The organism is Arthrobacter sp. NPDC057388, assembly GCF_042668165.1.
In the GTDB taxonomy this organism is placed as follows: Bacteria; Actinomycetota; Actinomycetes; order Actinomycetales; family Micrococcaceae; genus Arthrobacter.
Map to the genome: position 1 here is coordinate 1 of NZ_JBHVBL010000004.1, position 56,190 is coordinate 56,190.

Genomic DNA, 56,190 nt, shown 5'->3' on the forward strand with positions numbered 1-56,190 from the left:
GCCTTGCGTGTGGATCGTGGTTTGGTTCTTACTGCGCCACCTTGGCGAGGGTTTCGCGTTCGGCGGCGATGGTGGTGTTGTCCCCGTGACCGGTCCGGACCACCGTCTCTGCCGGGAGGGTGAGGAGGCGTTCGCGGATGGAGGTGAGGATGGTCGGGTAATCGCTGTACGAGCGGCCGGTGGCACCGGGTCCGCCGTTGAACAGGGTGTCCCCGGTAAAGACGGTTCCTTCGCTTTCCAGGTAGAAGCAGGTGGATCCGGGTGAGTGGCCGGGGGTGTGGATCGCCTTCAGCGTCGCCCCGCCGACCTGGAATTCGTCGCCGTCGGCGTGCTGCCGCTGCGGTTCGAAGTCCGGGTAGACCTGCTCCCACAGGACCTTGTCCTCCGGGTTCAGGTAGATCGGCGCCCCCACGGCCTCCGAAACCTCACGGGCGGCGCCGATGTGGTCGTTGTGCGCGTGGGTGAGCAGGATGGCCTTGACCGTGCGGCCCTTGACCTGGCTGATGATCGCCTTGGCGTCGTGCGGGGAATCGATGATCACGCATTCCTCGTCGTTGCCGACGATCCAGACATTGTTGTCCACATCCCACGTGCCGCCGTCGAGCGAGAACGTGCCGGACGTGACAAGGTTTTCGATGGTGACGCTCATACGGATGCTCCCTGGGTTGCGGCGGCGGGGCGGGTTTCGGCGGCGGGCTGGATTTCGACGACGGAACGCAGGACCTTGCCTTCGTGCATCTTGTCGAAGGCTTCCTCGACCTGGTCGATGGTGATCCGTTCAGACACGAACGCATCCAGGTCCAGGTTGCCCTGCTTGTAGTGCGACACCAGCATCGGGAAGTCGCGGGAGGGCAGGCAGTCCCCGTACCAGGAGGACTTCAGCGATCCGCCCCGGCCGAAAACGTCCAGCAGCGGCAGTTCCAGCTGCATCTCGGGCGTCGGGACACCCACCAGCACCACACGGCCGGCGAGGTCGCGGGCGTAGAACGCCTGCTTGTACGTCTCGGGCCGTCCGACGGCCTCGATCACGACGTCGGCACCGTTGCCGCCGGTCAGTGCGCGGATCGCCTCGACCGGGTCACCGGCACGGGAATTCACGCCGTGCGTTGCCCCCAGGGACTTGGCCATCTCGATCTTGTTGTCATCAATGTCCACGGCGATGATCGTCGTGGCACCCGCCAGCTTCGCGCCGGCGATCGCTGCGATGCCCACGCCGCCGCAGCCGATCACAGCCACGGACTCGCCGCGCTTGACCTCGCCGGTGTTGATCGCGGCACCGATGCCGGCCATCACACCGCAGCCCAGCAGGCCGACGGCCGCCGGATCGGCGTCCTCGTCAACCTTGGTGCACTGCCCGGCAGCCACCAGGGTCTTCTCCGCGAACGCGCCGATGCCCAGCGCCGGGGACAGTTCGGTGCCGTCCTCCAGCGTCATCTTCTGGGTCGCGTTGGCCGTGTTGAAGCAGTACTGCGGCTGGCCCTTCGCACACGCCCGGCACTGCCCGCACACCGCGCGCCAGTTCAGGATCACGCGGTCGCCGGGGGCGACCTCGGTGACGCCCTCACCGACCGCGGACACCACACCCGTGGCCTCGTGGCCGAGCAGGTACGGGAAGTCATTCCCGATGCCGCCCAGCTTGTAATGCAGGTCCGTGTGGCACACCCCGCACGTCAGGATGTCCACGAGGGCCTCGCCCGGACCCGGATCCGGCACCAGGATCGTCTCCACCGATACCGGCGCATCCTTTTCCCGGACAACAACTGCCTTGACTTTATGAACCATGAGTTCACGTTCCTTCCTGAGCACGGGGCTCGTTGGCTGCGGCACCTCAGCCAAATCTAACTGACTTGCCATGGTTCGAAATCCTTGTCCCGCAGACCGGACACTCCGCCGCTCCGGAGGTCGCCTACGTCGACCCGGGCAGCTGCGCCGATCTTCGGTTTTCTTCTTTCGCACCTTCGGGTAATTGCGCATTACACAACTGAATGCGCATAGCGCGTCTTAAATAAGTATGGCAGGCATCACACGCATACGTAAGTAGATGAAGCACGCAAGTCTTGCCCGCTTACTCCTGCAGTCTTGTCCGCCGGGCACGCCGGCCGGCGAAGCGGTCTTAGGTGCGCACAGCAGCTTTGAATGTGACGCGGGCGTCCAGGCCCCGGGCGCCCGGCCGCGCCTCCAGGGTAGCCGCCGCACCGCTGGCCTCCGCCAGCTGCTGGACGATGGCCAGTCCCAGCCCGCTGCCATCTGTCGTCGACTGTCCCCGCCAGAACCGGTTGAAGGCCTTGAGCCGGTCCTCCTCGGAAAGCCCAGGACCGTCGTCGAGCACGTGGAGCTCATAGCCGTTGGCGGCGCCGGAAGCACCGCTGGCGGAGGCACCGGAGCCGGGGGAACGGTCCGGCCGGACCACCAGCCGGATCTCCGATCCCGGCGGCGCCACGGCCAGGGCGTTGTCAATGAGGTTGTCGATGATCTGCTCCGCCGCCCCGGGCATCGCCACCACCCTGGCTTCTCGAACCGCGTCCAGCACCGTCCGGACCCCGCTTTCCTCGGCCAGCGCCTCCCACTGCTCCACCCGGCTGCGGGCGATCTGGCTGAGGTCCACTTCTTCCCGCTCCACATGGCGGCTGTCCGCCCGGCTCAGGAGGAGCAGGCCGTCGATGATCCGCTGCAGCCGGTACGTCTCCTCCAGGGAGTCCGCCACCATGACTCGTGCACCGTCGGGATCGCTGTCCACGGCGTCCACGGCGTTCTCCAGCCGCAGCCGGAGGCCTGTCAGCGGGGTGCGCAGCTGGTGGGACGCGTCGCTGGCAAATCCGCGCTGCTGCTGCAGTACGTGTTCCAGCCGGTCCGCCATCTGGTTGAACGAGCGGGCCAGGGCGCGCAGCTCGGGCGGGCCCTGCTCCTCCTCGGTGCGGGTGTCGAGGTTGCCTTCCGCCAGGAGTTCCGTGGCCTTTTGCAGCCGTTTGATCCTCCGGGTCACGGCACCGGCCAGCAGGTAGGCCAGCAGTCCGGCGAGCAGCACGGTGGTGCCCGCCACGGCCCACATCACCCTCAGCTGGCCGGATACCCGGTCATCCACCACGGACGCCGGGTAGGTCAGCCGCACCGCTCCCGTGATGTTCGCACCGCTGAGCACGGGAACGGTGACGTACACCAGATCGAATCCCAGGGTGTCCGAGTGCCGCTGGCCGGACGTGATCTGGCCCGCGAGCGCCGCGGAAATCTCGGGGCGCGAAAGGTAGGAGGACCCGGTAGATGACTGGTCGTCGTCGGACGTCACTACCGCCGTGCCGGAGCGGTCCACGATGACGACTCGGGCGCCGCTGGCGCGGCCGTAATCACGGACGGTGACGGCCACCGGGCCGGGGGCAGACGCTCCGGTTTCCAGCAGATGGTGGGCCCGCCCGCTGAGCAGGAAGGCGTCGCGTTCAAGGGAGGTGGCCAGCCGGTCGCGTTCCACCCGAACAAGGTAGCTGCCCAGGGGAATGTCCTGCACCAGCACCACCAGCAGCGTGATGGCCATGAAGGCGCAGATCAGCCGCCACCTCATCCGGGCACGTCCAGCCTGAACCCTACGCCGCGCACCGCCTCGATCCAGCGGGGGTCGCCGAGTTTCTTCCGGATTGCTGCCACGTGTGCGTCCAAGGTTTTGGTTGTTCCGTACCAGGTGCCGTCCCACACCGCACGCAGGATGTCGGTGCGCTGGCAGACGGCGCCCGCGTCCTCCGAGAGGTAGTACAGGAGCTCGAACTCCTTGGCGGTGAGGTGGACTTCGTTCCCGCCCACCGTGACCCGGCGCGAACGCTGGTCGATGCTGAGCGCGCCGATGGTGCGGGTGCCGTCGGGCGCGGGAGCGGTCCCGGCCTGGGGGTCGGCCGTGCGGCGGGCAACGGCCCGGATCCGCGCAACGAGTTCCCGCATGCCGAACGGCTTCACCAGGTAGTCATCCGCCCCCAGCTCAAGGGCCAGGACCCGGTCGATTTCCTCGTCGCGCGCGCTGACGACGATGATCGGCGTCCCGGTCAGGGAACGGATGGACCGGCACACGTCCGTGCCGTCCATGTCCGGCAGCCCCAGGTCAAGGAGCACGAAATCAGGGCTCGAGGAGCGGACCTCGGCGAGCGCCCCGGCACCGTCACCGACGTGCCGGGCCTGGAAACCGGCCCTCGTCAGGCCTTCCAGCACGCCGGCTGCCACTGATTCGTCGTCTTCAACCACCAGGATCTGCATATCCGATTATCTTCCGGCCGGAACGGTGCCGCGGCGGATAGCCACGGCCTTGACAGGCTAGTACTTCGAGCTTTGACAATTCTTGGGCCGTCGAGGGCCCCCTCCCCCTTCCGCACCGCCCCGTGACACCCTCAGACCCTTCCTCACCTCCTGCAGGAAAACGGGAAGCCCTTCCTCACCTCCTGCAGGAAAACGGCAAACCCTTCCTCACCTCCTGCAGGAAAACGGGAAGCCCTTCCGCACCTCCTGCAGGAAAACAGGCGACCCTTCCTCACCTCCTGCAGGAAAATGGCAAACCCTTCCTCACCGGCTGTGGAAGGGTCAGGCGCGACCCGACCAAAGTGAGGAAGGGTCAGGCGCGACCCGACCAAAGGTGAGGAAGGGTGGGGAAAGGCCCGGCAAAACGTGAGGAGGCGTTGACAGGGACGTTCACGCAGGCCGGTCTGATTGGACACGGGGGGACTTCGGCGTGACAAGTCTGTAAAGACAGTAGTTAATAGAGGCATGCCTGCTACCCCTGAGCCGCGCCGAGCCGTCGTCATCGAGGATGATCCGGACATTCGGGGCCTGCTGGTCCGGGTGCTGACGAAGCAGGGCTTCGAAGTCACCGAAGCGGGTGCGGGTCTTCCGGGCATCGAGGCCGTGCGGGACACCAGGGCGGACCTTGTCACCCTGGACCTCAACCTTCCGGACCTCGACGGGCTGGAGGTCTGCAAGCGGCTGCGCGAGTTCTCGGACGCGTTCATCATCATGCTCACCGCCCGGGTGGACGAGCTGGACAAGCTCACCGGTCTGGACAACGGCGCGGACGACTACATCAACAAGCCCTTCAGCCCGCGGGAATTCCAGTCGCGGATCAATGCGCTGTTCCGCCGTTCCCGGACCCCCGCCGTCGACGAGGCCGCCCAGAACGACCTCCGCCGAGCCGCCGAGGTGCAGCAGAGCCTGCTTCCCCGCGAGACCATCCGGCTGGAGGGCTACGAAGTGGCAGGCGTGTTCCGCCCCTCACGCAGCGTCGGCGGTGACTTCTACGACTGGTACCAGACCCCCGGCGGGCTCCACCTGACGTTCGCCGACGCCATGGGCAAGGGCATGGGCGCGGCCCTCATCGCCGCCACCGCCCGGGCGGTCATGCGTTCGGTCCGGCACGAGCCGGACCTCGAGAACGCCTTCGGCCTGGCCAGCCGCTCCATCGCGTCGGATTTGGACATCTCGGGCTCCTTCGTCACGCTCTTCCACGCCCGGCTGGACGCCGGTTCCGGGAAAGTCAGCTACGTCGACGCCGGCCACGGCCTGGCGCTTCACCTCCAGGCCGACGGCGGTGCGGAGCGGCTTCCGTCTGCCGGGCCGCCCGTCGGCGCCTGGGGCGATGCCGGCTGGACCGAAGCGGAACTGGATCTGTCCCCCGGCGATTCGCTCGTCGTCGTCAGCGACGGCATCCTGGACGTGTTCGGCTCCGTCGAGGAGTTCACCCACGCCGTCCGCCGTTCCACGCTCGGACAGCCCACCGCGGAGGCGGCCTGCGCCGCCCTGCTGGAACTGGCCCCCGCCGACACCGCCGAGGACGATGTCACCGCGGTCATGGTGCGGCGCCTCGCCGGGACCGGGCCCGCAGCGGAGGCAACAGGAACGGCCGCGCTGTGACGCGCTTCTGGACCCGCCTGGTGGTGGTCCTGACGGTGCTGCTGGGCGTGAACTACATCGCCTGGCGCTGGCTGGCCTCACTGAACTGGGAAGCCTGGTGGATCGCGGTGCCCCTCGTGGCCGCCGAGACGTACAGCCTGATCGACGTCATGCTGTTCGGGATGACCGTGTGGCGCCTGAAGATTCGCAAGGGTGCGCCCCCGCCGCCTGCGGACGCCACCGTGGATGTCTTCATCACCACGTACAACGAGCCGTTGGACCTGGTGATGACCACCGCCCTCGCGGCCAAGCGCATCCGGCATCCCCACAGCACCTGGATCCTCGACGACGGCGCCCGCCCCGAGATGCGCCGGCTCGCCGAAGAGCACGGGCTGGGCTATGTCACGCGCAGCGAGGACTGGAAGAACATGCCCCGCCACGCGAAGGCAGGCAACCTCAACAACGCCCTGATGGTCACCGAGGGCGAGTTCCTGCTGATCCTCGACGCCGACCAGATCCCCGAGCCGGACATCCTCGACAAAACGCTGGGCTACTTCACCAACCCCAAGGTTGCGCTGGTGCAGACGCCCCAGTACTTCAGCAATGTCCCCGCCAGCGACCCCCTGGGCAGCCAGGCACCCCTGTTCTACGGCCCCATCCAGCAGGGCAAGGACGGCTGGAACGCCGCCTTCTTCTGCGGCTCCAACGCGATCCTCCGCCGTGAGGCGCTCATGCAGCTGGGCCTGGTGGGGTACGTCCGGGAAACAGAAAAGAGCATCCGCCGCGCCCTGGCGGCCTCCCAGTCGGCCGTCCGCAAGGCACGGAAATCGGCGGATTCGGACAACCTGCTCGTGGCGCAGATGCTCGATGAGGTGGAGTCCGCCACCACGGAAGCCCGGCGCAGGCTCGACGACGGCGAGTCACTGAGCGAGATCACGTACCGCGTCCGCCGCAAGGTGGACCAGGCTGTCCAGGCCCTCGTCCAGGCAGACGTATCCGCGCTGCAGGCGGACCTTGAGGAAATCGCCGCCATGGAGCTGGCACACGTGGGTGACTCAGGCGTGCCCGTGGTGGCCGACGACGCCGTGCAGCGCATGTCCGCCCGGGACTGGTCGCCGCTCGGAGCCATCGAATCCGTGCAGGCAGTGCTGGATGCCCTGTCCGTGGAACGCAGCGGCGAAGCCCAGCCCGTCATGCCGCTGGCCACCATCTCCGTCACGGAGGACATGGCCACTGCCATGCGCATCCACGGCATGGGCTGGGAGAGCGTCTACCACCACGAGGTCCTCGCCTACGGCCTGGCCCCGGAGGACCTTGCCACCATGCTGACGCAGCGGCTGCGCTGGGCGCAGGGCACCATCCAGGTGATGCTGCGTGAAAACCCGCTGGTGCAGCGCGGCCTCAAGCTGGGCCAGCGCCTCATGTACTTCGCCACCATGTGGACCTACCTGAGCGGCTTCGCCGCGGTGATCTACTTTGCCGCCCCGATCATCTACCTGCTGCTCGGGATCCTGCCGGTCACCAGCCTCAGCGCCGACTTCTTTATCCGGTTCATCCCTTTCATGGTGGTCAACCAGCTGCTGTTTTTCATTGCCGGCCGCGGCATCCCCACCTGGCGGGGGCAGCAGTACAGCCTTGCGCTGTTTCCCACCTGGATCAAGGCATGTACGACGGCGGCCCGGAACGTCTGGTTCGGCCGTCCCCTTGGGTTCGCCGTCACCCCCAAAGACCGCCAGACCGGCGGCCCCAGCTGGAGCCTGATCCGGCCGCAGATCGTCGTGTCCGTGCTGCTGGCCGTCTCCTCGGTGGTGGGCATCGCGCGGCTGGCCGCGGGCATGTCCGAACCGATCGGTACGCTGGTCAACGTGGCCTGGGTGGTGTTCGACCTGGTGGTCATGAGCATCCTGGTCCGGGCCGTGCTGTACAAGGGTTATGAACCGGAGGGTTTCGAGCCTGAGTCCCTTCCGGCAGAGGGTTTGATCGAAGAGAGGAAGACGGATGGATCTTAGTTACGAGGTCAAGGACTCATACGCCGAAATCAAAGCCGCCGGCCGCCTGAACATGGTGTCCGCGCCCAAGCTCAGGGAGTTCGTGGCGGACGTCGTCGCCAACGGCTCCAGCAGGATTGTGGTGAACCTCGAAGACACCGCCTTCATGGATTCCTCGGGGCTCGGCGCCCTCATCGGCTGCCTGAAGGCGGCCCGGCAGGCAGGGGGCGACCTCCGCATCGCCGCCGTCCAGCCGCAGGTGAAGATGGTCCTGGAACTAACCAGCATGGACCGCGTACTGACGTCCTATGCCACCGCTGACGAGGCGTTCGGCAATGACTGAGGTCCTGGCCCGCCGCAACTTCCGCAGTGTGGCGGCGCCCGAGGCGGTCGACGCCGTGCACGGCCAGCTGGACGGCCTGTGGGAGGACGCCCCCTTCGTTCCCGACATGGACCGGATGACGTTCGCCACCGCCGTGATCGAAGCCGCCGCCAACGTGGTCCAGCACGCGGAGCCGGAATCGGCGGATCCGGTGGAACTGGGCGTGGACATCTGCATCCGGCAGTCAAGCCTGGAAGCCAAGGTCAGCGCCTTCGGCGCCACAAGCCCCGGCATCGACGACGGCGACACCACCATGCCCGGCGAGGACGCCGAGTCCGGACGCGGGCTGGCCCTGATCCGCGCGCTGGTCACCACCGTGACCTTTACGCGGCAGGACGGCACGAACACCTGGATTCTGTCGCGGAGCCCCATCGGCGGCTGACCGCCCCCGGTGGTCAGCCTTGCAGCTAGCGCGAATCCTTCGCTGATGCTGCGCTCCTGCAGCGCTTGTCCCAAGAACTTGACGGTACCTTGAGCGGATTATGAGACTGCCCAAATTACTCACCACCGTCATGGCCGCCCTCTGCGTTGCCCTGCCCGGCCTCGCAGCGGCCGGCATCGCCCCTGCCCAAGCCGCGGCTGCCGCCATCAAACTCGACGCGGGCTCCGGCCCCGCGGGCACCACCGTCACCGTGACCGGGACGGGGTTCCCCAAGAAAAGTCCCGGAATGCTGAGCGCCGGGACCAGCACGGTTCCTTTCACGGCCAGCGCCTCCGGCTACTTCACCGCCGCCGTGGTGATTCCGGAGAGCTCCGATCCGGTGGTCCAGGTTACGGCCGTGTCCGGCAAGGTGAGTGCGGCGGCCCCGTTCACCCTCACCTACAGCTCCCCCTCCGCCGCCGATCCCGCCCCTGAGGTAACCACCGCCCCGGCCGGTGAGTCCACGTCCCCGGTACCGGCGCCCTCCTCACCCCAGCCCGGCACGTCGCTCCTGCGCTTCGGGGTGGGCACCCCCGGGGGCCCGCTGGCCTCGGCGGAACTCGACGAGGTGGCTGCACTGGCCGGGGAAGCGCCGTCGATCATCCTGTCCTACAAGGATTTCAACCAGGCGCCCCCGCTCGCCGAACTTGAGGCCGCCCGCAGCCGCGGCGCCGTGGTCCTGCTGACATGGGAGCCGTGGGTGTGGGGCGCAGGAACCTCCCAGCCCGCCTACTCGCTGGACCGGATCACCGCCGGTGACTTCGACCCCTACCTTCGGCAGTGGGGGCAGGCACTGGCCGCCTGGGGCCATCCGGTGATGCTGCGCTTCGGCCACGAGATGAACGGCAACTGGTACCCGTGGTCCGAACAGCTCAACGGAAACGGGACCGGCGACTATGTTTCCGCCTGGCGGCACATCCACGACGTCGTCGCCTCCACCGGCGCATCCAACGTCACCTGGGTATGGAACCCGAACGTGCCCTACTGGGGCTCCACGCCGCTGGACGCCCTCTACCCGGGCCCGTCCTACGTGGACGCAGTGGCGCTCGACGGCTACAACTGGGGCACGTCGGCGTCCTGGAGCACCTGGGTCTCGCCGTCCCAGCTATTCGGCGACGGCCTCGCCCAGCTCCGGATGCTGGCCCCCGGCAAGCAGATCCTGGTCGGTGAGACGTCATCGGCAGAGCAGGGCGGCTCGAAGGCCGACTGGGCTTCGTCCCTGGTGGGCTACCTGGCTGCCCAGGGGGATGTCACGGCCCTGACTTGGTTCCACTTCAACAAGGAAACGGACTGGCGGATCAACAGCAGCCAGGCCGCCGCGGACGCCCTGCGAAGCGCCCTGGCCGCGCGCCGCGGTTAGCGTGCGGCAGGCCTGCCGCGGATTGGGCGGCAGGCCGGCGGCCCGGGTCCGGTCGGGCAGCAGTCAGAAAGCAGACGTCAGGTGGGGATGATGCGGAACAGGAACCGGGTCCGCACCATGACCCAGAGCAGCGCCAGGATCACCGCATAGGCTGCCGTGTTGAAGAGCACCCGGCCCTCCTGCAGGGCCGGGATGTTCGCGACGACGGCGATCAGGACCACGTGGATGATGAAGACGTACAGCGTTGCCCGGCCCAGCGGAACCAGGAACCAGCCCAGGGCGCGGTGGACTGGCTTCCAGTAGGCGGTCAGAAGCGCATAGGCCGCCACGACCAGCACCAGCACATTCAGCAGCCGTCCCACGCCCAGGTATGTCCGGCCGAAGTAGGAGTCGTACAGCGCCCGGTATGCCGTGTCCGGAAGGATGGCCACGCGGACGTCGAAGCTGTTGGCCAGGTACGGGTTGCCCCAGGCCAGGAACGCGAAGCAGGCAGCCAGGACAGTGCACGCCACCACCACCCAGGAATGCGCGCCCAGCCAGGCAATGATCCGGTGCCGGTGGTAGCCCGCCACCATGCCCACAATGAACAGCACCTGCCAGACCAGCAGCGGGAAGGAATCCTCGAATTCGGACGGCAGGAGCCGGATCCGGAAGATGGCCCCGGTCGCGTACAGCGCAGTGGTGGCGGCCAGCACCCACACACCTTTTCCGCGCGACAGGGCCCAGAGGACCAGCGGGCTGGCCAGCAGCAGGATCACGTACAGGCCCATGACGTTGAACTGCCAGGGGCCGAACTGCAGCAGCAGGATGCCGGGGATGACCTCCGGCGCCACCGGGAAGCGCAGCAGCGAATCCATTCCGGCGTACAGGTCGTAGGAGCGGCCCGCTCCGCCGCGGCCCGCCGCCCCCGTGCCCTGGTCCACGAAGGACGTCAACGTGTCAGCGTTGATGGCGGGAACCAGCGAGATCAGGAAGACCCCGACCAGCACGGTGAGCGCCGTGGCGTAGAGCTTGCCCGCCCGTTTGGTGGTGTGGTCAACCACGTCGCCGAAGTTGTCCTTCACCCGGGGGCCGAACACCATTCCAAGCACGAACCCGGAGAACAGCACAAAGAGTTCCGCACCCGAGACGAAGCCCACTGCTTCCTGGGTGAACAGCTGGAACAGGGAGGTCATGCCCACGTGGTTGACCACCACGAACACGATGGCGAGCCCGCGCAGGAAGTCCACGCGGGAATCCCGGGAGGAGGGGTCGCCGTAGGCCCAGCCGGCCGCCCGGGGCAGGAAGCGCGGGAGGAGCCAGAGGAAGCAGACGACGGCGGCCAGGACGCCCGCCGTCGTCCACGCACCTATTCCGCCAATAACCTTGCCCGCGGCGCCCGAATCATCCCCGGCCAAACCGCCGCGGGCGGTCACCGGTCCGGTAACCAGGGCAGAGCCTGCCAGCCGTTCACCGGCGGCCGTCGCGAGGCCGGGCTGGCCCGTCAGCCGCCAGTCGATGGCTGCCACTCCCGTGTCCCGGGTGCTGGTCCGCTCGTCCCAGACGACGGCGCCGATGTTCCCGAAACGTTCTGAGGAAGCTGCTCCGAGGACCTGGTCCCACCAGGCCAGCTTGATGTCAGCTTCCGCCGGGCCGCCCGTGGTTGAGCTGAAGAAGGCGGCCGTCTGCAGCATCAGCGGCTTGCCGCGCCCCTGCACATAGTCCGTGTAAAAGTCGCCATAACCGCCGCGGCCGTCATGGCCGGTCAGCATGCCTGCGAGCTCATTCCCGGCCGGCAGCGTGTTGCGGGCCGATGCCCCGCCGGTGTCGTCGTGGTAGGCGCCCAGGCCCGACCATTCCACGGCGTCATCGCCCGGGTAGTACGGCGAGTAGGGATCATCGGCGCCGTCCCAGCGCCCGTCACCGCTGGTGTCCAGCAGGTTGAAGCCTTCCGAACCCTGGCCCGGTGCATTCCGGTTCCGCTGGAACGGGTAGTCGCGGCCCAGGAAGGGCTGCCAGACCATGACCGTGCCGGCGTCGTCCTGCGATGCGAAGGCTGCCGCCACGGCCCGGAACGCCTTCCGGTACGCCTCCGGCTGCTGGCCCCACGGAACCCAGCTGGTGTTCATGTCCGGCGCAAACCTGATGTACAGCCTGCCCTGGAAGCCGGTGCTGAGCCGGTCCACCGCCCGGGCAAAGGCTGCCGCGTCATCGGCAGACACCTGGTCCAGGGACCTCGAGGGCTTGACCGTCAGCAGGGCATGGGCTCCCTGCGCATCGCTCTGCCGGAAGAATTCACGGATGTGGACCTGCTCGGATTCCTGCAGCGGGAAGGTGATGTCATGGCCGAAGACGGCCGGGACCGCGCCCAGCCGCTCCGCGAAGCCGGCGGCGCTGTCCTCGCCCCATTCCAGGACCGCGCCGAAGAGCGGCCCCTCCCCGCCCGCAGTCACCGTGGGCGCTGGCGCCGGGGAAGGAGTCTCCGCAGCCGCACCCGGGGCCAGGCCGGCCGGCAACCGGAACAGCAGGAGTGCCAGCAGCATGGCGGCGCCTGCCTTCCACCGGAGCGGGCGGCCGGCCATGACACGGCGGGACGCAGCGCCGTTCACAGAGCTTCGGGGAAGGTCAGGACCACAGTGGTTCCGCCGCCGGGGGTCTCGGTCAGCGTCAGGTCCCCGCCGTGTGCCTGCGCGATGCGGCGGCACGTGGCAAGGCCCAGCCCCGAACCCGGGCCGTCCCCTTCCCGGTGCAGGCGGACCAGCGGCTCCAGCACGCGCTGCCTGTCCTCCGGCCTGATTCCCTTGCCGTTGTCCGCAACCAGGACCGCAGTCCCGTGGTAGTTGGAGACCGCGGTGACACGGATTTCCAGTGGACGCCCGGGGCTGCGGTAGTTCACGGCATTGGAGAAAAGGTTCTGCAGCAGGGCCCGCAGCTGGAGCGGATCTGCATGCAGCCGCGCATCATCCGAGTCCAGCGTGGCCCCGCTCCCGAACGGGATGCCGAGGTCCCGCGCGACGTCTGCCACAGCGCTTCGCAGCGAGACGGACTGCGGATGCAGCGCGCCGCCCACCTTGGAGTAGTCCAGAACGTCCTCGAGCATGTCCAGCATGCGTCTGCCGCTGGCGCCGATGAGCTGCAGATACTCGGCAGCAGGATGCTCGGGCGGCATGTCGGGATCATCCTCGCTCAGCTCCACGTAGCCCAGGATCGTGGTCAGCGGAACGCGCAGGTCGTGGCTGACGCGGCCTGCGAATTCGCCCAGCTTGGCATTGCTCCGCTGCACCTCGTCCAGCGCCTCGTTCAGCTGCAGCGTCCGGTGCTGGAGTTCCAGCAGCTCCACGGCCTGCTGGGCCAGGAGCTCCAGCATGGCGATCTGCTCCGGGTCCGGTTCCGCCGGCGCATCGGAGAAAACGCACAGGGAGCCGAGCACAAAGCCGGAGTCGGTTTCCAGCGGTACCGAGGCGTAAAAGCGGACCTTGGCGATCTCGCCGGTCACAAACGGATTATTGGCAAACCGCGGATCCGCGGAAGCATCGCGGACCACGGTGGTCTCCCGGGCCAGGAACACCCGGGCGCACATCGAGTCCTCGCGCGAGCAGATCCCCGGCTCGACGCCGGACGCCGCGATCTGGCGCTGCTGGTCCGCGGTAATCACGTTCACCACGCTGAAGGGAACGTTGCACAGCTTGGCCGCCAGGTCCACAAGGTTGTCCAGTGCCGTGCGGGCAGCGGGGCGGGAAGCAGCGCCGGGAGGCGGGGAAGCCCCGGCTTCCTGGCCGCCCAGCAAGCCGTAAGCCTGAAGGGCTGGCTGCCGGTCGATATCCTGCTCCGGGAGTGTCCGGGCGCCGGTCCCTTTCATCCCTCCCCCTTTCGCCGCGCGGGACTCCGACCCAGCGTCAAGCCCCCCGCGCCGATACTATCCGGCGAGGCTCAGTCCTTGTTGTACTCTCTTGACACCGGCGGACTTACTCGGCTTCACTATTACGTATGCTGAAATAACAGTTCCATGATGCGGAACTCGCGATTGCTAATCAGGAATGGCGGGCCCCGGGAGAGGACCCGGACTTCCGCATAGCCGTCACCATGGATGCCAGCATCTGCTTGAGGATCACAACGTGAAGCTTGCCGAATTCAATGCCGCGGACCGGGACGCTGCCAGCGCAGTCCTGCGCCCCTGCATCGATGTCCAGCGCTGGGTTGACCAGGTCGCTGATGCCCGCCCGTTCGACTCCGTCCAGGAGCTCCTGGCCGGGGCCCGGGACGCCGCGGCACCGTTCACCGCGGAGGAGGTGGAAGCCGCCATGGCGCACCACCCCCGGATCGGCGAACGCCCCGCCGCGCAAACCACCGAGGCCGCCATGTCCAGGTCCGAACAGGCGGGCGTGGACCCTGCCGATGCCGAGGTGGCCGACGCCCTCGCCCGCGGAAACCGTGCGTACGAGGAAAAGTTCGGCCGGGTCTTCCTGATCCGCGCCGCCGGCCGCACCGCCCCCGAAATCCTGGCCGCGCTGAACGAGCGCCTGGCCAATACCCCGGCACAGGAAGACGCCATCGTTGCCCAGCAGCTGCGGGAAATCGCCCTGCTGCGCCTTGAAGGAGTGATCAGCGAATGAGCGTTTCGCACGTAACCACCCACATCCTGGACACTGGCGCCGGACGCCCGGCGGCGGGTGTCGCCGTCGTACTTTACGCGAACGACGGCGGCAAGTGGACTGAGCTGGCCAGCGGCACCACCGATGCGGACGGCCGCGCGAAGGACCTGGGGCCGGAAGTCCTGGCCCCAGGGAACTACCGGCTCAACTTCGCCACCGGCGAGTACTACGCCCGGCAGGGCGGCACCACATTTTTCCCGGAGGTGGACCTGGTCTTCGAGGTCACCGGCACCGAGCACTACCATGTGCCGCTGCTGCTGAGCCCGTTCGCCTACTCCACCTACCGCGGCAGCTGAAAGGAGACAGCATGCGGCTGATGCGCATTGGCCAGGCAGGCAATGAGGTCCCGGTGGTCATCGACGACGACGGCCAGGCCTATGACCTGCGGCCCGTCACCCAGGACATTGACGGGAACTTCCTTGAGACCTGGGCCGGCCAGCTGCCGGACCTGGACCTGACAGGCCTGCCCCGGGTGACGGTCGACGGCAAGCGCATCGGCGCGCCGATCGCCAGGCCAGGCGCCGTGATCGGGGTGGGACTGAACTACGCCGCGCACGCCGCCGAATCAGGCCTTCCCGTGCCGGAGCGCCCCATCATCTTCTTCAAGCATCCCAACACCGTGGTGGGCCCCGACGACGACGTTGTCATCCCGCCGGGCGCTCAGAGCGTGGACTGGGAGGTGGAGCTGGGCGTGGTCATCGGCCGGAGGGCCAGCTATCTGGCATCGGACGCAGAGGCCGCCGATTGCATCGCCGGCTATGTCCTGTCCAACGATGTCTCCGAGCGCGAATACCAGCTGGAGCATTCCGGGCCCCAGTGGTCGCTGGGCAAGTCCTGCCCCACCTTCAACCCGGTGGGGCCCTGGCTGGTGCCCGCCGCAGCGGTGGACGCTGACGATATCCGTCTCGCGTCCTGGGTCAATGACGAGCCCCGGCAGGACAGTTCGACGGCGGACATGGTGTTCGGTCCTGCCGAACTGGTCCGCCGGCTTTCGCAGTACATGGTGCTGGAACCCGGCGACCTCATCACCACCGGGACGCCGGAGGGCGTGGCGCTGTCCGGGCGCTTTCCGTACCTGAAGGCCGGGGACGTCATGCGGCTGTCCGGCGGGGACCTCCTGGGCGAGCAGCGGCAGCGGCTGGTGCGGGCCTGAAGAAGAACAGGCCTGCACGGGCAGGGCTGAAACTGCCGCGGCGGACCGGCGGGCGGGATGACAGTAGGCTAGATGGCATGTCTTCCGACCAGCCCGCCCCCGAACGGCACGAAGTTCCGGAACGCCGCGAGATCACCGTCCGGCGTGCCCCCAAGTATGTTCCCTTCCTGATCCTGGGCGGGCTGGTGGGCTTCGCCGCGGCGGCGGTCATTGCGTTCGCCCTGCCCGGCGACGCCAGTTACGACCGCGGCGCCGTTTACGGCTTCTTCATGGTGCCGTGCGCCGCCGCCGGTGTGATTCTCGGCGCAGTTGCCGCCCTGGTGCTGGACCGGGCCAGCGTCCGCCGCGCCCGCCGCGGCGTGGTCGAAGCCGTTCCAGAGACCGGGAAAGAGGCTGGAGACGACGCCGACGGCGGTGCGGGCCCCCGGTCATAATCGGGCGGCCGGAAATTCCTTACCTCATGACGTGAGATAATCGACCAGTGGCACGCGGCGATGGAAAACTTTCTCATGATCTTCTCCCTGGCGAAAAGGGCCCGATGGACGCCTGCGGCGTCTTCGGCGTCTGGGCACCAGGTGAAGAAGTAGCAAAACTTACCTACTACGGGCTGTACGCGCTGCAGCACCGCGGTCAGGAGTCGGCTGGTATAGCCACCAGCGACGGCAAGCGGATCAACGTCTACAAGGACATGGGCCTCGTATCCCAGGTCTTCGACGAGACCACGCTGAACACCCTGACCGGGCACCTGGCCGTCGGCCACTGCCGTTACTCCACCACCGGCGCCAGCCACTGGGCCAACGCCCAGCCCACCCTCGGCGCTACCGCCACCGGCACGGTGGCACTGGCGCACAACGGCAACCTCACCAACACCGCCGAACTGAACGCCATGATCCATGAGCGCAACGGCGGCCAGCTCAGCGGCGAAATGAAGCAGGGCAACACCTCGGACACCGCCCTGGTGACGGCGCTGCTGGAAGGCGAAGAGGGCAAGACCCTCGAGGAGACCGCCCTCGAACTGCTTCCCAAGATCCGCGGCGGCTTCTGCTTCGTCTTCATGGACGAAGGCACCCTGTACGCGGCCCGCGACACCTTCGGCATCCGCCCGCTCTGCCTGGGCCGGCTGGAGCGCGGCTGGGTGGTGGCGTCCGAACAGTCCGCCCTCGCCACCGTCGGCGCCAGCTTCATCCGGGAGATCGAGCCCGGCGAATTCATCGCCATCGATGAACAGGGCGTGCGCTCCCGCCGCTTCGCGGATCCGACGCCGGCCGGCTGCGTATTCGAATACGTCTACCTTGCACGCCCGGACGCCGCCATCGCCGGCCGGTCCGTGTATGAATCCCGCGTGGAGATGGGCCGCCAGCTGGCGCGCGAGAACACCCATGAGGCGGACATCGTCATCCCGGTTCCCGAATCCGGCACCCCCGCGGCCGTCGGCTACGCAGAGGCATCCGGCATCCCGTTTGCGCACGGCTTCGTCAAGAACTCCTACGTGGGCCGCACGTTCATCCAGCCCTCGCAGACGCTGCGCCAGCTGGGCATCCGGCTGAAGCTCAACGCCCTGGAATCCGTCATCCGCGGCAAGCGCGTCGTGGTGGTGGATGACTCGATCGTCCGCGGCAACACCCAGCGCGCCATCGTGCGTATGCTCCGGGAGGCTGGGGCCAAGGAGGTCCACGTCAAGATTTCCTCCCCGCCGGTCCAGTGGCCCTGCTTCTACGGCATCGACTTCGCCTCCCGTGCGGAGCTCATCGCCAACGGAGCCACCATCGAGGAGATCTCCCAGGCCATCGGCGCCGATTCCCTGGCCTACATTTCCGAAGACGGCATGATCGGGGCCACCCAGCAGCCGCGCGAACGGCTCTGCACGGCATGCTTCACGGGCAAGTACCCGATCGAGCTGCCCGGCGCCGACAAGCTCGGCAAGAACCTGCTGGAACGCACGGACCTGGGCGGCCTGCCTGCCGCTTCCGGCAGCACCGGCGCCCCCGCCGCCGGGACTGCCAGCGCCGGGACTGCCGGCGCCACTGCGGAAGCCGCCATCGAGCCGGCCGCCGCCACCCCCGGCAACCCGGAGAGCATTCCGGTGACCGAGGACCCCGCCGAAAAGCCGGGCGCCACGGGCTGTGACCCGGGGCCTGATTCAGAGCTCGAGAACCTGCTCACCGACGAAGACCGCGTGCCCGATCTCCACCACGACGCTGCAACCGTCGGCGCTGACAAGAAAGAGTCCCTATGACTTCCGCTTCCTCCACTGCTGACATGAATGCTGCCCAGAACAACACCGGCATCACCTACGCGGCCGCCGGTGTGGACGTCGAAGCCGGGGACCGCGCCGTCGAACTCATGAAGGACGCCGTCAAGGCGACCCACAACGCGTCGGTGATTGGCGGCGTCGGCGGTTTCGCAGGCCTCTACGACGTCTCGAAGCTCCTCACCTACAAGAAGCCCCTGCTCGCAACCTCCACTGACGGCGTGGGCACCAAGGTGGCCATCGCACAGGCCATGGACATCCACGACACCATCGGCTACGACCTCGTGGGCATGGTGGTTGACGACATCGTGGTGGTGGGCGCCGAGCCGCTGTACATGACCGACTACATCGCCTGCGGCAAGGTTGTTCCGGAGCGCATCGCGGACATCGTCCGCGGCATCGCGGCCGCCTGTTCCGTGGCCGGCACCGCCCTGGTGGGCGGCGAAACCGCCGAGCACCCCGGCCTGCTGGGCGAACACGAATACGACGTCGCCGGTGCCGCAACCGGTGTTGTGGAAGCCGACGCGCTGCTCGGACCGGACCGCGTCCGCGCAGGCGACGTGGTGATCGGCATGGCCTCCTCCGGCCTGCACTCCAACGGCTACTCGCTGGTCCGCCGCGTCATCAACCACGCCGGCTGGGCCCTTGACCGCCAGGTCTCCGAGCTCGGCCGCACGCTGGGCGAGGAACTCCTGGAACCCACCCGCGTCTACGCCGCCGACTGCCTGGACCTGGCGCGGGCCTTCCCCGTCACGGCCGAAAAGGCCGTGCACGGCTTCAGCCACGTCACCGGTGGCGGCCTGGCCGCCAACCTGGCGCGCGTGCTGCCGCAGGGCCTCGTGGCCACCGTTGACCGCTCCACCTGGGAGCTGCCGGCCATCTTCAAGCTCGTCTCCGAGCTGGGCCGCGTTCCGCTGGCCGATCTGGAGCGCACGCTGAACCTCGGCGTCGGCATGGTGGCCGTGGTCTCCCCCGAGGCCGCGGACGCAGCCGTGGCCCGCCTAAACGAGCGCGGCCTGCCGTCCTGGATCATGGGTTCCGTCAGCGCCGATTCCGACGCCGTGGTGAAGACCGGGCCGGACTACGTGCAGGGCGCCAAGGGTGTGGACGGCGGCGCCGTTCAGCTGGTCAACGCCTACGCCTAGCTAACACACGCACATCGAGTGCTCCGTAACGGCCGTTTAGAACCTTCATAAGGGCGGCTGGGACCAGGCCGGCAGGGTTCCCTGGCCGAGCCTGCGAGGCTAGGGGGCCGGTGGGGAGCACTCGATGCGTTTTTAAACCTCCAGGACGCTGAAAACCCCGCCCTGCGGGTCCTTCAGGGTGGCAATGCTGCCGCCGTCCTCAGCGAATTCCGGCTCCACCAGCACCTCGGCTCCGGCGGCCACCGCGGACAGCACGGCCTCCTTGACACTGGAGACGCCAAAATACACCTGCCAGCCGAGGCTACCGGTCTCGCCGCCCTCGTCGTCCTCGCCATCTTCCGGGGCAGGGGCGATGCCGGCTACCTCCGTGCCGTTCACCATCAGCGTGGTGTAGGTGCCGCCGTCGTCCTGCGGATACTCGGTCACCTCGTGCCCGAACAGCTGCTGGAAAAATCCGACGGCGGCCTGCGGCTCAGGCGTGAGAAGTTCGGCCCACGCGAATGCACCGGGCTCATGGTGCCGGGCACTGCCCAGGTGCGTTCCGGCCTGCCAGATGCCTGTGGCGCCCCCTCCCGGCGGGTCAACGAACACCATGGTGCCGGTGTCTCCGATATCCTCCGGCCCGAACCGGACGGCGCCACCGGCGTGCGGGGCTTCCTCGGCGGCAGCCCGGGCGTCCACCGCGGCGAAGTAGACGTTCCAGTGTGCGGGCCGCGGCGCACCGCCGTGCTGCGGCTGGGGTGCCACCGTGGCCACGAGATCGTCATCCAGGAACGCCTTTGCGTAACTGCGTCCGTCCGGGGTTGGAAAATCCTCGTAGCGCCAGCCGAAAACGGCGGCGTAGAAGGCTTTGGCAGCCGCCACGTCCGGCGTCTGGACGTCCGCCCAGCAGAGCTCCCCCACGCTGTACCCGCTGCGCTGCACCATACGTCCGCATCCCTTCGTTGGCTGGTTTCCCTCCAGCCTAAACGCCAAAGGCCCGTTGGGCACGCCAAAGACTGGCGTGCCCAACGGGCCTTGATAGCTGTGACAACACCGGATTGGTCCCCTTGCGCCAAGGCTCCGGCTAAGACCGGATATCCGACTCTGGCCAGATGCCAAGGACAGGCAGGGGGCGGGCACCCCGAATGCGGGAACTGCCCGGGAGGTGTACGACGGCGGCGTTCAGCCGGCTGCCTTTCGGCAGGTCAGCGGGAACGGCTAACCGATACGACGGCTGTCTACCTCGTCGTCGTCTTCATCCAAATCGTCCGCGTACTTATCCACGTAGGCTGAATAGTCCGGCTCAACCGGTTCATTCGCGAAATGGCTCGTGGCACGACTTCCCGGACCCGTGAGCTCACGCTGTAGGGCCGAATAATCGGTGTTCGGGGAGTAGTACTTGATGTCCCGAGCCTGCTTGGTAGCTTTTGCCTTTTGACGGCCGCGCCCCATGGCGTGACCCCCTTTTGTACTTGGACCGGAGGTGGTCACCTTTGGCGATGGTGAGGCCCCGGAATGATTGGTCAATTTGTCGTACCCCTAGATTACATGCTTTCGGCGGCATCTGCTTGCCACGGCGCCCTTCGGAGGCACCGGCAGCCTGCTTCTCCGCGGCAATTCGGGGCTCGCAGAATTTTTTTGTTCGATAGAGTCTCCTGAACGACTGAATTAAGCGGGCATGGGGATCCGGCCGCTGGCCGCCCTGGCCACACCGCGGAAACGCAGGCTGCCGGATGCTCACCGCCGAGCGAAAGCCAGGAAGGGGTGCCGCGCCCACATGAATGACAACGATCCCAGCCACGGGGAAGACGGGCCGGCACGAACCGTCGCCGTACAGCCCGCACAGTCCGGGGAGACCGGGCAGCCCAAACCTGCAGAGCCTGCATCAGCGGAGCCCGCACGTGCGGAGTCCACGTCAGCCAGGTTCCAAGCATCAGCCAGAATCCAGGGACTGGCCGGTTCGCTCCGCTCCGGGCTCGGCAAGCCCGAGGCGCGGCAAAATCTGCTCAAGGCCGGCTTTCTCGCCGCGCTGCTGGTGGTGGGCGGCCTGCTCGTGTGGCTCCTGGCCTCGCTCCTGGCCGCCGCCACGATGCAGTCCGCAAACCGGCCTGCCGCGGCGGCGGACCCCACCGCCGCCGCGCCGGCCGCCCCGGGGGCATCGCCAAGGCCCAGCCTGCCCCTGGCCAGCGTCAGTCCGCTGGATTTCCGGGTGGGCGACTGCTTCAAGGACTTCGACCCGGAGGCGTCCAAGTCGACAGTGGTTGCGTGCACCACCGACCACTCCGCCCAGCTGGTGGCGGTCACGCATTACGCGGACGGTGATGGGTACCCGGGCCGTGAGGCCATGAAGACCAAGGCCAGGGAAACCTGCCAGGCGGCGGCCCTGACGGAGAAGTCCAATGCCTACAACCTGAACTACCGCCTCGCCTACCCGAGCACCTCCAGCTGGGCCAAGGGCGACCGCCGCGTGGATTGCTACGTCACGGCGTCGGGGAACATCATCAAGGCAAGCCTGCTGCCCTGATGACGTTCCCGCTCCCGCTACGCCACCGGGTTTCTGATATTCCCGGGGGCTTAGTCCCGGCGGCGGACGGTAAGTCCGCTGCCGGCGGGAGCCCCGCCGTCGGGTCCTGACAAAGCCTCCAGGCCCGCCACGGTGAGTTCTCCGAGGTCTGCTGCCGTGTCCACCAGGACGGTGTCGCCATCGGAAATTTCGCCGGCGAGGATGGCCTTGGCCAGCCGGTCGCCGATTTCGCGCTGCACGAGGCGGCGCAATGGCCGTGCGCCGTACGCCGGGTCAAAGCCGGACATGGCCAGCCAGGCGCGGGCCCCTTCGGTGACCTCGAGCGAAAGCCGCCGGTCATGCAGGCGCTTGGCCAGCTCCGCCACCTGCAGCTCGACGATCCGCGCGAGCTCGTCAACTGACAGCGGATCGAACAGCACCACCTCGTCCAGCCGGTTCAGGAACTCCGGCTTGAAGCTGGCATTCACGGTGGCCATCACCGCGTTGCGCTTGGCCTCTGCGTCCAGGGTGGGATCCACGAGGAACTGGCTGCCCAGGTTGGAGGTCAGCACCAGGATGACGTTACGGAAGTCCACGGTGCGGCCCTGGCCGTCGGTGAGGCGGCCGTCGTCGAGCACCTGCAGCAGGATGTCGAACACCTCGGGGTGGGCCTTCTCCACCTCGTCCAGCAGCACCACGGAGTACGGCCGCCGGCGGACGGCCTCAGTGAGCTGGCCGCCCTCCTCGTAGCCGACGTACCCTGGGGGCGCACCCACGAGCCGGGCCACGGAATGCTTCTCGCTGTACTCGGACATGTCGATCCGCACCATGGCGCGTTCGTCGTCGAACAGGAAGTCCGCGAGCGCCTTGGCCAGCTCGGTTTTGCCTACGCCGGTGGGGCCGAGGAAGAGGAAGGACCCGGTGGGCCGGTTGGGGTCGCTGATGCCGGCCCGGGCGCGGCGGACCGCGTCGGATACGGCGGTGACGGCCTTGGACTGGCCGATCAGCCGCCTGCCGAGTTCCTCCTCCATGTGCAGCAGCTTCTGGCTTTCGCCCTGCAGCATGCGGCCGGCCGGAATGCCGGTCCACGCCGCGATGACCTCCGCAATGTCGTTGGCGGTGACTTCCTCCGCCACCATCAGCGCGGCCTTGTCCGCGACGGCGGCTTCTGCCTCCGCGGCGTCGTTCAGTTCACGCTCCAGTGCCGGGATTTCGCCGTAGAGGATGCGGGATGCCGTTTCCAGGTCACCCTCGCGCTGCGCCTTGTCCGCGGTGGACCGCAGCTCATCGAGCTTCGCCTTCAGGTCGCCCACGCGGTTCAGGCCGGCCTTCTCGGCCTCCCAGCGGGCATTCAGCCCGGCCAGCTGCTCCTTCTTGTCCGCCATGTCTGCGCGCAAGGCGGCAAGGCGCTCGACGGACGCCGCGTCCGTCTCGCCCTGCAGCGCAAGCTCCTCCATGGTGAGCCGGTCCACGGCGCGGCGCAGCTGGTCGATCTCCTCCGGCGCGGAGTCGATCTCCATGCGGAGCCTGGAGGCGGCCTCGTCCACGAGGTCGATCGCCTTGTCCGGCAGCTGGCGCCCGGAGATGTAGCGGTTGGACAGCGTCGCGGCCGCCACCAGCGCGGAGTCGGCAATGGCAACCTTGTGATGGGCCTCGTAGCGTTCCTTGAGGCCGCGGAGGATGCCGATGGTGTCGTCCACGCTGGGCTCCCCCACGTACACCTGCTGGAAGCGCCGCTCCAGGGCAGGGTCCTTCTCGATGTTCTCGCGGTATTCGTCGAGGGTGGTGGCCCCGATCAGCCGCAGTTCACCACGGGCCAGCATCGGCTTGAGCATGTTGCCGGCGTCCATGGCACTCTCGCCGCCCGCCCCGGCACCCACCACCGTGTGCAGCTCATCGATGAACGTGACAATGCGGCCTTCGGAGTTCTTGATCTCCTCAAGCACGGCCTTGAGCCGCTCCTCAAACTCGCCGCGGTACTTGGCGCCGGCCACCATGGAGGCCAGGTCCAGTGCGATCAGGGTCTTGCCGCGCAGGCTCTCGGGCACGTCGCCCGCCACCATCCGCTGGGCGAGACCTTCCACGACGGCGGTCTTGCCGACGCCGGGCTCGCCGATCAGGACCGGATTGTTCTTGGTGCGGCGGCTGAGCACCTGCACCACGCGCCGGATTTCGCTGTCCCGGCCGATGACGGGATCAAGCTTCCCCGAGCGTGCGACGGCAGTAAGGTCAGTGCCGAATTTCTCCAGCGCCTGGAAGGTGTTCTCCGGATCGGGCGAGTTGACCTTGCGGTCGCCGCGGACACCCGGGAGCGCCGCAGCCAGTGCCTCATGGGACGCGCCGGCGTCGCGCAGCAGCCTCCCCACGCCGTCGCTTCCCGCCGACAGCCCGAGCAGCAGGTGCTCGGTGGAGACGAAGGAATCGCCCAGCTTGTCCGCCTCGTTTTGGGCATTCTGGATCGCCTGCAGGGAGGGGCGGGACAGCTGGGCCTGCTGGACCGAGCTTCCGGAGGAGGCGGGAAGGGCCTTGATGGCGGTGCTGGCCTGCACGCTGACAACGTCCGGGTCCGCGCCGGTGGCGCGCAGGAGTGCGACGGCGACGCCCTCGCGCTGATCCATCAGCGCCTTGAGCAGGTGGGCGGGTTCCACCTGCGGGTTACCGGCCGTGGAGGCGTTCATGGCGGCAGCCGAAAGAGCCTCCTGGCTCTTGGTGGTGAATTTGACGTCCAAAGAGAGCTCCTTTCGAAGACGGTTTAGCTAACTTGAGTCTACTACGCTCAACTTTGCTTTTCAGGTCTTCCCGGCCAAGTTTTCCCACAGCGAAATACCCTTGGCCGGGCGGCGAATTTTCCGTGAACGGTGGCCCTTGAACTGTATCGCCGCCGGGCGAATCCCCCTAGGATCGACGTGTCCAGTGACCACTACCGCAGAGACAGGACCGGGAATGAAGAAGTTCGTAGTTCTTTACAACGCACCGCAGTCGGCACAATCCCAGATGGCGGAAAGCACCCCTGAGGCCGCACAGGAGGGCATGAAGGCCTGGATGGAGTGGGCATCCCGCGCGGGCAGCGGCATCGTGGACATGGGCCAGCCCCTGGGCGCCGGCAAGGAGGTTAGCCAGTCGGGTACCACGGACACCAACACGAACGTCGGCGGCTACGGCATCCTGCAGGCCGAGGACATGGACGGCGCGCTGGCCCTGCTCGAGGGGCACCCGCACCTCATGATGCCTGGCGCGAGCATTCAGGTGTACGAAACGCTCGATCTGCCCGGCATGTAGCGGGCCGCCCGGCCTCCCTGGCCGCCAGCGCCGCCCCTCCGGGAGCCTCTGACCTAGGAGCCGCGAACCCCGGAGACGCTGGTAATCCAGGCGAGGTTCCGGACCACGGAGGCGTGGTTGTTGTAGTAAGCGCCGTAACTGGCGGGGTTCCGGGCCGGCAGGAAGTCCGACGTGGACAGGACCCCCGCCAGTTTGCCGTTCACGATCAGCGGTCCGCCCGAATCCCCACTGAGCGGGTGGCCGCTCCCGGACCGGCTCCGCACGGACGGGCCGCCGTAATTGTCCACTCCCTGCCACACCACCGAGACCTGGGCGGCTTTGAGGTAGTAGGACATCGCACCGGAACCTTCGGACTGGTCGCCCCAGCCATACACACTCCCGGACGCTCCCGTGGCGGGAAAAGAGCTGGAGAGCCCCACATAGGATCCGTAGTACGGCGTGGACAGCTTCAGCAGAAGGACATCTCCGGCTGGGGCGGGGTAGCGGGCAGCCACCGGCCGGACGGCACCGCCCGTCCCAAGATGGCTGGTGCCCAGGCGAACCGACCTCAGGCTTGCTGAATTGCAGTGCTTGGCGGTGATAACCCAGGCCGCCGCGATCTGGCTGCCAGCGCACAGGACATTTCTGCCTGCGGAATCAAAGGAAACTTGCGCCACGTAGGGGGCGGCTGAAACCGTAGTGGTGGTACCGCCCGCGATGTCCTTGCTGACAGTTCCGCCGCCAACAGGAGAGGGAACTTCACCGGCAGCCTGGGCCGGCCCGGCATTCAGAACACAGGCCAGCACTGTTGTGGCGGCCGCAGCCAGGGTTTTCGCGATCTTCAACGTGAGGCTCCTAAACGCCGGGGTATCGGTCCACCTGCGAGCCTAAGCAGAAATGACAAGTTTTGTCATTTTCGATTACGAGTCTGTCACCGGGCCCGAGGGGTCAGTTCCCGGGCCTCGGCCCGCAACGGCCAGGGTGCAGTTCCGTGACATGGCCGCGTCCGCTAATACTCCACAGTTCCGGGAAACCGCACCGTTCCCTGATACTGGGGATCATGACCGGACTGTCGAAGCAGCGCAGACGGTCCGGCCTTGCCCTCGCCGGCCCTATAGCCATGGCACTGCTGCTCGCCGGTTGCCAAGGGGATACGCCCCTGCCGCCCCCGGGGACCCAGCGTCCGCCTTCATCCGTAGCCAGACCAGTCCCGGGCGCTGTCCACTTCACCGCCCAGGGTGACATTGGTTTGGGCAGCGGAGCGAGGGAAGTCCTGGACACGGTCAGCGGGCTCCGTCCTGAACTCAACCTGGCCCTTGGGGACTTCTCCTACGAGGCAGGCCGCGAGCAGGAATTCTGTGACATGGTCACCGGCAAGCTGGGCGGGGACTTTCCCTACGAGGTGGTCACGGGAAACCACGAGAGCGACGGCCACGACGGAGACATCGCCAATATCGTCAACTGCCTGCCCAACAGGCTTTCCGGGATGCAGGGTGAGTACGGCACGCAGTGGTACGCGGACTATCCGGAGCGGAAGCCACTGGTGCGCTTCATCATGCTGTCCCCCGGCATCAAGTTCCGCGACGGGAACACCCTTGACTACGCGAGCGGCAGCGAGCGCTGGCAGTGGACGGCGGCCGCCCTCGATGACGCGAGGTCCAAGCAGATCCCTTGGACCGTCGTCGGGATGCACACGCCCTGCCTCAGCGTGGGCAGATACAGCTGCCAGGCCGGACAGGACCTCACAAACCTGCTGATCGACAAGAAGGCCGACCTGGTGCTGTCTGGCCACGACCACATCTACCAGCGGAGCCACCAGTTGGGCCCCGGCCAGGAGTGCCCGTTGCTGGTGCCGGATACATTTTCCGCAGGCTGCCTCGCCAGCTCCGGCGGCACGATGGCGCAGGGCGCGGGAACCGTCTTCGTCACCGTCGGAACCGGCGGAGTGGGGCTGTACGACGTCGACGACCAGGATCCGGAAGCGGGCTACTTTGCGGCCTGGTCCGGGAAGAACCGCGACGCCGCCCTCGGCACCCTGGATGTGACCGCCACCAAAGACCGGCTCTCAGCAAAGTTCGTCCCGGCGAACGGGTACACCTTCACGGACAGCTTCAGCATCGGGCGGAAATAGCCCGGCAGGAGCTCACGCCCGCTTCCAGACTGCGATCCAGTCCAGGTATACGTGCCCGGCTGTCTGTGGGGCGGGACAGCGGGGAAGGCACGCCTCCGTCTGAAGCAGATAATGCATGGGCGTGTTGGGCGTCAATGTGGTGCTGGCTCCCAGCGACTTGCCGTCAAGGATGAATTCGACCTTGCCCGGACTCCACTCGATCGTGGCAACATGCCAATCCGTGAAGAAAACCTCTGACCGGAACATGTCAGACGCCGAAGGATCATTCCCCCGGTAGTGCGCAGCACCGTAGAAGGACCGGGCAAGGTCCCCCTCGGGGAAATCTATCTCCCCGTCCCGGGGCCAGACCCCGCTGTCCGGCCACAGGAGCCAGGCAATTTTGTAGCCGCGCAGGGCGTCGGCCTTGAACCGCACCGAAATCCTCCCGTACAACAGGCTGTTGTGTCGCGGCAGCAGGCTTGGATCCCGGGACGGGACAGTGTTGTCGGACGATATTTTGGGACTGGGCGCCGCGCCCATGGCGATGCCGTCCTCCGAGTGGAGGTACCAGTCCAGCATGCCGTTCTTTACGCTCAGCACCTTGGACGGGTAATAGCCCGATTTCGCTCCCTTTTGCCCTGCAGTGTCCGGCGTTCCGTCCTTATATCCCGCACTCCATTTGGCGGAATAAGCCGGGCCCGGAAAGGCCCCGACCGGCACGTCGCCCTTGTCGAACTGCTCCCGGAAGACCTGCTTCCAGCCGGGAAGGTCACCTGTTGGCAGTTTGTGCACCAGCGCAGCGTCGGACTGCTGCCGCTTCCGGGCGGGCTGCTCCGCCGCGGGCTGTTCTTGCGCACGAAGTTCGGGTGCGGGACGCGGTGCTGCCGACTGGGTGGCTGCGGGCGGCGCCGCGGCAGGGGGCGCGGCGGCAGAGGGCGTTGCCGCTGATTGTTTCGGCGAGGTGCCCCTTGCAGATCCCGCCGCCCTGGACGGTGAAACCGAGGGCACCGGTGCAGACGACCCGGACGGTTCCGGCGCGGGCACCTGGTCCGGAGACAGCTTCTGCCCTTCCATGGCCACCGGGCCGGCGATAAAGCCGCACGCAGTGAGCGTCGCCACCGCGGCGATCACACCGAAGCGCCGCATGGGATGTTTTAGGCGAGGTCCGCGCGCTGGGGTGGCCATGGGGAAAGTGTGGCACCGGGACCTAGGGGTTTCCAAGGAATCCCTGACCCCTAAAACTGGGGTGGTTTAAGAAATCCCAAGCTTTTTACAAGTTGGTCGGCTGAACATGTTTCGAGGGGGAGTGCACGCAAGTTGCCAGGACCGCAGCAGCAGGCGCTTCAAATTCTCGTATCCAGCCGGGAAGGCTGCTCGGGACTGGCATAGGCAAACGACTCCAATGAGTGGTGAGGCTAGTGACCATCCCTATACACGTTTCAACTGTCCACGCACCGACTTCGGCGCCCGTTCCGCTGGCCTCAATTAGCGTGGTGATTCCCACCCTGAATGAAGCCATGAACCTTCCCTGGGTGTTGCGCCGTATGCCCTCGTACGTGGACGAAGTGGTGATTATCGACGGGCGCTCGCTGGACAGCACTGTCGACGTCGCGCGGGCCCTGCGCCTGGACGTGGTGGTGGTCTCGGAACCGCAAGCCGGCAAAGGCTTCGCCGTACGGGCGGGCCTGGCTGCGGCGACGGGAGACATCATCGTCATGCTGGATGCCGACGGGAGCATGGATCCGCAGGAGATCGGCTGGTTCGTCACGCCTCTCCAGCATGAATTCGACTTCGTCAAGGGCTCAAGGTATGTCACCGGCGGGGGGTCCGAAGACATTACGCTGCTCCGCAGCGCCGGCAACCGCACCCTGACCCGCCTGGCCAATCTGGTGCTGCACAGCAACTATTCAGATCTCTGCTACGGCTACATCGCCATGCGGCGGGAGTGCCTGCAGATCCTCGAGCTGGAATCAGAGGGGTTCGAGATCGAAACCGAGCTGATCGTCCGCGCGTCGAGGGCGGGGCTGCGAATCGCCGAGGTTCCCAGCAACGAGCTCACCCGGATCTCCGGCAGTTCCAATCTTCATACCTTCCGGGACGGCTGGCGCGTCCTGCGGACCCTGGCGCGTGAATGCGTGGGCTGGGAAGCACCCACGGCCGGCGCCCGGCCTGAATCGCTACGACGGGTGAAATACAGGTATCCCAGCATTACCCTCCCCCACATTCCGACGGATCCGGCAACCGTCCTTGGCCTGATAGCGGGTGATTAAGGTGAACCACACTGAAGGGTTGCCAGCCGTTTCTGTCGTGATTTGTTCCTACACGGAAGACCGCTGGGACAGGCTGATGGCCGCCGTCGAATCTGTCCGCGCCCAAACCGTGCAGCCGCAGCAGACCATCGTTGTGGTGGACTACAACGTGGACCTCTACAAGCGGCTCATCTTCACCGTTGATGACGTCGTGATCCTGGAGAACACCGGCCCCAAAGGCCTTTCCGGAGCCCGGAATACAGGGGCCGCGGCAGCGACCGCAGGCGTCGTTGCCTTCCTCGATGACGATGCGGTGGCCGCCCCGGACTGGCTGGAGCGGCTGAGAGCCCTTTACGACGACCCCGATGTGCTGGCCGTTGGTGGGCGCGTGCTGCCCGATTGGGAAACCGGCCGGCCCGACTTTTTCGGTGAGGAGATGGACTGGATCGTTGGCTGCACGCACCGGGGCATGCCCAAAGTGGCGGCCGAGGTGCGGAACGTCATCGGCGCCAACATGTCCTTCCGTTCACAGGTGCTCCAGGTCGTGGGAGGCTTCAACACTGCCCTTGGCCGCCAGAACTCGCTGCCCCTGGGCTGCGAGGAAACGGAGATCTGCATCCGGGCGGTCATCGGTTCGCCGGGAGGCCGTGTGGTGTACGAACCGGACGCCCTGGTGCACCACTACGTCCCCGAGCAGCGGGGCACCCTGAGCTACATGCTGCGGCGCGGCTGGTCCGAGGGGATATCCAAAGCCATGGTCAGCAAGATCGTCGGCCACAAGCGCGCCCTGGGACCCGAGCGCAGGTACGTCCGCAGCGTGCTGCCGCGTGCCGTGGCCTCGGGCATAGCCGGCAGGATCCGCGGGACCGACCCCGCCGGTCTCCGCCGCGCCATGGCCACGGTCGCCGTCCTGGCCGTCACTACCTGCGGGTACGTCCGGGGACGCCGGCTTCCCCTCGATCCGGCGGACGCGGGCCTCGCGCCGCACGAGCCACACGCCAGCTGGAGGGAAGTCAAATGATCCGAATGTACCCGCAGTATCATCGTGCCCGCACCGCGGGGACCTTCAAGGGGAAGCGGCCATGAGCCAGTCCGAAAAAGACCTCGTGCGGGATCCTGCCCCGTCCATGGGCGCCAGCTTCGACGTCCATGGACTGGTGGGCATCGACGTGGACGCGGGAACTCCCGGCGAAGCGCAGCTGCGGGACATGCTCGCTCCATTCCTGGGGCCGTCCCGCGCCCCGCTCCGGCTGCATGTCAGCGCGGAAACGGCGGAGGTTGCCGAGCAGTCGCACGCGGAGGATGCCTTCCGGTTCACGCCGGAATCGCTCCATATCCCCGCAGACCGGGTCCAGATTCAGGAAACCCGGGACGGTTACTCGGTCCAGGGGCGCGGCGAGCTGCTGACCGCCGTCATCCCCTTGCTGGACCGGCTCTGCATCAGGCAGAACGCCGCCATGATCCACGCGGCCGTGGTGGATTTCCGCGGCTCGGGCGTCCTCCTCCCAGCATGGGGCGGGGTGGGCAAGACCAGCACGGTGGCCAAACTCGTGGCCATGCCAGGCGTGCGGTTCATGGCCGACGACTGGGCATTCCTGGACGGCGACGGCATGCTGATGGGCTACGCGAAACCCATGTTCCTCAAGCCCCACCACCGCAGGATCTACCCTGAGGTGTTCAGCGGTGCCCGCAAACCCCTGGCCCCGGGCTGGCTCACAAATACTGTGGCCCACCTTGCAACGGCCGTCCATCCGGTGATTGTCCGCTATCCGAAAACCGCTGCCTTCACCCGCCGGTGGTCACCGGAGCACCGCATGGTCCATCCCGAACTGGTCTTCGGCCAGGACGGCATCTCCTCGGCGGCGCTAACCCGGCTGGCCATATTCCTCGAACGCTATGACGGTTCCGAAGCCCGCCTGGAGACGCGCAGCCAGGAATGGATGACCTCCCGCATTGTCGGGAACTTCCATTCGGAGCTCCCGGTGGTGTCACGGCGGCTGATCGAGGCCCTCGGCGCAACCGGACTGGTTCCGCTGGAGGAATTCTTCAGCCAGAAGGCAGCGGTTGTGCGCCGGGCCCTGGACGGCGTTCCGTGTTCCCTGCTCCGGATCCCCGCTTCCTGGTCTGCCGACCGCACGTCCGACTACGTCGCAGGGCTGATCAGCTCCAAGCTCGAGGAGTGATATGGGCGCCCACGTGAGCGATCTGGAAGTTTCCGTGGTGGTTCCCGTGCGGAATGCAGAACGCTGGCTGGGCGACTGCTTGGCATCCATCCGCGCCGAAAAACCGCGGGAGATCATCGTGGTGGACGGCTGCTCCACGGACAATACGGTGAAGATCGCGCAGTCCATGGGCGCCCGCGTCATCTCGGACGAAGGCATGGGACTGCCTGCAGCGCGGATGCTCGGAGTGCAGAACGCCTGCTCGGACATCGTTGCGCTGATCGATGCCGACGTCGTGCTGCCGCCAGGTTCGCTGGGCGGGCTCCTCGACGAGTTCAAGGCCTGCGGCTATGACGGCCTGCAGTTCGGGCTGGAGAGCGAAGCTGACGGTCCCGGTTACTGGGGTTCCGCACTGGCCTGGCACCATAACCACAGCCGGGTCCGCACCTGGTTCGGGGTATGCGCCACCCTGATGCGCCGGAAAGTCCTGCTGTCCGTAGCGTTCGATGACACCTTCCGTTCCGGCGAGGACGTCGAGCTCAGGATCAGGCTCGAAGAAGCGGGCTATCGGCTCGGTGTATCCAGCATTACTGCCGTGCGGCACCGGTTCAGGGACACGTTTGACGCCGCCCGGAACCAGTGGCTCCAGGACGGCGCAGGGCTGGCCCGCACCGTCCGCAAGCACCCACTCCGCGACGGCTGGCTCATGGTGCTGCCGTTTCTGGCCACCATCCGCGGCGCCGGTCTGTCGCTGCTGCATGCGCCCCGCTTTTTGGCGTACTGGGTCTGCTTCCTGGTGTACAACTACAGGTCTATCTTCGGTGAGCTGCTGCGTCCGCCTGCCACCGGGCACTCCGTCGGCGGCAATGCGGCGTGGCTGAGCGCCGCCAGGCTCGCGCCGGTGGCCACCGGATTCCTGTTCTGGGCCCTCGCGGCGATCATGCTGCCGCCGGCGCAGCTCGGCATGGGCTCTGCCGTAGTGGCCGCAGCTCTTCTCAGCGTGCAGCTTGGGATGCTGGGCATCGGCCAGGCCACGCTCACCCTGCTTCCGGAGCAGAGCGACGGCGGGCGGCGCCTCATTGCCAGCAGCCTCGTCGCTGTAGCAGTGGCGGCACTCGTCCTGGCCGGTGCAGTGGCCGGTGTGACCTTTGCGTTGGGATCAGGCGTGGGCACAGCCTGGCATGACCCTGTCCTGACCGGGATGTTCCTCGCAACAGCGGTGTTTGCCGTCGTCGCCTATCAGCTGGACCATGTGGGCGTTGCGCAAAAACGCTCCGACCGGGCCCTGCTCAGGAGTCTCGCCCAGAGCGTGGTACAGCTCAGCGTCCTGGCATTTGCTTTGGCCGTCGGGGTGCGGGACGTGGCCGTGGTGGTCGCAGCGGTGGCTGCCGGCGCGCTGGTGAGCGTGATCCTCGGGCTGCGCCAGCTCAGCCGCGCCGGTGCCGCACCGGACTGGAAGCACGGGCTCAAACCGGGCCGCGCCCTCCGGCTGCTGAAGCCCGGCTTGCCCAACCACGCCCTGATGCTCGCCGACCGCGCCCCCGGCTATCTCCTTCCGCTGGTGGTGGCTGCTACCCTCGGACCGGCGGCAACCGCGCCCTGGTACATGGCATGGATGATGGCATCGGCGGTCTTCTTCTTTCCCCAGTCATCCGGACTCTCCCTGCAGACCGCGCTGGCCGGGGGCCGGTCGAGGCTTGGGCTGGTGTCCTCCGCGCTCAAGGCCAGCCTCACCCTCACGTTCTTCGCCGGAGCGATGCTGCTCATGGTGGGGCCCTACTTTCTGGGGTTCCTCGACTCTGAATACGCAGAGACCGCCAGCCTGCTTCCGGTCCTGGTGCCGGCGCTCCTGCTGGGCTGCGTGACCCAGGTCTACTTCGGCCTGTGCCGGGCACAGGGACGCCTGGCCGAGGCCACGGCTGTCGCTGTGTTCGCGGCCGTTTTGGCCGTGGCGCCGGCTCCGCTTGCCGCCAGCGGATTCGGGCTTCTCGGCGTGTCAGCGCTCTGGTCGGGGGCCCAGGCCTGCGCAGCGGTGATAGCCATCTGGCGCCTGGGGATGCTGATGAAGCGGCCGTTGCCGCCGAACAGGCTCCAGCTTCCGGCAGCGGCAGCAAGCCAGCCGGCCGGGATCGAATAGCCCTGGCATCTGAACCCTGGCATCTGAACCCTGACATCCAAACCTTGGCTCCCCGGCCGGGACCTGCCTGCGTGGCACCTGCGGGGCCACCCGCCGTCGTTCTAGCGCCCGGTGGGAACGCAGAAGTGTCCGGTGGGAACGCAGAAGTGCCCGTGCGCCGGGCAGGCACACGGGCACTTCTGGTGAATCCGTCCAATCAGGAGCTGTCGGGACTCCAGTACCGCAGCCCGCCGCTGGTGGTGCCGTCGTTGGCGACGTCGACCTGGGCATACGGGAAGGTGCGGCGGTCCGACTGGTCAGGGCCGCTGCCGCGGACGTCTGAACTCCACGTTCCGGTGTTGATGTACCGGGTGGCGGGGCAGCCCTCGAGCGCCGACTCGAGTGCCCGGTGGGTGTGGGCCGAGACGTACCAGGCCACCCCGTACCCGTGCGTCTCGAGGGTCCGTGCGAACCGGCCCGCCGCAGCAGGAGCCTCCTCGCTGGCGATGCTGCGTCCGGCGGCCGCGAGCACCATGCGGGTCGCGGCGACCGGGAGTGCCGATACCGTCCGGAACCGGGAAAGGCGCGCCAGGTCCCGAACGGCCAGTCCGTCGAGCTCGAGCCGCAGTGACTCTGCCTGCAGCAGCTCTCCGTACGCGACGTCCCGGACGCGGCGTTCCGCCCGTTCGGATGCCAGGCAGGCCCGGGCAACGGCCCCGGCACGGCTCAGGCGTGAACCGGAGGGATGGGCATGCCAGGCGGCGAGCGGCGGCAGGTGCAGCTCATCGGTGCCGTTGACCGCCGAGCGGAGCACCTCGGGCAGCCTGTGCAGCGCGTGGTGCTGGTGCCCGTGCTCTGCCACGAGCACGCGGGGCACGTGCAGGAACCACGGGTACACCTGCACCCGTGCCGGCTCCGCTGGTGACAGCAGAGCCGACAGGCGGGCGGCTACGGAGGGCCGGGCAAGCTCCACGTCGTGGTTGCCGCACACGAAGTGCAGCTGCACCCCGCGCGCCGCACACGCCGCGAGAGCCCTGTGGGCGTCCGGATAGCGGGCGAGGATCGACTCGAGCCGGGCCACGCTTTCCTCCTCGGCGAGCCCGACCAGCTCGAACGTGTCACCGACAAAGACGACGTGCTGCCCGGGATCGGAGTCTGCCAGCACCTCGCGGCGCAGGAACTCGGCCAGCACTCTTCCCGGGTGGCGGGGGTCGTCGTCGGACACATTCAGGTGAAGGTCGCTGAGCAGCCGCCACCGGGCCGCCCGGCTCACGCGAGCAGTCCCAGCACCCGTGGCAGGAAAAGCAACAGGTACATCGCGCCCAGGATGGCGACCACCCTAATGGTCATCGTTGGGCTGAGGATCCTGTGGCGGCTGGGCTGCCCGGTGTTCGGCCCGACATGCCTGACCTCGAGCGCGACGAGGGTGACCAGCAGCGCGGCAGCTGCAAACAGCCCTATCAGGTCGATAATCATGACAACACCTCCTGCCGTGCGCGTGCCAGGCACGCGAGAACCGTGATCACACCCATCGCGACGACGCACGCCTGCCACGACCACACAGCGAGGTAGAACATCGCCATGGACACCGCCGTGAGCACGGCGAGGCCGAGAGCCAGGACGAGCAGCACACGGAGCGCGACGTCGGACACCTGCGTGAGCCGGGCCAATGCGTGCCCGGGGAGCAGGATAAGGATGGCTGCCGCCGCCACCGCCTGCAGCGGTGTCGGCAACCCCAGGAGGGTCACGAGCGACAGCACGACGGCTGAGATACCGAGGGCCATGGTGGGCCGGCTGATGCGGTTCATGGCGTCACCCGGTAAGCGCGGGCGTCGGCGTTGCTGTACGCAAGCTCCACGCCAGGGTGGGTGCTCAGCCACTCTTCGAGCTCATTGAAGCCGGCCTCGCTGGTGAAGCCCTGGAGCACGAGGCTGGCCTCCGACGAGCGCGTGAACAGGACGACGGCGCCGCCAGGACTATGCCGGGCATAGTCGTAGACAACCGGGCCGCACTTCGCCGTCGACAAATCGGCCCGGCACAGGTCATCCATTGTCCGGTACCGGTGGTCGAGGTAGCCCTGGCTGCGCCAAGGAGTCGGGTGGGCGGCGGAAATGAGCGCCGAGCCGGTGGGTGCCAGACGCTGCACTGCCGCGACGGCGGCCAGCTCGTCGTCGGTGAAAACGTCATACCGCGCGTTGCCGAACCGGCCCGTCACGGTCATCACGGCCAGCAGGGTGCAGGCCAGCACAAGGCCGCCCGCGGCAAGGTAGGAGCGGCGTTTGCTGCCGCCCTGGCTATGTTTGCTGCCGTCAAGGGTGGGTTTGCCGCCCTCCGCGGGAAGCAAGATTGAGCCCGCCTGCAGGGCGATGAAGGGCAGTGCGAACAGCGAGACGCGGATGAGCATCTCGCCGCCGTACACCTGCGCGGGGAAAAGCAGCAGCGGGGTGACTGCCAGGAGTACAACCCGGATGTCGAGACGTCCCCGGCGCCAGTCGCGCACGGCCCCGGCAGCGGCCAGCCCCCAAAGCACAATCGTGAGCATTGCCCGGATCTGGACCACCAGCACGTGTCCGTCGGCCCCGCGCACGCGGTCGAGGACGTTCGCCTCTGTCGCGGCCTCCAGTCCTGCGTCCGCCAGCGGCGGATGCCCGGAGAGGTAAGCGCTCGCGGGATAGGCAAGCCAGAGCGTCAGCACGACTACGGCGATCAGCGGCAGCCTGCTGGGCAACACCCGTCCGCTCAGGGTGAGGGCGGTGATGGCGATGAGCACCATGAACGGCGTCAGCTGATGGCTGGCGCTGATGACCACGATGAGCAGGAGAACTGTCACGAGGGCGCCCACCCGGTAACCGGTCCGCGGCTCGGCGGGCGTCCGTGCCCGCCACCACGCTGCCAGGTCCGCCGGCCTGAAGCCGCGGAACGCTGGTGCCCGCGCGGCCAACGGGCCGAGGAGCAGCGCAATCACGACGAGGTGCAGGAAGAAAGCGAAGGCCTGCGGAGACAGGTAATCCTGGTCCTGCCAGTTACCCAGGCAGAAAAGCCAGAGCGCGAGCCAGCGCCGCCGCGGATCATGCGTCAGGTACCCCGTCACCACCGCAAGGGCAACCAGCCACAGACCCATGTTGAACACCGGTGCCCACAGCGCAAGGGACACAGGGTCGAGGCCAGTCGCCTGCAGCACCGTCGCCAGCAGGGCGAAGAAGCCCGGCCAGTTGAAGTACCCGTCGATGCTCGGGTCGATCCCGTGCGTGCTCGAGAGGGCGTCCGCGATGCCAAGGTGGCGGAAGGCGATCTCACCCCGCGGTACGTCCGTCGCGAAGGCCGCGGCGCCGAAGAGCATAAGCACGAGCACCGCGATGAGCCCGATCATGACGGGGCGGCGCGCCGGGCCCTCGGCATCCCCCCGCAGCGCGACGACGAAGGCAACATTCAGAATCAGGACGCCCGCCCAGAACGGGTAGGGCAACACGGCGACGAGCCCCATGTCGCTGTCCACGGGCACGGACACCGTGGAGGCTGCCCCCACGGCAAGTGCCAGGGACACGATGCCCGCCACGGCGCACCACACGTCACGGGCCTTCCAGCGTCCTATGGTGCGGCTGGTCGCTATTAGCGTGTCGGTCATAGCTGTCCTCCTGAGTGACGGGCGCTCCATCGCGCCCCGTGAGTGACCCGCCGAAGTACGGCGATTAGCCGGAGGCCGACGACGACGGCCCCGATGGAGAGCACCAACAGCCAGGCAAGGGCCATGTCTGTTGCTCCCCTGTCAGCGGCCGACAGCGCTGAAGCGCAGAGCGCGACTCCGAGCGTCACCCCGACCACGATTGCCTCCGTGTAGCGGCCGCGGGCACGGCACACTGCGTTGTAGGCCTGCAATATCGCGTACGGCACAAGTCCGGCCGCCAACCACCGCAGGGCTCCTGCGGAGGACTCTGCGTACCGCTCCCCCAGCAGGCTCAGCAGCGGGTCGGCGAGGAGGATTAGGACGGCGGCGCCCAGGCCGCCGACGGCGAGCGACCAGCGGAGGCTCGCCCAGGTGGTGGGTACCAGACGGTCCGAGTCGCGGACACCCTCCGAGAACTGGACGATGCCCATCAGCGTCGGAGCCTGGTAGGCGGCCCATGCCATCATCCACGCCGGGTACCAGTAGGCTGCAGCCTCCGGAGCCACCGTGTGAGCCAGCAAGAGGGGCAGCACCAGTCCCGGAGTACGCTCGGTGAGCGTGAGGAGCTGGTTCGGAAGGCCCAGCGCCAGCAGCGGGCGGCCCCGTGCCAGGCGCAGGGAAGGCCGCGGCCGGTAGCCGATAAGCTTCCGCAGCTGGACCGCCCCGACGATGCACGCCACAGCCGAACCGAGGGTCCAGCAGGCCAGCAGCACGTCGTCGGGGGCACCGTGCGCCCACAGGGCGACGGCCCCGGCGGCGGCGAGTGAGACCACGCCACCCAGAATGTACCGTGAGGTGGCGCTGGCACCGCGCCCCAACGCTACGAGTGCCTGGTCCAGCACAATGACCAGGGTGCCAGTGACGGCAGCCACGAGGAAGGTGAGCCAGAACAGCACCGATACGGATGCCGTATCCGGCGCCACCACCGACTGCAGTGCGAGGTAGCCGATGGATAGAACCGTGCCGGCTGCCCCCACCATGGCGAATGCAGCGTCCAGCACCCGCGCCGGGACCTCCCCCTTGCCTATCGCGACGATCACGGCCGACCCGGCACCCAGCACCGCGAGCTGCGTGCAGATCATCACGGCCGAAACCGCGGCGGTAGTGAGCCCGACTTCGCGGTCGGACGTCGCGCGTGCGGCCACGATCCAGAAGGCGAAGCCCGCGCCCGTCTGCGCGGCCTTGCCCGCGACGAGTCCCAGCGAGCTGCGCAGGGCGGAGTGCCGGACGGGCGTGCCATCCGTGACGGCGTCCCCCGCCTTGGCCTTCACGACGAGAGACCTCTCGCCAGTCCCACGTAGTTGCACCAGCAGAAGGCAGCGTAGTAGCGCAGCCATTTGGGCTGTCCGGCGGCGAGGCTCAAGGCACTGCCCCGGACTGCCGCGGCGGCGGGCAGCAGAGCCAGCCTTGCGCCGCGCCACCCGTGCTTGCGGATCATCCGTCCCAGTCCGGTTCCGTCCATGAGGAACTGGTCGAGGGCGAAATCAAAGTCGTCTGCGGCGAACCGGTGTTCGACGACGACCCGGCGTGAAACCGCTGTGCGCATCCCTGACTGGCGCATCCGCCAGCGCAGCTCGATGTCCTCTCCCGATTTGAATGAGTCGTCGAAGCCCACGTTGAGCATCAGCTCGCGGTCCACGACAGTCGCCACAAGTCCGAACCAGTTGCGGCTGCGGCCGGTGCGGTGGTGGTGTGCCAGCGCCTGGCCCCAATAGCCCGGCCCGCCGACACTTTCCAGGCCGGCCTGTAGGGCGTCATAGCCGCCTTCGACCAGCTCAGTGAGCAGGTCCGCGACGCCACCGGGTCCGAACACCACGTCGGTGTCGACGAGCAGGACCCAGCGGGTGCTGCTGTTCCGCACACCGAGCGTTCGGGCCCACGGCAGGCCGCGGCCCTCGTCACTCAGGATCCGGGCGCCGGCGGCCTCGGCGAGGGCGACCGTGCGGTCGGTGGAGCACCCGTCCACCACAATGATCTCGGCTACACCGGATTCGCGCAGGGCCTCCAGGCAGCGCGGGAGCATAAGCTCCGCGTTGCGGGCCGGAACGACGGCGGTGACGTCGGCAGTGCTGTGACCCACTGCGTCCTCCCTAGGCCTGCTCGTCGAGAACGGAGGGCAGCAGCTGCTCGAGATGTTGGACGATGTCGTCCGACGCCTCGTCAGCCGAGTACGCCGAAGGCACCTGCAGCAGGTGGCAGGGCCTCCCGTCGAGCGCCTTGCTCAGCACGAGCCCCTTGGCTGCGAAGTGCTCGCGCCACGGAACGACCGACGTTGCCGCCAGTCCTGTCACCACCTGCTGCGAGAAGCCCGCCATCTCAATGTGGAAGTTGCCGAGCATGCGGTCGACCATCCAGTCACTCGACCGCTCGACGATCCGGGACCTGGCGCCTTCGAAGCGCTCAACGTAGATGGCGGCCGCGAGCGGGGCCGTTTTCGTCACCTCCCGCCCCGGGAAGGCGGTCCCCGGATCAACCATGCGGTGTTCCGGGGACCAGCGCCGGGCGAAGTCCGCAAGCTGCGGATACCGGATGACGTATGGGTGGACCACCGTGGTGAGACGGCCGACGCTCTTCGAGAGCCGGGACGGGATGAGGGGTTTCCGGACACCTTCGAACAGGTGCGGGTAGATGCCCCTGTGGTGCGGCTTGATGAACATCGGTTTGGCATAGCCCAGCATGGTGGCGTCCTCGGCGAGGAAAGCCCAGTCATCACCCATGAAGGACCACCCCTCGCGGCGCATCAGTTTGGCCACGGTGCTCGTCTTACCGGTCCCGCCGGCGGCAGGAAGCGCGATCGCGTGGCCCCGGTAGGCCATCGTGGCCGCGTGGATCATGGCCGCCCCGCGGCCGACCATGGCGGCATCCAGAACCGGGACCACTGTGGTCAGCAGCTCGCCCGGCCCGTGAATGCGCCATTGGTCTGCGTCCCTCACGACCTGGACGTGGTCGTCCTGGAAGCGCACGCTGGTCTCCGTGTACGCGAGCTCGTGCTCGAGCAGACCCGCATCGGGCATCGGCTCCGGCCGGTCATCGACGACGATGTCGCCGGGCCGTTCGGTGTTTGTGGCGAAACACGCCAACATTGTTTGGAGTTGCGTTGCTGCCGGTGCCTTTGCGTCGACGCGGATCGTGACGCGGCCATGGATATCGAAGTGCACTGCCTTGGTCCGCAAGGTGCGCATGGTGTCCCCTCTGGTGGTATCGGTTGGATGTTGTTGCTGGTGTGGACGGTGCCGGCCGTGTGCCGGCACCGTTCCTGCTAACCCAGCGTGAGCACCAGCTTGGGTGCCGCAGTGCTGCTGACCTCCCTTGAGTTGAGGTCCAGGCCGTCGCTGCTGCTGGAGTTCAGGCCAACAGAGAACTGTTGTCCGAGGCCGCCGGCCACGGCGCCGGGTGTCAAGGTAATGCTGTAGTTCGTGTTGGTCGTTGTCGGACCGAGCGTGCCGATAGGGGTGGTGCCGAGCGTCGGACGGGTACCGCTGGACGTAATTGTCGTTTCGTCCCAGTTGCCCGTGGCCACTCTCACGTTCTGCGTACCCGTAGACCCGCTCCCGGCACTGCGCAGCTGCAGGGTGGCACTCTGGACCGTCCTTCCGGCATATGGGGTCAGGTCGAACTTCAGGTAGGTGACCTCCACCGGGCTGTTGTCCACGCCCAGCAGGGTGCTCGTGCCGAAGTTCGTCGCGGGCGACGCGCTGGTCACGTAGCTGTCAGCGGTGGCCGTCAGCGTGACGGTCTGCGGTGTCGTGCCGCCGCCGGTACTAATGCTCCAGGTCTGCGTCGCCGGTGTCCCATCGGTGTTGCCGGCCGGGTCAGTGGCCCAGACAGAGAATGTGTGCGATCCGGCCGCCAACGCGGTGTACGACCGGGGTGAGGTGCACGCAGCGCGCGCCGCACCATCCAGGCTGCACTGGAACGTCGAGTTGGCTTCACTGGAGGTGAATGTGAACGAGGCGCTGGTCGACGTCGATGCTGGAGGTGGCGACGTGATCGTCGTCTCCGGAGCCGTCGTATCACCGCCGCCGGCGCCGACGCTCCAGCTCTGCGCCGCCGCTGTCGCATCGGTGTTGCCGGACGGGTCAGTGGCCCAAACAGAGAATGTGTGCGATCCGGCCGCCAACGCGGTGTACGACCGGGGTGAGGTGCATGCGGCGCGCGCCGCACCATCCAGGCTGCACTGGAACGTCGAATTGGCTTCACTCGAGGTGAATGTGAACGAGGCACTGGTCGACGTCGATGCTGGAGGGGGCGACGTGATTGTCGTCTCCGGAGCCGTCGTATCCGCTGTGCCGCCCCCGGTAGAGTCGTAGTAGTGCCAGTACCGGCTCGTGGCGTTCACATCGGCGAGTAACAGCAGGCCACTGTTGGCCGTGCGCCCAGCCGTGCTGTTGAGGTTCTGCTTCGTCGAAGTTACGTTGTGGACGTACTGGTCGGCGTCGACGATGCGAACAGTCTTAGCCACACCAGTGAAGTTGATGTTGCTCAGCGGTACCGATTTTTCATAGATCGCGCCGCCTGAGCTGGTGCAGACACCGGCGTTGGTCGTACCACTCGGCTTTGGATAGGTGGCGAAGGTACGCAGCTTCTGCGCGCTCTCATCAATAAGGATGATCACCCGGTTGGGGCACTCGGACACTGTGGCGATGGTGTGCGCCGTCCAGGCGGTGCCATTCAGTTCCAGCAACTGGATCAGCGGCTGGGTCGACGACGTGAACGAGGTCTTCACGGCGGCAAACACCTTGCCACTGTTCGAGGAGTCCAGCCACTTCAGGTTCATGTGGTCGTCACCGGTGCGCTGGCCCGACACCGCCGCCACCGGAGTGCTCCAGGTAGTGTCCGCCGCTCCGTCGTTGTGGAAGCTCCAGTACATGCCGTCGGTGGCGTCGCCGACCTGCCGGCTCCACATCACGCCTATCTTGCGGCTGCCGGGAGCACCGAATGCGATCACGGCCGAATTGTCATCAACCGATACGTTGGCCAACGCCGAGGGAAGCGCGAACGGAGTCAACCAGCCTGTGCCACCCGTGCCCGTGACGTTCATAAAGATCCGGTTCCCCTGCTGCCATGTGGCCCAGACCCGGCCAGTTGAATCCTTGTCGATGGACAGGGTTTCAGTTCTCTGGTTGTTGATGTTCTCGGTCGTCAGCAGCGTGTACGTCTTCGTGCTCGAGGTGTAGCGGTAACGCCGAATGGTTGTCGGGAAGTTCGGCTCAGCGGGGAGGCCGTCGTTGACGAACCGGTAGCTTGCCACAAACAGCGTGGTCCCGTCCCACAGCACGTCATGGTGGGTGTTCGCCCTCGTCTCCGTGGCCACACCCGTGTTGACCCAGGTACTGGTGGCCGCATTGAACCGGAAGATGTGGAAATCCGAGGTGGCGGTGTCCCACAGGTTTCCCCACCAGGTCCCGTCGTTGAACCACAACGCGCTCTCCTGCCGCTTGGTACCCGTCGGTGTACCGGTCCCAACATGCGACGGCCCCTCAACCCCAACATCGCCCGGCGCAGCCGTCGCCTTGGACGGCGCCACCAGAACACCCAGCGCAAGCAGCATGGCTGCCAGCAGTGCTACTCCAAGCCAGGAAGATTTGCGATCTCTGCCGCGCCCGCCTATGTGAAAAGATGTATAGCCCACGTCGACATGCATAGGGTTGGTCACTAGCCTCACCACTTTTTGAAGTTGTTTGCCTATGCCCGTCCCGAGCAACCGTCCCGGCTGGATACGAGAATTTGAAGCGCGTGCTGCTGCGGTCCTGGCAACTTGCGTGCACTCCCCCTCGAAACATGGTCAGTTGAGCAACTTGTAAAAAGCTTGGGAATTCTTAGGTCGGCCCCAGTTTTAGGGGTCACAGAGCTAGACTCTCCCCCATGGCCGTCTACCTCGATCCGCCGCTCTGGCCTGCCCACGAAACCCTGTTTTCGCACCTGATTTCGGACACCTCCCTGGACGAGCTGCACGCCTTCGCTGCAGCCGCGGGCATCCCCGAGCGGGCCTTCGACGGCGACCACTACGACGTGCCCCAGCGACGCTATGACGATCTGGTTGCGGCCGGGGCCATTCCGGTGGAGGCACGGATCCTGGTCCGGAAACTCATCGCCAGCGGGCTCCGGATTCCGGCCCGCAGCCGGACGAAGTCCCTCAAGACCCCGCTGTTCAACCGCTGGAACGCGGTGATGCCGGGCCACGACGCCCTGTTCCTGGACCTGCTGGACCGCTGGAGCGAGAGCCACCGCAAATACCATGGCTGCACCCATCTGCTGGCCGTGCTGGAGGCTCTGGACCTGCTCACCGAACCTGTCCGGCCGCCGCGGACCGTGGTGCTGGCGGCGTGGTTCCACGATGCGGTTTATCAGGGGATCGCGGGCGAGGACGAGGAGGAATCCGCCAGGCTCGCCGAACTCCGGCTCAGCCAGGCCGGCCTTCCGGACGCCGACGTCGGGGAGGTGGCGCGGCTGGTCCGGCTCACCTCCGATCACCGGCCGGAGGCAGGGGACGACGACGGCGCCCTCCTCTGCGACGCCGACCTGTCGGTTCTGGGCGGGGAACCGGAGCCCTATGCCCGCTACGTGGCGGCCGTCCGGGAAGATTATGCGCACATCGGCGACGCCGACTTCGCGGCCGGACGGGCCGCCGTCGTGCGTCATTTGCTGGCACTCGACCCGCTCTTCCACACAGAGCGGGCCCGGGAACTGTGGCTGGAAGCCGCCCGGCGGAACCTGCAGGGCGAACTCACTCAGCGGTAGGCGGTAATGAACGGCCTGTCGGTGGGTACGATCTGCTTGCCCAGCGGCATCAGGGACACCGGGATGAGCTTCAGGTTGGCGATGGCCAGCGGAATACCGATGACGGTCATGGCCATGGCGACAGCCGTGACCACGTGCCCGACCGCGATCCAGATACCGGCCACCAGCAGCCAGATCACGTTGCCAAGCAGCGAGAAGACTCCGTTCCCGCCCGGCCTGTCCACCACCATCCGCCCAAATGGCCACAGGGTGTAGGACGCGATCCGGAAGGAGGCAATGCCCCAGGGGATGGTCACGATGAGCAGGCAGCAGATGATGCCGGCCGCAAAGTAGCCGAGGGCCAGCCAGAAACCGCCGAAAACCAGCCAGATGATGTTCAGGAGTGTCTTCATGCGTCCATTCTGCCGTTCTGACGGTCCTGGATGACCCGGAGCCTGCCCTGATTTAACCCTTAACCTGCAGCCGCCTACCCCTCAGTCCCGGGCACCCTGCTGCCTGGGCTGAGGCGCGGGACCGCGGCGGCGGCGACCAGCAGGGCGAGCAGCCCCAATCCCAGCGGGAGCGACACGGCCGTGGCAACGGCGCCCACCACCAGCGGGCCGCCGGCATCGCCGAGTTCACGTCCCAGCTCGGCCGAGCCCATGGTCCGCCCCATCCGTTCCTTGGGCGTGCTGTCCGCCAGATGCGCAAAGCCCAGCGGGGTGGCCGTGCCCACGCCGGCGCCAATCACCGCCGCAGCAATAAAGATGGTGGCCGGCCCCGGCGCCGCAGCCACGAGGGCGACTCCGGCGGCGGTCAGCAGCAGGCCGGTGCGCATACCGCCCGCGTCGCCGACGCGGTGCCTGTCCCGCAGCGCCCCGATCCGGGGCTGGACCAGCAGGGAGGCGACCGCCAGGACGCTGACGGCGGCGGTGCCGGCCACCGGATCCAGGCCGTGCTGCACTGCCAGGGCCGGCAGGAAACCGATGGCCGCACCCATGGCCGCCATGGACGCGGCGAGCACCAGGGTGGGTACCAGGAACCTGCGCTCGGCAACCTGCCGGGCCAGGTCCAGCACGGTGTACCGCTGGCGCGGAAGCGGCGGCAGATGCGGCACGGCGAGAAGGACCCACACGGCGGTGGCCGCGGCCAGCGCCGACAGCGTGCCGAACAGCAGGGCGAAGCCGCCCGCGGCAATCAGGCCGGCGCCGAGGAGCGGGCCGATCACGTATCCAAGGCTCTTCCATGACCCGTACCGGCCAAAGAAGGTGCCGGCGTTCTTCCCTGCCGATATCCTCGCCACCATCGCCGAGGACGCCGGGGAAAACGCCGACGCGGCAGCCCCCTGGCCGAGCCGGGCCAGGCCGAGCAGCAGCGGATTCGCTGCCCACAGGCCAATCAGGGACAGCGCGGCGAAGCCGACGAGCCCGCCGACGATCACGGGCTTGGCACCGATCCGGTCGCTCAGCGCGCCGAAGACAGGCTTGAGGAACACCTCGGAGATGTCGTAGACGGCCAGGAGGATTCCCAGGTTCAGCAGGGTCAGTCCGATGTTGCCGCTCTGCGCGCCCATGCCGGCAGCAATGCTGTGCGCGCCGAAAGCGGTCACGAATCCGGCGGCGTAGAGAGGTGCCGCGGGCGTGCGGGCGCCACGGACTGCCGTCGACGGGGTCACGGGGCTGCGATCGGGCTCCATGCGGTCAGCTTTTGGCCGCCGTCACAAACGCCCTGATTTTGGCCAGGTCCTTCACTCCCCTGCTTTGTTCGACGCCGGAGGAGACGTCCACGCCCCACGCACCGGCATCGCGCGCGGCCTGGGCCACGTTGGCGGCGTCGAGCCCGCCGGCGAGAAGCCACTGCCGCCCCTCCAGGCCCTTGCCGCGCACGGATCCGTAGTCCCAGGCTTCGCCGGAACCGGGAACCGCGGCGTCGATGAGCAGCAGTTCCTCGCCCCAGTCGGCAAACGCGTCCGGCCCGTCACCCATGGTGACGGCCCGGATGACCTTCATGCCGGCGTCGTGCGCTGTTTTGACGTCCTCCGGGGTGCGCTGCCCGTGGAGCTGGATCCAGCCCAGCCCGGCGGCGCGGGCGATGGCCACGGCGTCAGCGGCCGGTTCGGCGCGGAATACACCAATGGCGGTCACGCCTTCGGGAACGGCCTCCACAAGCTGGGTGACCTGGTGCGGTGACACCACCCGGGGGCTGGCCGTCAGGACAAAGCCGACGGCGTCCGCCCCGGCTTCCACAGCTTCCCGGATTGATTCAGGCGTGCTCAGGCCGCAGACTTTGACGAACATTGACCGGCTCCTTTGTTGTTAGCGTCGCCCACAACCGCAGCGATCCCTCGCCGACTTTACGTGGGGAGGGAGCGTGCGGGCAACGCGCGGATAGGCTGGCCTGATGCAGATCATCCGCTTTGCCGACATCAAACCCCAGCCCTGGCGCAACGGCGGCGGGGTCACCCGCGAGCTGGCCAGCCACTCCCCCGCAGCGGGCGAGTGGGACTGGCGGGTCAGCATCGCCGACGTCACCAAGGCCGGGGCGTACTCCGCCTTCCCGGGAATGGAACGGCTGCTGACCGTCGTCGAGGGCGAATTGCTGCTGCTTTCCGTTGACGGTGCAGAGCACCCGCTGGAAAAGTACCGTCCCTTCCGGTTCCCCGGCGGCGCGGAGTCCTTCTCTGCCCTGCCCACCGGGGACATCCGCAACCTTAACGTCATCACCAGGGAGGGCACCTTCAAGGCGTACACCTCCATCGTGGAGCTGTCCAGGAAACGTGCCCATCCGGTGTTCGAGGGCCAGCTGGGAATCCTGCTGCAGGGGCAGGCCAGCGTCACCCCCGGGGACACTGAGCAGGCGGAAACTCCCGTGGCGCTCGACCGCTACGACGTGGTGGTGGGTTCGGACAGCCAGACGCCCGAAATCCTGGGCCGCGGGTTCCTGGCCGTGGTGTCCATCGATCCGGTGCCTGGCTCCTCTGACTAGCCAGCGGCTCTGGCCAGACCGGGGGCCTCAACCTAGACTCGGGGCCATGAGCAAGTCAAAATTCAGCGACCTCCTGCTGCTGCAGATAGGCAATGAATTCGCGGCCTCGCAGCAGTACATTGCCGTGGCGGTCTGGTTCGCCAACCAGGACCTCCCCCAACTGGCCAGGTACTTCTACCGGCAGTCGGTGGAGGAACGCAACCACGCCATGATGATGGTCCAGTACATGCTGGACCGCGGCGTCTCGGTCAACATCCCTGGCGTCCCCGCCGTCCGCAATGACTTCGCCTCTGTCACGGACCCGCTCGCCCTCGCGCTGCAGCAGGAGAAGGAAGTCACGCGGAGCATCGAAAGCCTGTTCCGGGCAGCCCGCGCCGAAGACGACGCCCTCGGCGAGCAGTTCATGCTCTGGTTCCTCAAGGAGCAGGTGGAGGAAGTCGCCTCCATGACAACCCTCCTGAACATCGCCGAACGCGCGGACAACACCTTCGACATCGAAAACTTCGTTGCACGTGAAACTATCGGCGACGGCGGCCGTGACGCCGCCGCGCCGGAAGCGGCGGGCGGCAAGCTCTGACCGGCACGGCTTCCGGGCCCGTCCGCCGGCGGTGACCTTTGCCACCGGCGGTGGCCACCGGCGTCGGGCGTTGCTAAGGTAAAAACCAAGGTCCCCTTCCCCGGACCTCCGGACGACGGTTCAGTACCCGGTGCGCGACAAGACTGGCCAAAGGATCTGTCATGTCGTGGTTCGTCCTCATTCTTTCCGGCGCCCTCGAGGCCGTGTGGGCGGCGGCGCTGCACCGGGCGTCCCAGTCTTCAGGCCGCCGCCGGCTCGCAGCCGGCGCGCTCTTCCTCGTCGCCGTCGTTGCCAGCACCGCGGGTCTTGGCATCGCGATGCAGACCATTCCCACCGGCACCGCCTACGCGGTGTGGGTGGGCGTGGGCGTGGTGCTGACGTCCGGCTACGCTATTGCCGCCAAAGTTGAACGGCCGACGGCGGCACGGCTGCTGCTGCTCGCGGGAATCGCCGCGTGCGTGGTTGGCCTGAAGGTGGTGGCGTGATGCTTGCGAAGCCTGCCACATCGTGGATCATCCTGCTCGCCTCGGCAGTGTTGGAGGCCGTCTGGGCCACGGCGCTGGGCCTGTCCGACGGCCTGACCCGTCCGCTGCCCACGGTCATATTCGTCGTGACGGCAGCGCTCAGCATGCAGGGCCTGGGCATGGCGGTGAAGCACATCCCGCTTGGCACCGCCTACGCCGTCTGGGTGGGGATCGGAGCGGCACTGACGGTCGGCTGGGCGATGGCCACCGGCGTCGAGCCCTTCAACATCCTCAAGGTGCTGTTCATTGCGGGCATTGTGGGATGTGCGGCCGGGCTCAAGATGCTGCCGGCGGGCCGGGGCAAGCGCAGTCACTAGGCTTGGGTCACCTGCCCGGGCCGGGGTCCTCCCTAGACTGGGCCCATGGACACGCTCATTCATTCACTTCGGGACATCACCATCCGCCGGATCTCGGTCAGCGAGATGGACAACAACGTGTATCTTCTGACGGCCAGGGAGTCCGGGGCGCAGCTGCTGATTGACGCCGCGGACGACCTGCCGGCCATCCAGGGCCTGATCGCTGATGCTGCGGCGGACACTTCCGGCGAGCCCAAACTGGCGCTCATCGCCACCACGCACCAGCACTGGGACCACGTGCGCGCGCTGCCGGGCCTGGTGGAAGCCACCGGAGCCAAGACGGCTGCCGGCACCGATGACGCTCCGGAGCTGCCTGTGGCGGTGGACGTGCTGCTGGACCACGGCGACGTCGGCAACTTTGACGGGTTCGACGTCACGGCCGTCCACCTGCGCGGCCACACCCCCGGTTCGGTGGCGCTGGTCTACCAGGACCCCGACGGGCCGGCCCACATTTTCTCCGGTGACTCCCTGTTCCCCGGCGGCGTGGGCAACACCCAGAAGGACCCGGAACGGTTCAACCAGCTGATCACGGACGTCACCGAGCGGATCTTCGACGTCTACCCGGACGACACCGTGGTGCACCCGGGCCACGGCAAGCCCACCACGCTCGGCGCGGAACGCCCGCATCTTGAGGAGTGGCGCGCCCGCGGCTGGTGAAGTCCGGTTAAAAACACATCGAGTGCTCCGTAACGGCCGTTTTCAACCTTCAAAACGGCGTTTTCGGAGCACTCGATGCCTGTTTTAGCGGCCGCGGCGCTCGTTCGAGGCCGGGGCCGATGCGCGGCGCGGGGCCTTACGGGCCGGACGTCCGTCGCCTGAGCGGCCGCTGCCGCCCGCGGATGAACCGTACGAACCGCCCGACGTCCCGCCGGTGGTGGAGGACCAGACGGCCTGGGAGCCGCCCGTCTTGCTCCCGGCCGCGGCGCGCTGGCCCGTGGCCGGACGCCCGCTGCGCTGGCCCCCACCGGCTGCGCCGGAGCGGCCGGAACCCGTTGAGCGGCCGGCACCGCGTCCCTCGGCGGCGCGGCCGTCAGAGCCGCGTCCTGCGGAGGCACGGCCGCCGGCGGACGGAACGTCGTTGTGGTGGGCGTAGGCCGTGGGGCGGCCGCGGCCGCGGGAGTTGCGGCGTGCGGCGCGCTCGGCATCCGCGCGGTCCTGGCGTTCCTCGATCACGCGCTCGGCAGCGTCACGGGCAGCAGCCCGGCCCTCGTACGCGGCGGCGCGGCGTTCGGCGCGGGGCAGGTCCGTGCGGGGAGCCTCGGCGGAAACCCGCCCGCGGCCTCCGCGCCCGCCGCGGCCACCCGCCGTCGGCGATGCCTGGCGGCGGGCACGCTTGCGCTCCGCGTTGGCACCGGTGGACTTTCCGCCACCCTGCTGCGGCAGCTTGGCGGCAAGCAGCGCGGCGCGGGTCCGGGGATCCACCTTGTCCGCGACCTCGCCCACCAGCTCGGCAACGATCGGCGAGCTGGCGGTGACCCGCTCGAAGATGACGTCGACGCCGGCGGCCTTCATCAGCTTCTTGACGTCCGTCTGCTGCTCGGGCAGGGTCAACGTGACCACGGTGCCGTCGGAGCCGGCCCGGGCCGTGCGGCCGGAACGGTGCAGGTAAGCCTTGTGCTCGGTGGGCGGGTCGACATGGATAACCAGTTCGACGTCGTCGACGTGCACACCGCGGGCGGCAACGTCGGTGGCCACCAGCACGCGGACCTCACCGGAGGAGAACTCGGCAAGATTGCGGTCGCGGGCGTTCTGCGACAGGTTGCCGTGCAGGTCGACGGCGGGGATCCCGGCGTCGGTCAGGGTCTTGGCCAGCTTGCGGGCGTGGTGCTTGGTGCGCATGAACAGCACGCGGCGGCCTGCGCCGGACGCCAGCTCAACAATCAGCTGCTTCTTGACGGTCTGGTCGTTGACCACCAGCACGTGGTGCTCCATGGTGGTCACAGCTGCCTGCGGATCGTCCACGGAGTGGGTGAGCGGGTTGGACAGGTAGCGCTGGACGATCTTGTCCACGCCGTTGTCCAGTGTGGCGGAGAACAGCAGGCGCTGGCCCTGGCTCGGGGTCATGTCCATCAGCTTCTTGACCACGGGCAGGAAGCCGAGGTCAGCCATGTGGTCCGCCTCATCCAGCACCGTCACCTCGACGGCTTCGAGGGTCAGGATGCGCTGGCGGATCAGGTCCTCCAGCCGGCCCGGGCAGGCGATGACAATGTCGACGCCGGCACGCAGCGCCTTTTCCTGGCGCGCCTGCGAGATCCCGCCGTAGATCACGGTGGTGTTCAGGCCCATGGCCTTGGCCAGCGGCTCAATCGTGGCGTTGATCTGGGTGGCCAGTTCACGGGTGGGTGCCAGGACCAGGCCGAGGGGGCGGCCGGGCTTGCGGAAGTAGGCGGCTTCGCGCTCGGCGAGGCGGGCCACGAGGGGGATGGAGAAGGCGATGGTTTTACCGGAACCGGTGCGGCCGCGGCCCAGGACGTCACGGCCGGCCAGGGTGTCGGGCAGCGTCTTGACCTGGATGGGGAACGGGGACTCGATGCCCTGGGCGGCCAGGATTTCGGAGAGTGCCTTGGGCGTACCGAGGGCAGCAAAAGTAGTCATATTGGTTTATCAGGGTCTTTCAGGCGGTATCCAGCGGATATCGGCCCCCGGCGCCGGTTGGCCCAGGGGGTCGCCGAAGAAAAGTCAGGTGGTCAACCGGGCTGCTGCCAGGGGTCGGGCAACGGCCGCCGGGACCAATAGCGTTCATCGACGCAGGATGTGCCTCTCACATGAAAAAAGCCCGCTCTCCAAAATACAGAGCAAAGCGGGCATCACTGCACATCAAGTGCCACTAGTCTACCATCCGGACCCCGCAGGCCCTTTGCGGCTTCTTCGCCGCAGCATCTCGGCACCCGGCACGGCCACATGGCCCTTCGCAGCAGCGTCAGATCGCGCGTGACGCAGCTCACGGACAACAATGGACGACACTTGGGGCTGTCATGCTGGACATATGTCGAAGACTATTGCGGCGATTCGGCTTTGCTGCGAATTTCCCACAAGAGGGCGGGATGGCCGCCTGGACTGCGGAAATGCGCTCTCCCGGCAACGCCCCTCGGCCCTGCGAATGCACCGCCCCGCGCCCCTGTTCAACAGGGTGCGGCGCGGCAGCGCGCATCTGCCGTGTTCCGCCGCTCTTAGTCTTAACACCATCCCAACTGTTAGTTCCGTCACATCTCAGGCGGATCAACGCGGCCGGCACGGCAACCTCCCGCACGTGCCGGCACCTGTGACAAGGAAGAAGACTTGATGTCTGAACGCACCACCAGCATTTCTGTTCAACCGTCCACAGAACATGCCGAACCCGGACAGGGCAGGGAACCGCACCTCTCCCGCGGACTTGGCAACCGGCACATCCAGCTCCTGGCTATCGGCGGCGCCATCGGCACCGGCCTGTTCATGGGCTCCGGCAAGACCATTTCCCTCGCCGGCCCGTCCGTCATCTTCGTGTACATGATCATCGGCTTCATGCTGTTCTTCGTCATGCGCGCCATGGGCGAGATCCTGCTCTCCAACCTGAACTACAAGTCCTTCAGCGACTTCGCCGGCGACATCCTCGGCCCCTGGGCCGGCTTCTTCACCGGCTGGTCCTACTGGTTCTTCTGGGTGGTCACCGGTGTTGCCGACATCGTGGCCATCGCCGGTTACGTGGACAAGCTCGCCCCCGGCACTCCCCTGTGGATCCCGGCCCTGATTACGCCCGTGGTCCTTGTCCTGCTGAACCTGCCCACCGTCAAGGCCTTCGGTGAGGCGGAATTCTGGTTCGCCATTATCAAGGTGGTGGCCATCCTCGCCCTGATCGCCACCGGCGTCGTCATGATTGTCACCAACTTCACCTCGCCCAGCGGCGCGGTGGCCAACCTGGCCAACATGTGGAACGACGGCGGCATGTTCCCGCACGGCCTGTTCGGCTTCATCCTCGGCTTCCAGATCGCCATCTTCGCCTTCGCCGGCATCGAGCTCGTGGGTACGGCGGCCGCCGAAACCAAGGACCCGGAGAAGAACCTCCCCCGGGCCATCAACTCCATCCCCATCCGCGTCCTGCTCTTCTACGTGGGCGCCCTGGTGGTCATCATGGCCGTCAACCCGTGGCGCAGCATCGACCCCGCCAGCAGCCCGTTCATCGGCATGTTCACCCTCGCCGGCCTGGGCATCGCCGCCGTCGTGATCAACCTCGTGGTCCTCACCTCGGCCGCCTCCAGTGCCAACTCCGGCATCTACTCCACCTCGCGCATGGTCTACGGGCTCGCGCAGGACGGCAACGCACCGAAGGCCTTCGGCAGGCTCAGCGTCCGCAAGGTTCCGCAGAACGCCCTCCTCTTCTCCTGCATCTTCCTGCTGGCCGGCCTCATCCTGCTCTACGCGGGCGATTCCGTGATCGGCGCCTTCACCATCGTCACGTCCGTGGCTTCCGTGCTGACCATGTTCGTCTGGTCCATGATCCTCGTCAGCTACATCGTGTTCCGCCGCCGCCGGCCGGAACTCCACGAGGCCTCCGCCTTCAAGATGCCGGGTTCGGCCTTCATGCCGTACGTCGTCCTGGGCTTCTTCGTGTTCATGCTCGTGGCCCTGGCCCAGGCCGAGGACACCCGCCTCGCGCTGGTGGTTGCCCCGGTATGGTTCCTGCTCCTGGGCGCCGCCTGGTACTTCAACCGCCAGACACCGCTGCAGCAGGCCCGGATCGAAGAGTGGAAGGCCGAAAACGGCACCGGCTCCGCTGTTCCGGCCAAGACGGCCAAAGCTTAGTCACTTCAGCTAAGAAAACCGCGCTGCGGCCCACACCGGCGGCCCGCAGCGCGGTTTTTCTATGCCTGCCGCAGGTCCCCGCACCTGTGCCGGCGGGGACTCCGAAAACGGTGAGAAAGGTGTAAAGCGGAAATTACACAGGCCGTCGGGGGGCGTAACACGTGCGGCGAAGGATGGATTCAAGCCCGGCTGATGGCAGCCGCCGCAGCACCCTCCCCGAAAGGATCTGGCTGTGCATTTGGAGAACATCTTCCTTCAGGGCATCTTCCCCTTCGACGGCGCGGGGCTGGAGAGGGCCGTGCCCATCCACAGCCAGCTCTCCCATTTCGTGCCCGACGGCGTCATCAACCAGACGCTGTACTTCCGCGGCGGCAACTCCTCCGCGGAGCTGATCACGGTGGTTCTGATGCGGGACGGCGTGCCCATGCGGTACTTCCCGATTGCGGCCAGGGGCGACGTCCACGTCCCGCTCCGTGTCGTGGAAGACATCGACGGCGGCTCGCTGATCGAGCTGAGGCTGCTGGCGGATACCGGGGTCAGCGGCTCCGTGGTGGTGGACATGGGCATGGTGGAGCACTGATGACCGCCCTCGCCAGCCGCTCCGGACGGGGCGCCCCGGGCGATACCCGGCGCCGGCTCGTGGTGATCGGCAACGGCATGGCCGGTGCCCGTGCAGTCGAGGAAATCCTGGCCCGCGGAGGCGCCGTCCAGCACCGGATCACCATGTTCGGCGACGAGCCCTACGGCAACTACAACCGGATCATGCTCAGCCATGTCCTCTCCGGCGACGAGGACACCGGCGGAATCTTCCTGAATTCGCTGGACTGGTACCGGGAGAACAACATCACGCTGCACGCGGGAGTCCGGGCCGAAAGAATAGACCGATTCGCCAAGCTGGTGTTCTCCGACGACGGCCGGGCCACACCGTACGACGTCCTCATCATCGCCACCGGCAGCCGGCCGTTCATGCCCGCCGTCGAGGGCCTGTACACGCCGGGCGGACGGCTGCTGCCCGGCGTCTTCGCATTCCGCACCATCGACGACACCCGGGGAATGGTCTCGTACGCCCAACAGGACCATCACCGCCGCGCCGTCGTGATCGGCGGCGGACTGCTGGGGCTGGAAGCCGCACGCGGCCTGCAAAGCCACGGCATCGCCGTCGACGTCGTGCATTCCGGCGGGCACCTGATGAACGCGCAGATGGGACCCGACGGCGGCGCAGTCCTGCGCCGGAGTGTCGAGGCGCTTGGCATCCGAGTCCACACGAACAGCCGGACAACTGCCGTCCTGGGCCGCGACAAGGTGCGCGGCATCCGGCTAAGGGACGCCCCGGACATTGAATGCGACATGGTGGTGGTGGCCGCCGGCATCCGCCCCAACGTGGAGGTGGCCGTGACCAGCGGCCTGCCGGTGGAGCGCGCCATCGTGGTGGACGACCACATGCGCGTCCCGGACGAGGACGAGATCTACGCCGTGGGTGAATGCGTCCAGCACCGCGGCGCGGTGTACGGCCTGGTGGCGCCGCTGTGGGAGCAGGCCGCCGTGCTGGCCGACCACGTCACCGGAACCAATCCCAAGGCCGCCTACCTGGGTTCGCGTACCGCCACGAAACTCAAGGTGGCCGGCGTCGACGTCGCGTCCATGGGACTGCAGGCACCGGAACGTGACACCGACGAACACGTGGTGTTCTCGGAGCCCGGCAAGGGCGTGTTCAAATCCGTCGTGATCCGCGACAACAAGGTGGTGGGCGCCACGCTGCTCGGGGACAGCCGCAAGGTGGCCTTCCTGACACAGGCGTTCGACCGCGGACTGCCGCTGCCCGCGGAACGGGTCTCGCTGCTGTTCGATCTCGGCGGACCCGGCGGGGAAACCGGCGTCGCGGAGCTCGACGGCGATGCCCAGGTGTGCAACTGCAACGGCGTCAGCAAGCAGACCATCGCGGATACCGTGCAGGGCGGCTGCACCACGGTGTCCGGGGTCATGGACGCCACCCGGGCCGGCAAGGGCTGCGGCTCCTGCAAGCTGCTGGTCCGGCAGGTGGTGGAGTGGGCTGCCGACGGCGCCGTGGAGGAGGACCCGGCGGCGGCCTGGTACGTTCCCGGTGTGCCGCTGGAGAAGGCCGCGCTGATGACCGCCATCCGGGAGCAGGGTCTGCGGTCCGTGTCCGCCGTGTTCGCGGCGCTGGCACCGGAAGGGGCGGAGGACGCGAAGTCGAAGATGGGTCTGGCGTCCCTGCTGAAAATGATGTGGGCCGGTGAGTACATTGACGAACGCGATGCACGGTTCGTCAATGACCGCGTCCACGCCAACATCCAGCGCGACGGCACGTTCTCGGTGGTGCCGCAGATGCGGGGCGGGGTGACGACCCCGGACCAGCTCCGCCGGATCGCTGACGTGGCGGACAAATACGGCATCCCGATGGTGAAACTGACGGGCGGCCAGCGGATCGACCTGCTGGGAGTCCCCAAGGAGGACCTGCCGAAAGTCTGGGCGGACCTGGACATGCCATCCGGGTACGCCTACGGCAAGAGCTTCCGCACCGTTAAGACCTGCGTGGGGCAGGAGTTCTGCCGCTTCGGCACGGGGGATTCGACGAAGCTGGGCATCGAGATCGAGTCGCGGTTCCAGGGCATCGAGTCCCCTGCCAAAATGAAGCTCGCGGTGTCCGGCTGCCCCCGGAACTGCGCCGAATCGCTGGTCAAGGACGTGGGGGTGGTGGCGGTCGACGGCGGTCGCTGGGAGATCTACGTCGGCGGCGCGGCGGGTGCCCACATCCGCAAGGGGGACCTGCTGGCCACCGTGGACGACCCCGGGACGGTGAAGCTGCTGGCCGGGCGGTTCATGCAGTACTACCGCGAGCGCGCCAACTGGCTGGAACGCACGTATTCCTTCGTTCCGCGCGTCGGCATCGAGCACCTCCGCGCGGTCATCGTGGACGACGCCGAGGGCCTTTGCGCGGAGCTTGATGCGGCCATGCAGGCGTCGGTGGACGCCTACGTGGATCCGTGGACTGAACGC

Annotated in this window: 50 protein-coding genes and 1 riboswitch (1 of these 51 only partly in view); of the genes, 27 read left to right on the top strand and 23 right to left on the bottom strand. The window is 67.4% G+C overall.

The features are described 5' to 3' along the window. Positions 1 to 28: 28 nt before the first annotated feature. From ACFUTU_RS02845 to ACFUTU_RS02860, 4 genes are all read right to left on the bottom strand, one after another. Positions 29 to 649, bottom strand: coding sequence for an MBL fold metallo-hydrolase (locus tag ACFUTU_RS02845; RefSeq protein WP_377960429.1), 621 nt, complete (start codon positions 647 to 649; stop codon positions 29 to 31). Continuing rightward, on the bottom strand, positions 646 to 1,782 hold the full coding sequence (locus tag ACFUTU_RS02850; protein WP_377960740.1) for an S-(hydroxymethyl)mycothiol dehydrogenase: 1,137 nt from the start codon (positions 1,780 to 1,782) through the stop codon (positions 646 to 648). Before ACFUTU_RS02850 ends, ACFUTU_RS02845 begins: the two co-directional genes overlap by 4 nt. Positions 1,783 to 2,113: 331 nt before the next feature. Next, positions 2,114 to 3,553, bottom strand: a complete 1,440-nt coding sequence (locus ACFUTU_RS02855) for an ATP-binding protein (RefSeq protein WP_377960431.1) — start codon at positions 3,551 to 3,553, stop codon at positions 2,114 to 2,116. After that, on the bottom strand, positions 3,550 to 4,233 hold the full coding sequence (locus tag ACFUTU_RS02860; protein ID WP_377960433.1) for a response regulator transcription factor: 684 nt from the start codon (positions 4,231 to 4,233) through the stop codon (positions 3,550 to 3,552). The genes ACFUTU_RS02855 and ACFUTU_RS02860 overlap by 4 nt, the downstream gene beginning before the upstream one ends. Before the next feature lie 504 nt (positions 4,234 to 4,737). Here ACFUTU_RS02860 and ACFUTU_RS02865 point away from each other — a divergent pair. The 5 genes from ACFUTU_RS02865 (at position 4,738) to ACFUTU_RS02885 (ending at position 10,007) form a co-directional block, all read left to right on the top strand. Further along, a complete protein-coding gene (locus ACFUTU_RS02865; RefSeq protein WP_377960435.1) occupies positions 4,738 to 5,877 on the top strand; it encodes a SpoIIE family protein phosphatase in 1,140 nt (379 codons plus the stop codon). Continuing rightward, a complete protein-coding gene (locus tag ACFUTU_RS02870; protein ID WP_377960437.1) occupies positions 5,874 to 7,865 on the top strand; it encodes a glycosyltransferase family 2 protein in 1,992 nt (663 codons plus the stop codon). Before ACFUTU_RS02865 ends, ACFUTU_RS02870 begins: the two co-directional genes overlap by 4 nt. Beyond that, positions 7,855 to 8,187 carry an STAS domain-containing protein gene (locus tag ACFUTU_RS02875; protein WP_377960439.1) on the top strand — a complete coding sequence of 111 codons (333 nt, stop codon included), beginning with the start codon at positions 7,855 to 7,857 and terminating at the stop codon, positions 8,185 to 8,187. Before ACFUTU_RS02870 ends, ACFUTU_RS02875 begins: the two co-directional genes overlap by 11 nt. Continuing rightward, positions 8,180 to 8,608: an ATP-binding protein gene (locus ACFUTU_RS02880; RefSeq protein WP_377960441.1), complete on the top strand. Its 429-nt coding sequence runs from the start codon at positions 8,180 to 8,182 to the stop codon at positions 8,606 to 8,608. The genes ACFUTU_RS02875 and ACFUTU_RS02880 overlap by 8 nt, the downstream gene beginning before the upstream one ends. A gap of 100 nt (positions 8,609 to 8,708) precedes the next feature. Then, the gene (locus tag ACFUTU_RS02885) at positions 8,709 to 10,007 is read left to right on the top strand and encodes a glycoside hydrolase family 26 protein (protein ID WP_377960443.1); all 1,299 of its coding nucleotides are present in this window, start codon (positions 8,709 to 8,711) and stop codon (positions 10,005 to 10,007) included. A gap of 77 nt (positions 10,008 to 10,084) precedes the next feature. Here ACFUTU_RS02885 and opgC read toward each other — a convergent pair whose 3' ends face one another. Both opgC and ACFUTU_RS02895 read right to left on the bottom strand, forming a co-directional pair. Beyond that, positions 10,085 to 12,529: an OpgC domain-containing protein gene (opgC, locus tag ACFUTU_RS02890; protein WP_377960445.1), complete on the bottom strand. Its 2,445-nt coding sequence runs from the start codon at positions 12,527 to 12,529 to the stop codon at positions 10,085 to 10,087. Positions 12,530 to 12,591: 62 nt separating this feature from the next. Beyond that, a complete protein-coding gene (locus ACFUTU_RS02895) occupies positions 12,592 to 13,845 on the bottom strand; it encodes an ATP-binding protein (RefSeq protein WP_377960447.1) in 1,254 nt (417 codons plus the stop codon). A gap of 256 nt (positions 13,846 to 14,101) precedes the next feature. Here ACFUTU_RS02895 and uraD point away from each other — a divergent pair, with 256 nt between their 5' ends. The 6 genes from uraD to purM all read left to right on the top strand — a co-directional run bounded on the left by uraD (position 14,102) and on the right by purM (position 19,187). Next, positions 14,102 to 14,599, top strand: coding sequence for a 2-oxo-4-hydroxy-4-carboxy-5-ureidoimidazoline decarboxylase (gene uraD / locus ACFUTU_RS02900; RefSeq protein ID WP_377960449.1), 498 nt, complete (start codon positions 14,102 to 14,104; stop codon positions 14,597 to 14,599). Further along, the gene (gene uraH, locus ACFUTU_RS02905; RefSeq protein ID WP_377960451.1) at positions 14,596 to 14,934 is read left to right on the top strand and encodes a hydroxyisourate hydrolase; all 339 of its coding nucleotides are present in this window, start codon (positions 14,596 to 14,598) and stop codon (positions 14,932 to 14,934) included. The genes uraD and uraH overlap by 4 nt, the downstream gene beginning before the upstream one ends. Before the next feature lie 11 nt (positions 14,935 to 14,945). Further along, the gene (locus ACFUTU_RS02910) at positions 14,946 to 15,791 is read left to right on the top strand and encodes a fumarylacetoacetate hydrolase family protein (RefSeq protein WP_377960453.1); all 846 of its coding nucleotides are present in this window, start codon (positions 14,946 to 14,948) and stop codon (positions 15,789 to 15,791) included. A 77-nt stretch (positions 15,792 to 15,868) separates the two neighbouring features. After that, positions 15,869 to 16,225: a hypothetical protein gene (locus ACFUTU_RS02915; protein ID WP_377960455.1), complete on the top strand. Its 357-nt coding sequence runs from the start codon at positions 15,869 to 15,871 to the stop codon at positions 16,223 to 16,225. Positions 16,226 to 16,272: 47 nt separating this feature from the next. After that, the gene (purF, locus tag ACFUTU_RS02920; protein ID WP_377960457.1) at positions 16,273 to 18,027 is read left to right on the top strand and encodes an amidophosphoribosyltransferase; all 1,755 of its coding nucleotides are present in this window, start codon (positions 16,273 to 16,275) and stop codon (positions 18,025 to 18,027) included. Beyond that, a complete protein-coding gene (purM, locus tag ACFUTU_RS02925; RefSeq protein ID WP_377957043.1) occupies positions 18,024 to 19,187 on the top strand; it encodes a phosphoribosylformylglycinamidine cyclo-ligase in 1,164 nt (387 codons plus the stop codon). The genes purF and purM overlap by 4 nt, the downstream gene beginning before the upstream one ends. A gap of 132 nt (positions 19,188 to 19,319) precedes the next feature. Here purM and ACFUTU_RS02930 read toward each other — a convergent pair whose 3' ends face one another. Together ACFUTU_RS02930 and ACFUTU_RS02935 are read right to left on the bottom strand one after the other, a co-directional pair. Continuing rightward, on the bottom strand, positions 19,320 to 20,114 hold the full coding sequence (locus ACFUTU_RS02930; RefSeq protein WP_377960459.1) for a VOC family protein: 795 nt from the start codon (positions 20,112 to 20,114) through the stop codon (positions 19,320 to 19,322). A 273-nt stretch (positions 20,115 to 20,387) separates the two neighbouring features. Next, complete coding sequence (locus tag ACFUTU_RS02935) at positions 20,388 to 20,621, bottom strand: DUF3073 domain-containing protein (RefSeq protein ID WP_003803040.1); 234 nt, start codon at positions 20,619 to 20,621, stop codon at positions 20,388 to 20,390. Positions 20,622 to 20,946: 325 nt separating this feature from the next. On the opposite strand from ACFUTU_RS02935, the gene ACFUTU_RS02940 reads away from it, so the two are divergent. After that, the gene (locus ACFUTU_RS02940) at positions 20,947 to 21,693 is read left to right on the top strand and encodes a septum formation family protein (protein WP_377960461.1); all 747 of its coding nucleotides are present in this window, start codon (positions 20,947 to 20,949) and stop codon (positions 21,691 to 21,693) included. Positions 21,694 to 21,743: 50 nt separating this feature from the next. On the opposite strand, the gene clpB is transcribed toward ACFUTU_RS02940, so the two are convergent. Continuing rightward, positions 21,744 to 24,401 (bottom strand): ATP-dependent chaperone ClpB, encoded by a 2,658-nt coding sequence (gene clpB / locus ACFUTU_RS02945; protein ID WP_377960463.1) that lies wholly within the window; start codon positions 24,399 to 24,401, stop codon positions 21,744 to 21,746. Positions 24,402 to 24,585: 184 nt separating this feature from the next. Between clpB and ACFUTU_RS02950 the strand changes: the two genes are divergently transcribed. Then, positions 24,586 to 24,951, top strand: coding sequence for a hypothetical protein (locus tag ACFUTU_RS02950; RefSeq protein WP_377960465.1), 366 nt, complete (start codon positions 24,586 to 24,588; stop codon positions 24,949 to 24,951). 53 nt (positions 24,952 to 25,004) lie between these two features. Here the strand turns inward: ACFUTU_RS02950 and ACFUTU_RS02955 are convergent, their stop codons facing one another. Then, positions 25,005 to 25,775, bottom strand: coding sequence for a S1 family peptidase (locus ACFUTU_RS02955; RefSeq protein ID WP_377960467.1), 771 nt, complete (start codon positions 25,773 to 25,775; stop codon positions 25,005 to 25,007). Between the two features lie 215 nt (positions 25,776 to 25,990). Between ACFUTU_RS02955 and ACFUTU_RS02960 the strand changes: the two genes are divergently transcribed. Next, complete coding sequence (locus tag ACFUTU_RS02960) at positions 25,991 to 27,061, top strand: metallophosphoesterase (RefSeq protein ID WP_377960469.1); 1,071 nt, start codon at positions 25,991 to 25,993, stop codon at positions 27,059 to 27,061. Positions 27,062 to 27,073: 12 nt separating this feature from the next. Here ACFUTU_RS02960 and ACFUTU_RS02965 read toward each other — a convergent pair whose 3' ends face one another. Continuing rightward, positions 27,074 to 28,186: a family 16 glycosylhydrolase gene (locus ACFUTU_RS02965; protein WP_377960471.1), complete on the bottom strand. Its 1,113-nt coding sequence runs from the start codon at positions 28,184 to 28,186 to the stop codon at positions 27,074 to 27,076. A gap of 272 nt (positions 28,187 to 28,458) precedes the next feature. On the opposite strand from ACFUTU_RS02965, the gene ACFUTU_RS02970 reads away from it, so the two are divergent. From ACFUTU_RS02970 to ACFUTU_RS02985, 4 genes are all read left to right on the top strand, one after another. Beyond that, positions 28,459 to 29,310, top strand: coding sequence for a glycosyltransferase family 2 protein (locus ACFUTU_RS02970; RefSeq protein WP_377960473.1), 852 nt, complete (start codon positions 28,459 to 28,461; stop codon positions 29,308 to 29,310). A 1-nt stretch (position 29,311) separates the two neighbouring features. Then, entirely contained in the window at positions 29,312 to 30,310 is a 999-nt protein-coding gene (locus ACFUTU_RS02975) for a glycosyltransferase (RefSeq protein WP_377960475.1), read from the top strand. Between the two features lie 61 nt (positions 30,311 to 30,371). Then, on the top strand, positions 30,372 to 31,472 hold the full coding sequence (locus ACFUTU_RS02980) for a hypothetical protein (RefSeq protein WP_377960477.1): 1,101 nt from the start codon (positions 30,372 to 30,374) through the stop codon (positions 31,470 to 31,472). Positions 31,473 to 31,485: 13 nt separating this feature from the next. Beyond that, positions 31,486 to 33,588, top strand: coding sequence for a glycosyltransferase (locus tag ACFUTU_RS02985; protein ID WP_377960479.1), 2,103 nt, complete (start codon positions 31,486 to 31,488; stop codon positions 33,586 to 33,588). A 196-nt stretch (positions 33,589 to 33,784) separates the two neighbouring features. On the opposite strand, the gene ACFUTU_RS02990 is transcribed toward ACFUTU_RS02985, so the two are convergent. From ACFUTU_RS02990 to ACFUTU_RS03025, 8 genes are all read right to left on the bottom strand, one after another. Then, positions 33,785 to 34,840, bottom strand: a complete 1,056-nt coding sequence (locus ACFUTU_RS02990; protein ID WP_377960481.1) for a hypothetical protein — start codon at positions 34,838 to 34,840, stop codon at positions 33,785 to 33,787. After that, positions 34,837 to 35,043, bottom strand: a complete 207-nt coding sequence (locus ACFUTU_RS02995; protein WP_377960483.1) for a hypothetical protein — start codon at positions 35,041 to 35,043, stop codon at positions 34,837 to 34,839. The genes ACFUTU_RS02990 and ACFUTU_RS02995 overlap by 4 nt, the downstream gene beginning before the upstream one ends. Beyond that, a complete protein-coding gene (locus tag ACFUTU_RS03000) occupies positions 35,040 to 35,375 on the bottom strand; it encodes a hypothetical protein (protein WP_377960485.1) in 336 nt (111 codons plus the stop codon). The genes ACFUTU_RS02995 and ACFUTU_RS03000 overlap by 4 nt, the downstream gene beginning before the upstream one ends. After that, positions 35,372 to 37,192, bottom strand: coding sequence for a glycosyltransferase (locus ACFUTU_RS03005; protein WP_377960487.1), 1,821 nt, complete (start codon positions 37,190 to 37,192; stop codon positions 35,372 to 35,374). The genes ACFUTU_RS03000 and ACFUTU_RS03005 overlap by 4 nt, the downstream gene beginning before the upstream one ends. Beyond that, on the bottom strand, positions 37,189 to 38,502 hold the full coding sequence (locus ACFUTU_RS03010; protein WP_377960489.1) for a lipopolysaccharide biosynthesis protein: 1,314 nt from the start codon (positions 38,500 to 38,502) through the stop codon (positions 37,189 to 37,191). The genes ACFUTU_RS03005 and ACFUTU_RS03010 overlap by 4 nt, the downstream gene beginning before the upstream one ends. After that, a complete protein-coding gene (locus ACFUTU_RS03015) occupies positions 38,499 to 39,311 on the bottom strand; it encodes a glycosyltransferase (RefSeq protein ID WP_377960491.1) in 813 nt (270 codons plus the stop codon). The genes ACFUTU_RS03010 and ACFUTU_RS03015 overlap by 4 nt, the downstream gene beginning before the upstream one ends. Positions 39,312 to 39,321: 10 nt before the next feature. Continuing rightward, positions 39,322 to 40,413 carry a hypothetical protein gene (locus ACFUTU_RS03020; RefSeq protein WP_377960493.1) on the bottom strand — a complete coding sequence of 364 codons (1,092 nt, stop codon included), beginning with the start codon at positions 40,411 to 40,413 and terminating at the stop codon, positions 39,322 to 39,324. 77 nt (positions 40,414 to 40,490) lie between these two features. Beyond that, on the bottom strand, positions 40,491 to 42,887 hold the full coding sequence (locus ACFUTU_RS03025; RefSeq protein ID WP_377960495.1) for a DNRLRE domain-containing protein: 2,397 nt from the start codon (positions 42,885 to 42,887) through the stop codon (positions 40,491 to 40,493). 209 nt (positions 42,888 to 43,096) lie between these two features. Between ACFUTU_RS03025 and ACFUTU_RS03030 the strand changes: the two genes are divergently transcribed. Then, complete coding sequence (locus ACFUTU_RS03030) at positions 43,097 to 43,972, top strand: DUF4031 domain-containing protein (RefSeq protein ID WP_377960497.1); 876 nt, start codon at positions 43,097 to 43,099, stop codon at positions 43,970 to 43,972. Here the strand turns inward: ACFUTU_RS03030 and ACFUTU_RS03035 are convergent. From ACFUTU_RS03035 to ACFUTU_RS03045, 3 genes are all read right to left on the bottom strand, one after another. Next, positions 43,963 to 44,364 (bottom strand): YccF domain-containing protein, encoded by a 402-nt coding sequence (locus ACFUTU_RS03035; RefSeq protein ID WP_377960499.1) that lies wholly within the window; start codon positions 44,362 to 44,364, stop codon positions 43,963 to 43,965. The two genes, ACFUTU_RS03030 and ACFUTU_RS03035, sit on opposite strands and share 10 nt — an antisense overlap. A 74-nt stretch (positions 44,365 to 44,438) precedes the next feature. Then, positions 44,439 to 45,647, bottom strand: coding sequence for an MFS transporter (locus ACFUTU_RS03040; protein WP_377960501.1), 1,209 nt, complete (start codon positions 45,645 to 45,647; stop codon positions 44,439 to 44,441). A gap of 4 nt (positions 45,648 to 45,651) precedes the next feature. Continuing rightward, positions 45,652 to 46,248, bottom strand: coding sequence for a phosphoribosylanthranilate isomerase (locus ACFUTU_RS03045; RefSeq protein WP_377960503.1), 597 nt, complete (start codon positions 46,246 to 46,248; stop codon positions 45,652 to 45,654). Positions 46,249 to 46,351: 103 nt separating this feature from the next. Between ACFUTU_RS03045 and ACFUTU_RS03050 the strand changes: the two genes are divergently transcribed. The 5 genes from ACFUTU_RS03050 (at position 46,352) to ACFUTU_RS03070 (ending at position 49,050) form a co-directional block, all read left to right on the top strand. After that, a complete protein-coding gene (locus tag ACFUTU_RS03050) occupies positions 46,352 to 46,936 on the top strand; it encodes a HutD family protein (RefSeq protein ID WP_377960505.1) in 585 nt (194 codons plus the stop codon). A 46-nt stretch (positions 46,937 to 46,982) separates the two neighbouring features. After that, positions 46,983 to 47,513, top strand: coding sequence for a ferritin (locus ACFUTU_RS03055; protein ID WP_377960507.1), 531 nt, complete (start codon positions 46,983 to 46,985; stop codon positions 47,511 to 47,513). A gap of 85 nt (positions 47,514 to 47,598) precedes the next feature. Then, positions 47,599 to 47,665, top strand: a riboswitch (guanidine-III (ykkC-III) riboswitch). A gap of 9 nt (positions 47,666 to 47,674) precedes the next feature. Next, complete coding sequence (locus ACFUTU_RS03060; protein WP_377960509.1) at positions 47,675 to 47,998, top strand: DMT family transporter; 324 nt, start codon at positions 47,675 to 47,677, stop codon at positions 47,996 to 47,998. Beyond that, positions 47,998 to 48,354, top strand: coding sequence for a DMT family transporter (locus ACFUTU_RS03065; protein ID WP_377960742.1), 357 nt, complete (start codon positions 47,998 to 48,000; stop codon positions 48,352 to 48,354). The genes ACFUTU_RS03060 and ACFUTU_RS03065 overlap by 1 nt, the downstream gene beginning before the upstream one ends. 45 nt (positions 48,355 to 48,399) lie before the next feature. Next, positions 48,400 to 49,050: an MBL fold metallo-hydrolase gene (locus tag ACFUTU_RS03070; protein ID WP_377960511.1), complete on the top strand. Its 651-nt coding sequence runs from the start codon at positions 48,400 to 48,402 to the stop codon at positions 49,048 to 49,050. Positions 49,051 to 49,134: 84 nt separating this feature from the next. On the opposite strand, the gene ACFUTU_RS03075 is transcribed toward ACFUTU_RS03070, so the two are convergent. Continuing rightward, positions 49,135 to 50,988 carry a DEAD/DEAH box helicase gene (locus tag ACFUTU_RS03075; RefSeq protein WP_377960513.1) on the bottom strand — a complete coding sequence of 618 codons (1,854 nt, stop codon included), beginning with the start codon at positions 50,986 to 50,988 and terminating at the stop codon, positions 49,135 to 49,137. Between the two features lie 687 nt (positions 50,989 to 51,675). Between ACFUTU_RS03075 and cycA the strand changes: the two genes are divergently transcribed. The 3 genes from cycA to nirB form a co-directional block, all read left to right on the top strand. Beyond that, positions 51,676 to 53,172 (top strand): D-serine/D-alanine/glycine transporter, encoded by a 1,497-nt coding sequence (gene cycA, locus ACFUTU_RS03080; RefSeq protein ID WP_377960515.1) that lies wholly within the window; start codon positions 51,676 to 51,678, stop codon positions 53,170 to 53,172. Between the two features lie 232 nt (positions 53,173 to 53,404). After that, positions 53,405 to 53,752 carry a molybdopterin oxidoreductase gene (locus tag ACFUTU_RS03085; protein WP_377960517.1) on the top strand — a complete coding sequence of 116 codons (348 nt, stop codon included), beginning with the start codon at positions 53,405 to 53,407 and terminating at the stop codon, positions 53,750 to 53,752. Further along, positions 53,752 to 56,190 carry the 5' portion of a nitrite reductase large subunit NirB gene (gene nirB / locus ACFUTU_RS03090; protein ID WP_377960519.1) on the top strand. Its footprint extends 75 nt past the window's final position, so the window shows 2,439 of its 2,514 coding nt (coding positions 1-2,439); the start codon lies at positions 53,752 to 53,754; its stop codon lies off the right edge, out of view. The genes ACFUTU_RS03085 and nirB overlap by 1 nt, the downstream gene beginning before the upstream one ends.

What these genes read in the sequence shown, in the direction of transcription:
- ACFUTU_RS02845 (WP_377960429.1), bottom strand. Translation starts at nt 649, where the DNA reads ATGAGCGTCACCATCGAAAACCTTGTCACGTCCGGCACGTTCTCGCTC.
- ACFUTU_RS02850 (WP_377960740.1), bottom strand. Translation starts at nt 1,782, where the DNA reads ATGGTTCATAAAGTCAAGGCAGTTGTTGTCCGGGAAAAGGATGCGCCG.
- ACFUTU_RS02855 (WP_377960431.1), bottom strand. Translation starts at nt 3,553, where the DNA reads ATGAGGTGGCGGCTGATCTGCGCCTTCATGGCCATCACGCTGCTGGTG.
- ACFUTU_RS02860 (WP_377960433.1), bottom strand. Translation starts at nt 4,233, where the DNA reads ATGCAGATCCTGGTGGTTGAAGACGACGAATCAGTGGCAGCCGGCGTG.
- ACFUTU_RS02865 (WP_377960435.1), top strand. Translation starts at nt 4,738, where the DNA reads ATGCCTGCTACCCCTGAGCCGCGCCGAGCCGTCGTCATCGAGGATGAT.
- ACFUTU_RS02875 (WP_377960439.1), top strand. Translation starts at nt 7,855, where the DNA reads ATGGATCTTAGTTACGAGGTCAAGGACTCATACGCCGAAATCAAAGCC.
- ACFUTU_RS02880 (WP_377960441.1), top strand. Translation starts at nt 8,180, where the DNA reads ATGACTGAGGTCCTGGCCCGCCGCAACTTCCGCAGTGTGGCGGCGCCC.
- ACFUTU_RS02885 (WP_377960443.1), top strand. Translation starts at nt 8,709, where the DNA reads ATGAGACTGCCCAAATTACTCACCACCGTCATGGCCGCCCTCTGCGTT.
- opgC (WP_377960445.1), bottom strand. Translation starts at nt 12,529, where the DNA reads ATGCTGCTGGCACTCCTGCTGTTCCGGTTGCCGGCCGGCCTGGCCCCG.
- ACFUTU_RS02895 (WP_377960447.1), bottom strand. Translation starts at nt 13,845, where the DNA reads ATGAAAGGGACCGGCGCCCGGACACTCCCGGAGCAGGATATCGACCGG.
- uraH (WP_377960451.1), top strand. Translation starts at nt 14,596, where the DNA reads ATGAGCGTTTCGCACGTAACCACCCACATCCTGGACACTGGCGCCGGA.
- ACFUTU_RS02910 (WP_377960453.1), top strand. Translation starts at nt 14,946, where the DNA reads ATGCGGCTGATGCGCATTGGCCAGGCAGGCAATGAGGTCCCGGTGGTC.
- ACFUTU_RS02915 (WP_377960455.1), top strand. Translation starts at nt 15,869, where the DNA reads ATGTCTTCCGACCAGCCCGCCCCCGAACGGCACGAAGTTCCGGAACGC.
- purM (WP_377957043.1), top strand. Translation starts at nt 18,024, where the DNA reads ATGACTTCCGCTTCCTCCACTGCTGACATGAATGCTGCCCAGAACAAC.
- ACFUTU_RS02930 (WP_377960459.1), bottom strand. Translation starts at nt 20,114, where the DNA reads ATGGTGCAGCGCAGCGGGTACAGCGTGGGGGAGCTCTGCTGGGCGGAC.
- ACFUTU_RS02935 (WP_003803040.1), bottom strand. Translation starts at nt 20,621, where the DNA reads ATGGGGCGCGGCCGTCAAAAGGCAAAAGCTACCAAGCAGGCTCGGGAC.
- ACFUTU_RS02940 (WP_377960461.1), top strand. Translation starts at nt 20,947, where the DNA reads ATGAATGACAACGATCCCAGCCACGGGGAAGACGGGCCGGCACGAACC.
- ACFUTU_RS02960 (WP_377960469.1), top strand. Translation starts at nt 25,991, where the DNA reads ATGACCGGACTGTCGAAGCAGCGCAGACGGTCCGGCCTTGCCCTCGCC.
- ACFUTU_RS02965 (WP_377960471.1), bottom strand. Translation starts at nt 28,186, where the DNA reads ATGCGGCGCTTCGGTGTGATCGCCGCGGTGGCGACGCTCACTGCGTGC.
- ACFUTU_RS02980 (WP_377960477.1), top strand. Translation starts at nt 30,372, where the DNA reads ATGAGCCAGTCCGAAAAAGACCTCGTGCGGGATCCTGCCCCGTCCATG.
- ACFUTU_RS02995 (WP_377960483.1), bottom strand. Translation starts at nt 35,043, where the DNA reads ATGATTATCGACCTGATAGGGCTGTTTGCAGCTGCCGCGCTGCTGGTC.
- ACFUTU_RS03000 (WP_377960485.1), bottom strand. Translation starts at nt 35,375, where the DNA reads ATGAACCGCATCAGCCGGCCCACCATGGCCCTCGGTATCTCAGCCGTC.
- ACFUTU_RS03005 (WP_377960487.1), bottom strand. Translation starts at nt 37,192, where the DNA reads ATGACCGACACGCTAATAGCGACCAGCCGCACCATAGGACGCTGGAAG.
- ACFUTU_RS03020 (WP_377960493.1), bottom strand. Translation starts at nt 40,413, where the DNA reads ATGCGCACCTTGCGGACCAAGGCAGTGCACTTCGATATCCATGGCCGC.
- ACFUTU_RS03030 (WP_377960497.1), top strand. Translation starts at nt 43,097, where the DNA reads ATGGCCGTCTACCTCGATCCGCCGCTCTGGCCTGCCCACGAAACCCTG.
- ACFUTU_RS03035 (WP_377960499.1), bottom strand. Translation starts at nt 44,364, where the DNA reads ATGAAGACACTCCTGAACATCATCTGGCTGGTTTTCGGCGGTTTCTGG.
- ACFUTU_RS03040 (WP_377960501.1), bottom strand. Translation starts at nt 45,647, where the DNA reads ATGGAGCCCGATCGCAGCCCCGTGACCCCGTCGACGGCAGTCCGTGGC.
- ACFUTU_RS03045 (WP_377960503.1), bottom strand. Translation starts at nt 46,248, where the DNA reads ATGTTCGTCAAAGTCTGCGGCCTGAGCACGCCTGAATCAATCCGGGAA.
- ACFUTU_RS03050 (WP_377960505.1), top strand. Translation starts at nt 46,352, where the DNA reads ATGCAGATCATCCGCTTTGCCGACATCAAACCCCAGCCCTGGCGCAAC.
- ACFUTU_RS03055 (WP_377960507.1), top strand. Translation starts at nt 46,983, where the DNA reads ATGAGCAAGTCAAAATTCAGCGACCTCCTGCTGCTGCAGATAGGCAAT.
- ACFUTU_RS03060 (WP_377960509.1), top strand. Translation starts at nt 47,675, where the DNA reads ATGTCGTGGTTCGTCCTCATTCTTTCCGGCGCCCTCGAGGCCGTGTGG.
- ACFUTU_RS03065 (WP_377960742.1), top strand. Translation starts at nt 47,998, where the DNA reads ATGCTTGCGAAGCCTGCCACATCGTGGATCATCCTGCTCGCCTCGGCA.
- ACFUTU_RS03070 (WP_377960511.1), top strand. Translation starts at nt 48,400, where the DNA reads ATGGACACGCTCATTCATTCACTTCGGGACATCACCATCCGCCGGATC.
- ACFUTU_RS03075 (WP_377960513.1), bottom strand. Translation starts at nt 50,988, where the DNA reads ATGACTACTTTTGCTGCCCTCGGTACGCCCAAGGCACTCTCCGAAATC.
- cycA (WP_377960515.1), top strand. Translation starts at nt 51,676, where the DNA reads ATGTCTGAACGCACCACCAGCATTTCTGTTCAACCGTCCACAGAACAT.